Genomic DNA, 55,831 nt, shown 5'->3' on the forward strand with positions numbered 1-55,831 from the left:
TCACGCTCAATGCAATGCTGCGGTCGAAAACACCATACGCGGCATGAAACAATACAGTTGCCGGCTCTCGCCTCGCTGCGCTCGGACTTCGGCCGGGATGACGCCCGCCCCGCTAACGCCTTGTCTGAGAATTGATGACGCCCAGACCGGGCGAGTCATCCCGGCCAAACGGGCGAAGCGGGTGCAGAGCCGGGAGCCATTCCGTGAAGTGAGACGCGTTAGGCACTTCGCTCCAGCACCGCGACGAAGAAGCCGTCCGTGCCGGTGCGGTGCGGGGAAAGGACGATGCCACGCGCAGGATCGATGCGGGCCTTGTCCTTTTTGCCCGGGAAAGTCCGCTCGAAATGAATGGCGTGATCGACCGGCGCGAATTCGGGATTTGCCGCGACGAAGCGGTCGATCTGAGCGCCGTTCTCGGCGTCGAAGACCGAGCAGGTGACGTAGACGAGACGGCCGCCCGGTTTCACGAAGCGGGAGGCCTTCTGCAAAATTTCGGCCTGTTCGCCGGTGCGGATTTCGAGCTGGCGGTCGGTGAGGCGCCATTTGGCATCGGGGCGACGGCGCCAGGTGCCGGAACCGGTGCACGGCGCGTCGATGAGGACGAGGTCCATCTGGCCTTCATGGCCCGCGAGCCCGGCAGCGCCCGCGACGACCTGCGCATTGCGCACCCCTGCCCGCTTCAGGCGGTCGAAGATCGGCGCGAGGCGGGACTTGTCCGCGTCGTGGGCGAATATCTGGCCCTTGTTCGCCATGGCGGCGGCGAGCGCCAGCGTCTTGCCGCCGGCACCGGCGCAATAGTCGAGCACCTGCATGCCTGGTGCAGCACCGGCGAGCGCGGCAGCCATTTGTGAGCCTTCGTCCTGCACCTCGAACCAGCCCTTCTGGAAGGCGGGTTCGACCTGCACGTTCGGGTGGCGCCCTGCGCCCTTGATCGGCGCGATGCGCAGACCGAGCGGCGCGATGGCCGTCGGCTGCGCGCCGGTCGGCTTCAACTCGGCAAGCACGCGGTCGCCGTCGGCCTTCAGCGTGTTGACGCGCATGTCGAGCGGCGGGCGGGCGGCGAGCGCGGAGGTTTCGGCGATCCAGTCGTCGCCGAAGGTCTCGCGCAGGAGCGGCTCGCACCAGTCGGGACAGTCGGCCTGAACGAGCGCGGGCGCGTCAGTGAGTTTGTGCTGCGACAGCGCCGCTGCCTCATCGGTGGTGGGGGGTTCGGGCGCGAAGCGGTCGCCTTCGACGGCGGCAGCGATGTCGGCGGCGGACATGCCGTTCTCGAGCGCCAGCGCGCCGAGCGCCATGCCGCGCGGCGTGTCGGAGCCCGCGAGCCAGCCAGCCGAGCGTTTGCGACGCAGCGCATCGTAAACGATGTTGCCGATGGCCGCTCGGTCGCCGGCGCCGGCGAAACGATGCGACAGGCCCCAATCCTTCAGCGCCTCGGCCGCCGGCCTGTGACGGGCCTCCATGTCGGTCAAAACCTCGATGGCTGCTGCCAGCCTGCCGCCCAAACGCATGTCGTCTTCCTGTAGTCGGTTGCCCGGATGCGGCCTTGACTAATGCGTCGCCGCGCCGATCACAAGTCCGAAGCCTGGGCGGGCCGAACGAGCACCAGTGCAGCCAAGGCGAGAACCAGGCCTACCGCCGACGCCAGCCAAAGCGCCTGCATGGCGTATGCGCGAAATGCGAACGCACCGGCGACGGCCCCGAATGTCAGGCCACCCCACAGGCACAGGTGCCAGAACCAGCCGGAATGCCCGTTGCCGCGAATGGCCGATGCTATGCCCTGCCCCATCTTGACGAGTGCGCCGGTCATGTAGGTCACGCCGATCGACACCTCACCGTTGCGCTGAAAGACCGCGTTCTCGCTGCCCATTGCCAGCGCCATGCAGGCAATGGCGACCGCGGACCAGCCTTGCCCGGCGGCATAGGCGGCCGTGGACAGGAGGGCGGTGACGAGCAGGAGCGTCAGGGGTGCCCGCCACCGCCCCGCCTTGTGGACAGCCAGGGAGCTTGCGACCACGCCGGCCACGAAGAGCGCGACGAGCGACAGCGGCAGGATCGCTGCGGCTGCATAATCGGCAAGGCCGGTGCCGATCTGCACGGAATTGCCCGTCATGAACGAAACGAAATAGCCGCCGAGTTCGATGAACGCGACTGCATCGACGAATCCTGCCAGGCCGGCGAGCGCGACTGCCAGCAAGCGCTCCGCAACGGGATGGTCCTTCATGCCGCCCCCAAAGGAAAAGGCCGGGCACTGCCCGGCCTCCACCATGTATCTGATTCGAAGGCGATCAGGCCGCCTTGCGGCGCGCTTCTTCCTTCAGGTCGAAGCGGTCGAGCTCCATGACCTTGACCCAGGCGGCGACGAAGTCCTTGACGAACTTCTCCTTCGCGTCGGCGCTGCCGTAGACCTCGGCGAAGGCGCGGAGCTGCGAGTGCGAGCCGAAGATGAGGTCCGCACGGGTTGCGGTCCAGCGGCGGGCGCCGGACTTGCGGTCCTGGCCCTCGAACACGCCGTTCGAGCCTTCAATGCCCTTCCACTTCGTGCCCATGTCGAGAAGGTTGACGAAGAAGTCGTTGGTCAGCTTGCCCGGGCGGTCGGTGAGGACGCCATGCTCGGGGGTGCCGACCTCGAGGACGCGCAGGCCGCCGACGAGGACCGTCATCTCCGGCGCGGTGAGCTGGAGCAACTGGGCGCGATCGACCAAATGTTCCTCGACCGACATGATCGGGTTGCGCACATAGTTGCGGAATCCGTCGGCCTTGGGCTCCATGTAGTCGAACGATTCGACCTCGGTCTGCTCCTGCGTGGTGTCCATGCGGCCCGGCGTGAACGGAACCGTCACATCATAGCCGGCATCCTTCGCCGCCTTCTCGACCGCGACCGAACCGGCGAGCACGATCAGGTCCGCCAGCGACACTTTCTTGCCGCCCGCGTTGAACTCACCCTGGATCGCTTCCAGCGCGCCGAGCACCTTGGCGAGTTCGGCCGGACGGTTCACGTCCCAGTCCTTCTGCGGAGCGAGGCGAATGCGCGCGCCGTTGGCGCCGCCGCGCTTGTCGGATTCGCGGAAGGTCGAGGCCGACGCCCATGCGGTCGATGCCAGTTCCGACACCGTGAGGCCGGTGGCGGCAATTTTCTGCTTGAGCTGCGCGATGTCGGAGGCGTCGACGAGCGGGTGGTCGACCTCCGGGATCGGGTCCTGCCAGATCAGCGGCTCCTTCGGAACCAGCTTGCCGCGATAGAGCTTCAGCGGACCCATGTCGCGGTGGGTCAGCTTGAACCAAGCCTTGGCAAAGGCCAGTGCGAATTCCTGCGGATTGGCGTGGAAGCGGCGCGAGATCCGGTCGTATTCGGGATCGGTGCGCAGTGCCATGTCGGCCGTCGTCATCATCGGCGCATGCTTCTTCTGGCCGTCATGGGCGTCCGGCACCTTGCCGTCGCCGGTCGTGCCGACCGGCTTCCACTGGTGCGCACCGGCGGGGCTCTTGGTCAGCTCCCACTCATGGCCGTACAGCGTGTCAAAGAAGGTCATGTCCCAGGTGATCGGCGTCGGCGTCCACGCGCCTTCGATCCCGCTGGTGATGGTGTGACCGGCCATGCCGCTTTCGAAAGTCGATGCCCAGCCGAGGCCCTGGTTCTCGATCTCCGCGCCTTCCGGCTCGAAGCCGACATGGTTCGCCGGACCGGCACCATGCGCCTTGCCGAAGGTGTGCCCGCCGGCGACCAGCGCGACGGTTTCCTCGTCGTTCATCGCCATGCGGCCGAAGGTCTCGCGAATGTCGCGGGCTGACTTCATCGGGTCCGGATTGCCGTCGGGGCCTTCCGGATTGACGTAGATCAGGCCCATCTGGACGGCGCCGAGATTGCCGTGCAACTCACGGTCGCCCGAATAGCGGCTGCTTTCATGCGAGCTGTCGGCCAGCCACTTGTCCTCGGCGCCCCAGTTGACGTGGTTCTCGGGCTCCCAGGTGTCGGCGCGGCCGCCGCCGAAGCCATAGGTCTTGAAGCCCATCGATTCGAGCGCGACGTTGCCGGTCAGGATCATCAGATCGGCCCAGGACAGCTTGCTGCCGTATTTCTGCTTGATCGGCCAGAGCAGGCGGCGGGCCTTGTCGAGATTGCCGTTGTCCGGCCAGCTATTGAGGGGCGCAAAGCGCTGCTGGCCACGTCCACCGCCGCCACGTCCGTCGCCGACGCGGTATGTGCCGGCGCTGTGCCAGGCCATGCGGATGAAGAACGGGCCGTAATGGCCGTAGTCGGCCGGCCACCAATCCTGCGAATCGCGCATCAGCGCGTGCAGATCGGCAATGACCGCATCGAGATCGAGGCTCTCGAAAGCTTCAACATAATCGAAGGCCTCGCCCATCGGATCGGCGTCGGGCGTGTTCTGGTGCAGCACGCTGACATTGAGCTGGTTCGGCCACCAGTCGCGGTTTTGCCGGCCTTTCGAATGCGGAACGGGGCACTTGCCTGCGCCCTTGTCGTCAACCTTGGCATCCATGGTCATATCTCCCTGGCGAAATTGCTCGGTAGCCGGGAACGAGAGTTCCAGGCGGCTTTGACAAGGGAGATATTCGACCAGAACGATAATTTCAAATTGCGATTTCTAAGAATGGCGATAGTTTCCGCTTATGATCAAGCTCACCATCAGGCAGATGGAATATTTCGTCGCGCTCGCGGAGACGCTGCATTTCGGCCGCGCGGCGCAGCTTGCCGGGGTCACGCAGCCGGCGCTTTCGGCGCAGATCGCGGAGATGGAGGACAAGCTCGGCACGCGGCTCTTCGAGCGCGCCCGGCGCGGCGTGGCCTTGTCCGATGATGCAAAGCTCATCCTGCCGCGCATTGAGCGGGTGCTGACCGAAATGCAGGAGATCGAGGCACTTGCGCGGCGCGAGCGAGCGGCGATGTCCGGGCGTCTGCGGCTCGGCGTCATCCCGACCGTGGCACCCTACCTCCTGCCCGCGATCCTGCCGGCGATCGGCGCGCGCTTTCCGGACCTTTCACTGGAGTTGAAGGAATCGGTGACTTCGACGCTCGTCGAAGAGACGCTTGCCGGCCGGCTCGACGCATTCATCGCCGCCCTGCCGCTCGAGGACACGCGGCTGGCGTCCGAGCCGATGCTGGAAGACGGCTTCCTGCTTGCCGTTCCGGCGAACGACCCGAGTTTCATCGAGCCGCCGGTTGCACCGGAGAGCCCGGAACTGGAGCGGCTGATTCTTCTTGAGGAAGGGCACTGCCTGCGCGATCAGGCGCTCGCGATCTGCGGATCGGTGAAGCCGCTCGCCATGTCGAATTTCGGCGCAACGAGCCTGACGACGCTGTTGCAGATGGTGGCGCACGGCCAGGGACTGACTCTGGTGCCGGAAATGGCATTGACTGCGTCGCGGGCGCTGCCGGGCGTCAAGTTCGTTCCGTTCTCGGCGCCCATCCCCTCGCGGACAATCGGCATGGCGTGGCGAAAAAGGGCGGGGCGCGAAGCGGATTTTCGCGCGCTCGCCGATACGATCGGCAAACTCGCTGGGGTGCGTTGATATTCAAGCCTGAGCGGCCTGCAAATGACGGGTTTCTGCGCTTCCGGTGCTCATGTACCCGAACGTACATTCCGCTCCGGTTCTCGAAACCCATCATTTTCGGCACGCACAGCCCTGAATCTCAACGCACCCTAGATGATGGCGAGCGCCAGCCAGATCCACATGATGGCAAGCACCAGAAAGCCCAGGGAGAACGCCGGCTGGCGGTAGCGGATGCGGTTTGAGGTCACGTGGATATAGGCGTGGACGTAGCGCGAGAGGACGAAAATCCAGGCGAGGACGACGGCGAAGAGGCCGGCAGCGGTCACGGAATAGAGCGCCAGGCAGCAGACGTGAAACAGGACCGGCAATTCATACTGGTTCGCCAGATTGTTGCGCACGAAGAGGCTTTCGGGCGGTTCGTTGGTGTTCTCGCGAAACTGCGAAATCTTGGTCGAACCAGCCTGAACGGCCGCCTTGCGGCGAAGAAACATCAGCACATAGATGCCGTAGACGAGCGCGACATGCGCCAGCATCGGCCAGAAGATTGCGGTCTGGTTCATATCAGCGCCTCTAGCTTGAGAGAATCATCTGTCTGCCGCCACAAGGACCGAAAACAGCGATTGCATCAAGCGGCGGGTGGACGTATCATGGTATGATACGCATGAGAATGTCCTTTGATCGGTTCCTGCAAAGACAAGCGCATCCCATTGCTGATCGCGGGCAAGTCGGTGAAGGGCTTTCCGGCCGATCTCGTCAAAGCGGCGCGTCGCAAGCTTTTCATGCTGCATACCGCGACGGCGCTGGACGATTTGCGATCGCCGCCGGGCAACCGGTTGGAGGCCCTCAAAGGCGACCGAAGCGGACAGCATTCGATCCGGATCAACGACCACTTCCGGATTTGCTTTCGCTGGATCGACGGTCATGCAGACGACGTCGAAATCGTCGATTATCACGATTGAGGTGAAGCCATGTTCGAGTTCAATCCCCCGATCCATCCCGGTGAAGTGCTGCGGGAAGAATATCTCGTGCCGCTCGACATGAAGCCATACACGCTCGCCAAGCGACTGCATGTCCCGCGCACGCGGATCGAACGCATCGTCGCCGAAACCTCGCCCATCACGCCGGACACCGCGCTCCGGCTAGCGAAGTTCTTCGGCACGACGCCCGCATTCTGGATGAACATGCAGACGGCCTTCGACCTGGCGATCACCGCTTCCGCAAAGCAGTCGGAAATCGCCAGTATCGACGAATTGAAGGTAGCCTGAAGGTCAGCTCATCCCCGGATAGTTCGGGCTTTCGCGCGTGATCGTCACGTCGTGCGTGTGGCTCTCGCGCCAGCCGGCATTGGAGATGCGCACGAAGGTGGCGCGGTCGCGCAGCTCGGTCAGGCTCGGGGCGCCGACATAGCCCATTGCTGCCTTCAGGCCGCCGACAAGCTGGTGGAGGACGCCTGCGACCGGGCCCTTGTAGGGCACCTGGCCCTCGATGCCTTCCGGCACGAGCTTGAGCGTATCGCGCACTTCGGCCTGGAAGTAGCGATCGGCCGAGCCGCGCGCCATTGCGCCGACCGAGCCCATGCCGCGATAGGATTTGTAGGAGCGGCCCTGGTGGAGGTAGACCTCGCCGGGGCTTTCGTCGGTGCCGGCCAGAAGCGAGCCGACCATTGCGGCCGATGCGCCCGCCGCGAGCGCCTTGGCGAGATCGCCCGAAAACTTGATGCCGCCATCGGCGATGACGCCGACGCCTGCCTTGTCGGCTTCTTCTGCCGCGCCCATGATCGCCGAAAGCTGCGGGACGCCGACGCCGGCGACGATGCGGGTGGTGCAGATCGAGCCCGGTCCGATGCCGATCTTGACCGCGTCGGCGCCCGAATCGATCAGCGCCTTGGTCGCCTCTGCGGTCGCGACGTTGCCGGCGATGATGCGCACGGAGTTCGACATCTTCTTGGCGCGCAGGACAGCGTCGAGAACGCGCTGCGAGTGACCGTGGGCGGTGTCGATGACGATCAGGTCGACGCCGGCGTCGATCAGTCGCTCGGCGCGCTCGAAGCCGTCATCGCCCACGCTGGTGGCGGCGGCGACGCGCAGGCGGCCCTGCGCGTCCTTGGAGGCGTTGGGGTTGAGCTGAGACTTCTCGATATCCTTGACAGTGATGAGGCCGACGCAGCGGCCGTCGCCGTCGACGACCAAGAGCTTTTCGATCCGGTGCTGGTGAAGAAGGCGCTTGGCCTCGTCCTGATTGACCGTCTCCTTGACCGTGATCAGGTCGCGATGGGTCATCAGTTCGCGCACGGTCTGCGCCGGATCGGAGGCGAAGCGCACGTCGCGGTTAGTCAGGATGCCGACGAGACGGCCGGTGCGGTGGCCGCCGGTACCGCCATTCTCGACGACCGGAATGCCGGAAATGCCGTGGGCGCGCATCAAGGCCTGCGCGTCGCCGAGCGTTGCGTCGGGGCCAATGGTGACCGGGTTGACGACCATGCCGCTTTCGAACTTCTTGACCTGCCGCACTTCCTCGGCCTGCTCGGCGGGCGAGAAGTTGCGGTGGACGACGCCGATACCGCCCGCCTGCGCCATGGCGATGGCGAGGCGCGAATCCGTCACCGTGTCCATGGCGGCCGACAGGATCGGGATGTTCAGGTCGATGTCGCGGGCAATGCGGGTGGAGACATCCGTCTGTCCCGGCATCACATTCGAATGGCCGGGCTGCAGGAGCACGTCGTCGAAGGTGAGCGCGATTGCGCCGGTTGCAGATTCGATGATTTTCGCCATTGCCTTGCCTCGCCCGGGAAACTGGGATTGGCGGCGGCTGGTAACACGTCCCCTGACATATGGGAAGCGCTGCAGTGCAAGGCAGCCATGCAATCGGCGAGGCAATCCTCGCCGCGAGAGATCAGGCGGCGAGCACCATCGCCCAATAACGCTGCGCGGGGTCTCGCGGATCGGTGACATAGCCGAGCCCGAAACGGGCGAATTTCGGATCGAGCATGTTGCGGCGATGGCCGGGTGAATTCATCCAGATGTCCATGACGCGAACGAGATCCATGCGGCCCCGCGCCAGATTCTCGGCCGCCGCGCCATTGGTCTTTACGCTGCCCATCCGGCTCTGGAACGAGCGGCCGATGCCCGTGTCGTGCGCCATGCGGCCCGCCTGCGCCATGTAGCCAGCCTGCACGACGGCTGCGGTTTCCAGTTCACGGTCGGCACGGATCGCGCCGAGTGAATTGGTACTGCGAATATCGGCGAAGAGCGGAGCGCCGTCGCGGGTCATGCGGACGCTGTCGCCAGAGGGGCCGCGCGACATGCAGCCTGCAAACGGTGCGAGCGCAAGAGCGCCGCCGCCGAGAATGAGAAGCCGGCGGCGGTCGATGGTCGTTTCGGTCATGATGGCCCGTTCGCATTGTCTGTCATCGCCTCGTCCTTTTCCGGGGGATTGAGGCGAAGCTTGGGCAGTGCGACCAGCCGTATGGCTCAGAGATCGAACTGATAGGTCGCCGGAACGTAGCGATAACCCGGCTCGATCTTTTCGACGAAGCCGACGGCGGGGAACGGCATGTGATAGCCGATGAAGGGAATCCGATCCGTCGCGATCATGTCGAAGAGGCGCATGCGCGTTTCGGTCGCCATCTCCTTGTCCATGTCGAAACGAACGTGCCAGTCGGGCCGCATCAGAGAGGCGACGTAGTGATTGGCCGCATCGGCGACCAGCATCAGGCGGCGACCGCCGCTTTCGACCGAGAACGCCATGTGGCCCGGCGAATGCCCAAAGGCAGCGACTGCGGATACGCCCGACACGACCTCGTCGCCATCGGCAAGAAAGGTCATGTTCTCCGCCAGCGGCACGACGTTCGACACAACGGCTTGAGCAGCGTCGGCGGTCTGGCCCTCGGCACGTTCGGGCGCCGTCCAGAAGTCGTATTCGACCTGCCCGGTGACATAGCGGGCATTGGCGAAGGCCGGCTCGCCGCCCTCCATCAAGCCGCCGATATGGTCGCCATGGAAGTGCGTGAGGACGACGACGTCGATCTCGTCGGGCTGATGGCCGGCTGCCTGCATGCGCTCGCGCAACTGGCCGAGCCCGTTGGCGCGGGCGCCCTCACCCAGCCCGGTATCGAACAGAATTTTTTCCGCTCCGGTGTCGATGATGACCGGCGCGAAGCCGTTGACGAATTGATCGGAAGGCAGAAAATTCGCCTCCATCAGTTCAGCTACGGCCGTGGCTTCCTGGTCCTCGCCGAAGATCGGATGCGGGCCATCGGACGGCCGTCCGCCATCGAGGATCGTGGTGACACGAAAATCGCCGAGCTTGAAATTGTGGAAGCCGGGATTGGCGACCTCGGAAGCGGTCGCGATCTGCGCGCTTGCGGCGCGGACCATGATTTGCGGTGCGGTCAGAGCCATCGCGGCGCCTCCAGCCAGCTTGAACATCGTTCGACGATCGGTCTTGCCCGTCATCGGCCTTCTCCCTGCTTTGTTTAGCGATGCCGCATCAGATGGACCAGAGCACGAGCGCGGCAAACGCTCTCACACAGAAGTGAACCGTTCACATGTGCAATTGTGTGCGCGGGGCGAGGCATGCTAGGTGCCCGGCCATGCATTCGCATCTGCGATCTTCCACCGGACGCCAGCCTTGAACCGCACCATTCCGCTTATCCTTGCGGTCGCGCTGTTCATGGAGCAGATGGATTCGACCGTCATCGCCACGTCGCTGCCGGCGATCGCGGCCGATATCGGCACGAGCCCGATCACCCTGAAACTGGCGCTGACTTCGTATTTCGTGGCGCTGGCGATCTTCATCCCCGTTTCCGGCTGGATGGCGGATCGGTTCGGCGCCAAGCGGGTGTTTCGCATCGCGATCGGCGTCTTCGTCGTCGGGTCGATTTTCTGCGCCTTCGCGAACTCGCTCGAAGCCTTCGTCGGTTCGCGCTTCCTGCAAGGCATGGGCGGCGCGATGATGACACCGGTGGGCCGTCTGGTGCTGGTGCGTGCGACGCGGCGCGACCAGCTCGTCTCGGCCATGGCCTGGCTGACCGTGCCGGCCTTGATTGGGCCGCTCATCGGCCCGCCTGTCGGCGGCTTCATCACCAACTATTTCACCTGGCACTGGATCTTCCTGATCAACGTGCCGATCGGCGTCCTTGGCATCATCGTCGCCGGGCGCGTGCTGCCGGAAATGCCGGGCGGGATCGCCGCGCCGATCGACTGGCGCGGATTCATCCTCGCGGCGATCGCGGCGGCAGGCATCGTCTTTGGGCTGTCCGTCGTTTCGCTGCCGGCCCTGCCCCCGGTTATCGGGATATCCACCATCGTCGTCGGCATTTTGGCGTCCGTGCTCTACGTCCGCCACTCACGCGCGACGCTGTCGCCAATCCTCGATCTGCGACTGTTCAATAATCCGGTGCCGCGGATCGCGATCATCTCGGGCTCGATCTTCCGCATCGGCGTCGGCGCAATGCCGTTCCTGTTGCCGCTGATGTTTCAGCTCGCCTTCGGGCTCGACGCGTTTCAGTCGGGACTATTGACGTTTGCGAGCGCCATCGGCGCAATCTCGCTGAAGTTCGTGGCGACCAAGGCGCTGCGCACCTTCGGCTTTCGCACGGTGTTGCTGACCGCGGTCGTCGGCGGGGCGAGCCTGATCGCGATCAACGGGTTTTTCACGCCGCAGACGCCCTATGCCGTGATCATCGGGACTCTGATCGTCGCGGGGTTCCTGCGCTCGCTGTTCTTCACTTCGAACAATGCGCTCGTCTTCGCCGAAATCGACGACAGCCAGGCGAGCCAGGCTACGGCGATCGCGGCCGTGTCGCAGCAGATCTCGATCGCGCTGGGTGTGGCGGCGGCGGGCATGCTGCTCGAAGCACATCATTTGTGGACCGGTGAGCCGATCGGGCTCGAGGCCTTCTCCTTCGCCTTCTTCGCGGTCGGGGGGCTGGCCGCGCTCGCGATATTGCCGATCCTCAGCCTGTCCAGGACCGCCGGCCGGACGGTGTCCGGCCACGGCTTGGACAAGCACAAGGACGATCAGGCCTCGCTGCCCGGCGAGTGATCTTCCGTTTCCGGCACTTCCTGCCGGCCCTTGAAGTCCTTGGCGAGGATGAAGAGCTCGACCGATGCGTCGCGCGAGGCCGGGGGCTTAACGTGATGGACGGTGCGGAAGTTGCGTTTCAGGAGGTCGAGAAGATCGTTCTCCGTGCCGCCTTGGAACGTTTTGGAGAGGAAGTGGCCGCCCGGTTTCAGCACCGAAATGGCGAAATCAGCCGCGACTTCGCACAGGTGCATCGTGCGGATGTGGTCCGTGCGGCGATGACCAGTGGTCGGAGCGGCCATGTCCGAGATCACCAGATCGGGCGCGCCGCCGAGTGTTTCCATCAGGCGCTTCGGGGCCTCGTCGTCGAGGAAGTCCATCTCCAAAAGCGCAGCGCCGGGCACCGGATCGACATGCAAATAGTCGATGCCGACGACCGTGGGCGCATCGAGGGGCGACTGCACGCGGGCGGCCGCCACCTGGCACCAGCCGCCGGGCGCCGCCCCCAGATCGAGGATTTTCTGACCGGGCTTCAGGAGATTGTATTTGTCGTCGATCTCGATGAGCTTGTAGGCCGCGCGCGATCGGTAGCCGTCTGCCTTTGAACGGTGAACGTAGGGGTCGTTGAGATGGCGTTCGAGCCAGCGGCGGGACGAGTTCTTGAGGCCGCGCTTTTTCTTGACGCGGGTCTTGAGCGCGCGTGCGCCTGTCGGGCCGGAGCCGGGTTTGACGGGTTTCGTCATGCGTTGAGCGGTCTCCGCTTGCGGGCCCGGCGCCAGACGCCGTCATCGGCCATGAGTTCGGATAGCATGCCTTCGCGCAGGCCCCTGTCGGCGACGCGCAGGCGTTTGGACGGCCAGACGCGGCGGATGGCCTCGAGGATGGCGCAGCCGCCGAGGACGAGGTCGGCGCGGTCGGCGCCGATGCAGGGATTGGCGACGCGCTTTTCGAATTCCCAATCGAGCAGGGTCGCGATCATGGCATCGACTTCATCGTTCTGAAGCCAGAGCCCGTCAACCCGGCGGCGGTCGTAGCGTTCGAGGCCGAGATGGATGCCGGCGAGCGTCGTCACCGTGCCGGAGGTGCCGAGGAGGTGGAAGCCGTCATCGGCGAGCACATGCGAAAGCCGGTCGCGGCCCTCGAAACGGTCGAGCATGTCGGCGACGTCGTCGACCATCGCATCGAACACCTCGCGCGTGACGTGCCGGCCGCCGAAGCGTTCGGCGAGCGAGACCACGCCAACAGGGAGTGACGTCCACGAGACGATGTGGTTGGCAAGGCGGGGCGTGCGGTGGCGCGAGACATCGACCAGCGCGATCTCGGACGACCCGCCACCGATGTCGAACAGGACGACGCCCTTGGTGCCGCGTTCGACGAGCGAGCCACAGCCGGAGACGGCGAGCCGCGCTTCGGTCTTGCGATCGATGATCTCGAGGGACAGGCCGGTCTCACGCTTGACGCGGGCAATGAACTCGGCGCCGTTCGCGGCCGAGCGGCAGGCTTCGGTCGCGATGAGGCGCACGCGCTTCAGGCGCCGATTGCGCAGCTTTTCGGCGCAAACCTTGAGCGCTTCGACGGCGCGGTCCATCGCGGCATCGGAAAGGCGTCCTGACGCGGTCAGCCCCTCCCCCAGACGCACGATGCGCGAGAATGCGTCGACGACGCGGAACTGCCCGCCCTTGCCGGGGATGGCGACGAGCAGGCGGCAATTGTTGGTGCCGAGGTCGAGCGCGGCATAGACATGGGCATCGCCGCCGGCGACATCGCGGCCGTTGAAGCGACTAGGGGCGGCAGGCGCGGGAGCCGGCGTCGCCGGCTTGGGCGGCGGCTGCCGGGCTTCGGCGGGGTTCGGCTTGTTCGCGGGCGCGTCATCGCGGGCGAAGACCTTGCGGCCGCGCTTGCGCTTGCGCCTTTTGCGCGATTTGCCAGGCTTGTCGCCCGTATTGTCGTCGGGTCGGCCGTTCGCATGAGGCTGCGCATTTGCATCGCGTTCACCTGGCGGTGGCCGCGAATGCCTTTTGCCGGCGTCGCCGCGCGGCTGGCGCGCCCCGTCCGACGGCACGTCATTGCCGTATTCGGGGTCCGTCACTCTATTCCCTTCGGCGCCGCGCTAGCAAACAAAGCCGGCAGCAGGCACTCCTGTCTTTCACGTTGACCAAACTGTAACAGCCCTTGGGGCGTTCACCAAGCCCGCCAGACGCCGGATGTCAGAATGAAAAGGATCGCGAGGATCGCGAGCGAGGCGATGACGAAGATCGCATCCGCGGGGCGCGATTGCGGCGCGCCGACGATGGTTCGCGTGCTTGCCGCCCCGAGGCCGTGTGCTTCCATGGCGATCGCGGCGCGGTTGGCTCGGCGGATGGCAAAGGCGAGAAGCGGGACGACGAGCGATGCGGTCTCGACGGGGCCGGGAATGCGGCGCGGCGTGCGCCCCTTCTTCATCGCGCGGGCGAGGCGAATCTGCTGCGCTTCGGAGGCGAGGTCCGGAACGAGGTGAAGCGCCGAAAAGAGCGCGTAGCCGATGCGCGGCGACAGGCGCCAGTTCGCCATCAGCGCTTTGATGAAGCGGCCCGGTTCGGTCGTCAACACGAAGACGGCCGAGACCATGCCGCAGGCGATGGCGCGCAGGAATAGGACGATGCCGGCGGAGAAGGCGGGCGAGCCGAACGGCGTCTCGGCGGCCATGCGGGTAGCGAAATCGCTCTCCTCGCGAAAGAGCGTCGCCGTTGTCAGGAAGCCGAAGCCGAACAGCGCGAACGGGATCATCAGCGCCAGGACGAGGAGCGGCGAGCGGCGCTCGACGATGATCAGGGTGAGCGCGGCAAGGACGACGATGCCGGCCTGGAAGCGCGGATCGAAGACGGCGATCGAGGCGGCGAGCCAGACAAGGCAGACGATCAGCTTGGGCAGCGGATGAAGCGTGCTCAGCACGGCGCCGCCTCCATCCATTCGGCGAGCTTCAGGATTTCTGGCGCGACCAGACCGGTACGGGCGAGAAGCTGGGTGTCGCGCAGGATGTCGAGGAGCAGCGCGTCGGCAGCGATCGATCCACCTTCGAGGACGATGCCGCGCGAACAGGTCTTGAGCGCGAAATCCATGTCGTGGGTGATGACGACGACCGCCCTGCCCGCCGCCGCGATCTTTGCAATGCGCGAGGCAATCTCGTCGCATGCAGCGGCGTCGAGGCCTGCGGTGGGTTCGTCGAGGACGAGGAAGGGCCAGCGCGTGTCCGCCGTCAAGGTCGCGAGCGCGAGGCGGCGTTTCTGGCCTTGCGAAAGCTCGAACGGGTGCTGGGCGGCAACGCTTTCGAGCCGCCAGGCGGATAGGAGCGTGTCGACATGCGCCGAGCCCTTGCCGACGATCGATTCGAGTTCATCCCGGACGCTGGCTTCGGTGAACTGGGTTTCGGGACGCTGGAAAGCGAAGCCGCCGGCAGGGCCGGTTCGGGTTCCGGCCTTGAGGCGCAGCAGGCCGGCGAGCGTTGCGCCGAGAGTTGACTTGCCGGCGCCGTTACGGCCCAGAAGAGCGATGGTCTCGCCGGGGCGGATTTGAAGCGAGACGTCTTGAAGAACGGGCTTGGCGAACAGCGGCGCGCAGGCAGCGCGGTCGAGCGTTACCAGCGGCTGGCTGGTTGCCTCCGCCGGTGCGGCGATGCGCTGCGATAGAAAATGGGGCATCACAGTTTCGGCGGCGGACTGGTCACCGAGCGGGCGGCGGTCGAGGTCGGCGATGATCTCGGACATGGCCAGCGGCGGTGTGTCGAGCACGATGCCGATCCCGAGCAAAAGCCGGTCAAGGTCGGATGCGAGCGGGCGCCAGATGCCTTCCAGTGCGAGACGTTCGCCATGGGCGCGGAAGATGTCTCGCGGCGGGCCGTCGGCGATGAGCCTGCCGTCGCGGCCGATGATGGCGATGCGGTCGATCGTGCCGATCAGACCGTCGAGACGGTGGTCGACGACGAGGAAGGTCTGCCCCTGCCCGCCGATGACGGCGTGAAGCCGCGCGGCGGCCTGCGGCGACAGATGCGCGGTCGGCTCGTCGGCGATGAAGAGCTCGGCCTCCTGCGCAAGCGCGGCGGCGAGCGCGACGAGCTGCTTTTCACCGCCGGAGAGCGAGGCGGTGCGGCGCGTGCGCCAGCTTGGCGGCACGCCAGCCCTATCGAGCGCACGGTCGACCCGGACGGCGATCTCGCCTTCTGGCAGTGCGCGGTTTTCGAGTGCGAAGGCGACCTCGTCGCCGACCGTCATTCCGCAAAGCGTCTGGTCGGCGTCCTGGAAAAGCTGGGCGACGGAAGCGGACCACACAGCCGGCGACCGGCTCGCGGCCGGGACGCCGAGCGTTGCGACATCGCCCGAGATTTCGGCGGGGATCGTCGCCGGCACAAGGCCGGTGACGGTATTGAGCAAGGTGGACTTGCCACAGCCGGACGGGCCGAGGATCAACAGCCGCTCGCCCTTGCGCAGATCGAGCGACACCGGGCCGACGGCGAGTTCAGCCGAATAGGGATAGCGAACCGCAATCTCTCGCCATGCGACGGCCGGCACCGCGTCAGGCGCGTCGAAGGCGACGTTCATGGTCGATCTTCAGGCCGGAGAGAACGCCGGTCTTGTAGAGCGCCTCGACCACGAGATGGCCGGCAAGGCCGCCAAGGATCGCGCCGCTGAGGCAGCGCAGCGCGAACATGGTGACGAGCAGGCCGGGCGCCAGCGCGCCGTAGTCGAAGCGGACCCAGGTGTAGGCGAAGGAGGCGATTGCCGCGCCGACTCCGGCCAGCATCAGCACCGGCAGGCGGTAGTTCTTCCAGCGTGTCGCGGCGAAGACGGCTTCGGCGCCGGCGCCCTGGACGAGGCCGGTGACCAACAGAAGAAGGCCGGCGGGGCTGCCGAGAAGCACCTGAACGAGCGCCGCCAGCACCTCTGAAAGAAGGGCGGCGCCCGGCTTGCGGATGATCGCGGCGGCGATGATCGAGACGATGAACCAGAAGCCCATCACCACATCCATGGTGACGGCGCCGAAGATCGCCTGCGCGATCAGCCAGACCTGTACCCAGGCCAGATAGAGAACGCCGAAGACGGCGCCGAGAACGGCGACAATGAGGATTTCGCGCAGGGTCCAGCCGCGAGTGGTCAGCATGACGGTGTTTCCTTGGAGCAAGAGAGGCGCGCCTTTCCGGCCCGCCGGAGAGACGAGATCAGCGGACTTTGGTCGGGCTGTTCGCGGAGACGGTCAGGTCGAGCGCGACATGGCCGTTGGGCGCGCCGAAGCGCAGGAAAGCCTCGCTCAAGGTGGCGAAGACCGGGCCGGCATCGCCGCGCAGCTTGGTGCAGAAATTCTTCGATTTCTCGAACACGCCGGACGACTTCAGGAAGTCGATGCAGCCGTAGATCTCGTCCATGTGATGGCTGCCGCCGAGGGGATAGAGCGAGAACTGGGCCGCGACATCGACGCCCGTCATGCCTGCCTTCGCGACCGCTTCACGGGAGGCGGCGATGCGCTCGTACAGAGGCGCGGCCGTGCCAAAATCGGACGAGGGCGTGCAGATTTCGTCGTCCGGTTCGCCCGGGCAGCCGCGCGAGACGGCGGCGGAGAGGACGCAGTGAACGCCGGTGCCGGCGGCAGACGCGAAGAGATCGCGCATGGCCGGGAAGATTTCGTCCGGGGGCCCGACGATCAGCGTCGAGACGTCGTCGGTCTCGATGCGAAAGCGCGGCCGGTATGGCTCGAGCGCGTCGACGGCCTCGAGGATGACGGCGACGAAATCGTCGCACATCGGATAAAGGGAAAGCTGTGCACCTGAAAACATGAACCGCCTCGCTCCGCTGGCATTACCCAGATCAGCTTGAGGGTCCCAAAGCATGTCGCTTCGCGTCTCAGCCCCGGCAATACGGAGCACCCCTGTGGAATGGCGGCAGGGGTAACATCGCATTTGCCGGCTTGGCAAGGGGTATCTGCCAAGCCAGCGAGGATGACCTTTAGCCCAGGCGAAGGGCCGCGGCGCGACGATGGCCCTCCATGCCCTCCGTCGCGCTCTGGCGGATGGCGGGCGGCGCGACGGCGGCGACACCGCGCGCGTCGAGCCACTGATGGGTGCAGATCTTGACATAGGAGCCGACCCACAGCCCGCCCGTATAGCGGGCCGCCGCCATGGTGGGCAGGGTGTGGTTGGTGCCGCAGCATTTGTCGGAATAGACCACGCTCGCCTCGCGACCGATGAAGAGCGAGCCGTAGTTGCGCAGCTTGCTTGCGGTCGCCTGGGGGTCGGACGTGTGGACCTGGAGGTGTTCGGCGGCGATGAAATCCGAATAGGCGATCATCGTGTCTTCGTCGGCGCAGACGACGATCTCGCCATAGTCACGGAAGGCGGGGCCGGCGACGTCCGCAGTCGGCAGATCGCCAAGCTGCCTTTCCACCTCGGCAAGCGTCGCCTCGGCGAGCTTGCGGTCCGTCGTGATCAGGCCGACGCGGGTGCGCACGTCGTGCTCGGCCTGCGCCAACATGTCGGTCGCGATCATGGCCGGATCGCCGGAGGCGTCGGCGACGACGTAGATTTCGCTCGGGCCGGCGAGCTGGTCGATGCCGACCGCGCCGAAGACCTGGCGCTTGGCCTCGTTCACATAGGCATTGCCCGGGCCGACGATCTTGTCGACGCCCGGCACGCTCTCGGTGCCGTAGGCCATCGCGGCGATCGCCTGCGCACCGCCGATGCGGAAGATGCGGTCGGCGCCGGAGAGGTGACAGCCGGCGATCATCGCCGGATGGGCGCCGGGCGGCAGGCAGGCGACTACTTCGGCGCAGCCGGCGACCTTGGCGGGGACGAGCGTCATCACCGGAGCGGACAGGATCGGGTAGCGGCCGCCGGGCACATAGGCGCCCACCTTCTCGATCGGGATGACGCGGTGGCCGAGATGCAGGCCCGGCAGCGTCTCGTAGTCGAGCGGCTGGATCGTCTGCATCTGCGCATCGGCGAAATCGTGGACGCGCTCGATGGCGAATTCCGTGTCGGCGCGGGTCTGGCGGTCGAGACCGTCGATCGCCGCCTTGCGCTCGGCAGCCGAGACTTCGAGCGTTTCGATGTCGAGCTTGTCGAAGCGAAGGCCGTATTCGCGCACGGCGGTGTCGCCCCTGTCGCGCACGGCGGCGAGGACTTCGCGGACGGTGGTTTCGACGTCACCCGTATCGGCGACGGCGTCGCGCGTCGGTGCTTTCAAATGGTCGATCTTGGCCTTCAGGGCTTCGGGGAGCTTGCGCATCGGGGAACTTTCGCCGGAGAGGATCGCGGCCATTGTGCCCGAGGCCGGGTTCGCCACAAGCGAGCAGACGGGCCTTGTCGATTAAAATCACCACGCATAGTCTGGCATGGAGGGAGACCAGCGATGCCGAGGATCGGGACCAAGCTGCATGAACTGCGTCGCCGGCGCTCGCTGAGTGTGCGCGAGGTGGCCAAGCGTTCCGGCGTGTCGCATTCGGCGATTTCGCTGATCGAGCGCGACCGGATGAGCCCGTCGGTCGATACGCTGACCGCCATTCTCGACGCGCTCGGCACGACGTTGACGGGCTTTTTTCTCGACCTGCAATCGAACCTGCCTGCCTCGCCCTTCTACGGGGCGGCGGATCTGGTCGAGATCGGCCGCGCGGATACGATTTCCTATCGGATGATCGGCGCCAACCATCCGAACCGGCAGCTCCTGATGCTGCACGAATCCTACGCGCCGGGCGGCGATACGGGCGAGGCCTTTTCGCATTCGGCGCAGGAAGCGGGGATGGTTCTGACGGGTGCGATCGAAGTGACGGTGGGTCAGGAGCGCCGCGTGCTGACGCCCGGCGAAGGTTACTATTTCGACAGCCGCCTCCCCCACCGTTTCCGCAACGTCGCGGATGGCGAGAGCACGATCCTCTCTGCGATCACACCGCCGACATACTGACGATTTTGGTGATAATTCTTTCCGGCCAAGGATTGCCGGTTTCAACGGCCCAATTCTATGATTGGATAGCCAAAATCAATAACGCAGGGGAAGAAAATGAAATCGACAATCAAGCATCTTGCGCTCGCCTCCTCCTTCGCCGTTCTCGCCATCGCCTCCTCGTCGGCTCAGGACCGGAACCTGACCGTGGTCTCGTGGGGCGGCAACTATCAGGACGCGCAGCGCGAAATCTACTTCGAACCCTTCACCGCCGAAACCGGCACCGCCGTCACCGAGGAATCCTGGGATGGCGGCTATGGTGTGATCGCGGCCAAGATGGAAACGCGCCCGGCGGACTGGGATGTCGTGCAGGTGGAGACGGAAGAACTCGCGCTCGGTTGCGCCGACGGCATGTACGAGACCGTTAACTGGGATGCGCTGGGCGGCGAGGACAAGTTCCTGCCGGCAGCCGTCAATGAATGCGGCGTCGGCGCGATCGTGTGGACGACGGGTCTCTCCTACGACGCGGAGAAGTTCACCGAAGCCCCGGCCGGCTGGGAGGATTTCTGGAACACCGAGGAATATCCCGGCAAGCGCGGCCTGCGCCGCGGCCCGAAATACTCGCTCGAATTCGCCCTGATGGCGGATGGCGTGCCGGTCGAAGAGGTCTATGAGGTGCTCGGCACCGACGAAGGCGTCGACCGCGCCTTCGCCAAGCTCGATGAAATCAAGGGCGACATCGTGTGGTGGGAAGCCGGCGCGCAGCCGATCCAGCTTCTGGCTTCCGGCGAAGTCGTGATGACGACGGCCTATAATGGCCGCCTCGCCGGCATCAACAAGACCGAAGGCACCAACTTCCAGATCGTCTGGCCAGGCTCTATATACGCGATCGACTCCTGGGTGGTCCTGAAGGATTCGCCAAACAAGGACGCGGCGTTCGAGTTCATCAACTTCGCCAGCCAGCCGGAAAACCAGGCCAAACTGCCCGAATTCATCGCCTACGGCCTGACCAATGTCGAAGCCGGGGCGGCGCTGGCACCGGAAGTCGCGGCGGAACTGCCGACCTCGCCCGAGAACCTCGAAGGCGCGATCGCGCTCGACGGCGATTTCTGGGTCGACAACATCGAAGAGCTCAACGAGCGCTTCAACGCCTGGCTCGCCCAGTAATCGAGCCTCAGAGGCGTATCCGGCAAGGGTGCGCCTTTTTTCTTCCAGTCCAGCAATCGACGGGGCTGCATGACTGCTTTCATCGAGCTTCGCGACGTGTCCAAGACCTTCGGTCAGGTCACGGTCGTCGAAGGGCTGAACCTCGAAGTCCGCAAGGGCGAGTTCCTGAGCCTGCTCGGTCCGTCGGGTTCGGGCAAGACGACGATCCTGATGATGCTCGCGGGCTTCGAGGGCGCGACGTCGGGTGACATCCTGCTCGATGGCGAGAAGATCGACCATCTGCCGCCCTACAGGCGCGGCATGGGCGTCGTTTTCCAGAACTACGCGCTCTTCCCGCATATGAGCGTTGCCGAGAACGTCGCCTTCCCGCTCGAAATGCGCGGCGTGCCAAAATCGGAAACCCGCCACCGCGTGAAGGCCGCGCTCGACCGTGTGCAGCTAGGCCATCTGGCCGATCGCCGTCCGGACCAGCTTTCCGGCGGCCAGCAGCAGCGCGTTGCGCTGACCCGCGCGCTCGTCTACGAGCCGAAGGTCATCCTGATGGACGAGCCGCTCGGCGCGCTCGACAAGAAGCTGCGCGAAGAAATGCAGCTCGAAATCCGCGAACTGCACCGGCGGCTGGGGCTGACCATTATCTTCGTCACCCACGACCAGTCCGAAGCGCTGACCATGTCCGACCGCATCGCGATTTTCGACGCCGGCAAGATCGCGCAGATCGGCACGGCGAGCGAGGTCTACGACCGCCCGCAAAATCGGTTCGTCGCCGAATTCATCGGCGAGACGAACCTGCTCGACGGCGTGGTCAAGGGACCGACCGCCGTCGAACTCGCGAATGCCACGACCATTGTCGCGCCCGACCATGGCTATGCGGCAGGCAACCGCGTCTCCGTCTCGATCCGGCCCGAACGGCTGCGGTTCGACGGCAGCGGCGAGAACCGGCTCCAGGCGACGATCTCCGACGTCGTCTATCAAGGCGATCATTTGCGGTTGCATCTGGATGCCGGCACGCTGTCGCTGGTCGCGCGACTTGAGCGCGGAGCGGCAGAGCGGCGTGCCGGGGAGACGGTGACCCTTTCGTTCGCTGCAGCCGACTGTTCGGTATTTCCGGCATGAACGCGGTCTCGGCACGGCAGCGCGGCCGGGCGGCGGTGCTGATCGCCCCGCTGGTGATCTTCCTCGGCGTCTTCTTCCTGTGGCCGCTCTGGCTGATGGTCGACGTCTCGATCCGCAACGACGCGATTGGCGGCGCCTTTCCACGCACGTCCGAACTGATCGGAAGCTGGGATGGCGAAGGGGCGCCGGATGCGGAGACGCAGGCCGCGCTGGTCGAGGATTTGCGCGAGGCTTCCCAATCGACGCTGGGCGCGGCGGTCCGCACGCTGAACAGCCAGGTTTCCGGCTTCCGAACATTGATGGGCCGGACGGCAACTGCGGCGCGCGACCTGGAGGCGGGCCAGACACTCGACCTCATCGAAGTCGACGATCGCTGGGCCGAACCGAGCTTCTGGCGGGCGATCCAGGTTTCGGTCGCGCCCTATACGGATCGAAATCTGCTCGCTGCGCTCGACCTTGAGCGTGCGGATACGGGCGAGATCGAGCAGATGTCCGCATCGGCGTCGGCCAACCGGCTGATCATCTGGCGCACCTTTGCCATTGCAGGCTCGGTGACGCTGCTTTGCGCGATGATCGGCTTGCCCTACGCGATGCTCGCCGCCTCGGTGACGGGGTGGAAGCGCAATGCGTTGCTGCTTGCCGTCCTGCTGCCGCTCTGGACATCGCTGCTCGTGCGCACCGCCGCCTGGTTCATCCTTCTCCAAAACGAGGGGATCATCAACAAGACGCTGATGGGGCTCGGCTGGATCGACGGGCCGCTGCCGCTGATCTTCAACCGGCTCGGCGTCGTCATCGCCATGACGCATGTGCTGTTGCCGTTCATGGTGCTGCCGATCTTCTCCGTCGTCTCGGCGATCCCGAAGAATTTGATGCCGGCGGCCGCCTCGCTCGGCGCGCGGCCGCTGCGCGCCTTCTGGCGGGTGCTGCTGCCGCTTTCGATGCCCGGACTGCTGGCCGGCTCGTTGCTCGTCTTCATGGTGGCGATCGGCTACTACATCACGCCGGCGCTGGTCGGCGGGCCGAACGACCAGATGATCTCGTCCGTCATCGCCTTCTACGCGCTGCAGACCGCGAACTGGGGCATGGCCGGGGCGCTCGGCATCCTGCTGCTGGCGGTCACGACCGTGCTCTATCTCGTCTATGGCCGGCTGTCGCGCGGCGGCGCGCCGACGGGAGCCTAGAGATGCTGCGTGTCGCCCAGGCCATATTCGGCGTTGCCGCCGCCCTCTTCCTGATCCTGCCGATCGTCGCGATCCTGCCGCTCGCCTTCACGTCGAGCATCTTCCTGAACTACCCCATCCCCGGCTATTCGCTGCGCTGGTTCAACGAACTCGGCCAGATCGCGCACTGGCGCAATTCGATCGTCAATTCGCTGATCATCGGCTCGGGCGCGACCGTTCTGTCCGTCGTGCTCGGCACGCTCGCGGCGCTCGGGCTGAGGGGCCGCGGCATCCCCTTCCCCAACCTCCTGCGCACGATCTTCCTGCTTCCGATGGTGGTTCCGGCCGTGGTGCTGGGCGTCGGGCTGCAGATTTCGCTGGCGCAGATCGGGCTCGCGAGCAGCTATCTCGGCGTCATCTTCTCGCACGCCGTTCTTTGCGTGCCCTTCGTCATCGTTTCGGTGTCGACCGCGCTGCAGGGGATCAACCCGACCGTCGAACGGGCTGCGGCGAGTCTCGGCGCCTCGCCGACGCGCGTGTTTCGCCGCGTGACCATGCCGCTTGCAATGCCTGGCATCGTGACGGGCGCGGTATTCGCCTTCGCGACCTCGCTCGACGAGGTGGTGCTGACGCTCTTCGTCGCCGGACCGAACCAGCGCACGCTGGCACGGCAGATGTTTTCCTCCATCCGCGAGAACATCTCGCCTGCAGTCGCGGCTGCTGCACTTCTGCTCATCGTCGGAACGCTGCTTCTGGCGCTGCTCGCCGCCTACACGCGCCGGCGTACCGCGAAGACGGTCGAGGCCTGACGCTTTCGCCCTTACGCAGGCTCACCCGGCCTGCAAGCGCTCGTCTCACATCCTGAAAAGCGTCGTTCGGAATTTCGGACAGACACTTTTGGCGCGTTCGGAATTCCGAACGTTTTGATTCCGGTCGTCCTCACAAACCATTGTTTTCGCTTGATCTTCTGCTCTGGCACGCCCCTTGCAACTTTACGGGAAGCAACGAAAGGAGCGCGATCCCGTGAGTTTCGAGTGGAGCATTCTGATGGCACTGGCCGGCGCGGCAGTCGCGCGGCCGGCAGCTACCTATCTGGGCAGCAAGACGGGCTGGGTGATGGCGCTCGTGCCGTTCCTGATCTTCCTGTCCCTCTTCCAGCATCTCGGCACGGTCGCCGGCGGCGAGACGGTGATCGCGCATCTTTCGTGGGTGCCGTCCCTGGGAGTCGACCTCGCCTTCAGGCTGGACGGATTTTCCCTCCTCTTCGCATTGCTCATCACCGGCATCGGCACGCTCGTGACGCTTTATGCCGGGGCCTATTTCGCCGACAAGCCGCATTGGGAAATCGGCCGCTTCCTCGGGCTGATCCTGCTCTTCATGACGGCGATGCTCGGCACGGTGCTGTCCGACGATCTGATCGTCATGTTCGTCTTCTGGGAACTGACCAGCCTCACTTCTTTCATGCTGATCGGCTTCGACGCTCACAAGGCCGAAGCGCGCAAGTCCGCGATCCAGTCATTGCTGGTGACCGGTGGCGGCGGGCTGGTGCTGTTCGCCGGCATCCTCATCATCGGCATGGAGCTCGGTACGTTCTCGTTCACCGAAGTGCTCGCGCGCTCGGACGAGCTCGTCGCCAGCCCCTGGATCGGCGTCGTCGTCGTCCTGATCATGATCGGCGCCTTCACCAAGTCGGCGCAGTTCCCGTTCCACTTCTGGCTGCCCAACGCGATGGCCGCGCCGACGCCGGCCTCCGCCTATCTGCACTCGGCCACGATGGTGAAGCTCGGCGTCTTCCTGCTCGCGCGGTTCGACGCCGTCTTCGCGGAGGTGCCTGCATTCGGCGCGACGCTGGTCGTCATCGGCTCGACGACGATGATGATCGCGGCGCTTCAGGCGCTGCGCGCCGAAGGCTTCAAGGCCGTGCTGGCGCAATCGACGGTCGCGTCGCTCGGCATTCTCGTGATGCTGATCGGATTGCAGGGCGAGGTTGCGGCGGTCGCGACGGTGGGCTTCATCCTCAGCCACGCGCTCTACAAGGCCGCGCTGTTCTTCTGCGCCGGCACCGCGATCCACGCCACCGGCGAGGCGAGCCTGCGCAAGCTCGGCGGACTTGCCCGCTTCCTGCCGGTGACGGCGGTCGCCGCCGTGCTCGCCAGCCTCAGCATGGCCGGCCTGCCGCCCTTCGTCGGTTTCATCTCCAAGGAGTATCTGTTCGAAGCGCAGCTCAACAATGACTGGAACATCATTCCTGTCGCGGTCGCGGTCGCCGTCAACGCCGTGATGGTGGGCGTCGCCGGCGTCGTCTCGATCCGGCCGTTCTACTTCAAGGGCCATCGCGTCACCTCCGTCAAGCATGGCGAGACGCCGGGGCTTCTTGCCGGGCCGCTCCTCCTGGCAAGCGGCGGCATCCTGATCGGCCTTTTCCCGAATGCGATCGGCCAGTCGCTGATCGGACCGGCCGCTTCCGCGCTTTACGGCAGCCCGATCGACGTGTCGTTCCAGCTCTGGCACGGACTGACGCCGATGCTCGTGCTGAGCTTCGCGGTCGTCGCCATCGGCACCGCAATCGTCATCTACTGGGATGCGATCCACACCTATCTGCGCCAGCAGGACGGGCTCTACCGGCTGCTGGGCGACCGGGGCTATCACCGGGTTCTCAACGGCGTGCTCGGCGCGGCGCGCGGGTCCACCCGCCTGCTGCAGAACGGTGACCAGCGGCGCTATACGAGCGTCGTCATCGCCACTGTCGTCATCGGGCTCGCGATCGCGCTCGTCGCCGGTCCGGCCGCGATCTCGATCGCCTCGCCCGAAGGGGCGCTGCGCATATCGCTTGTGCTGGTGCTCCTGCTTACGGCAGCCGGAGCGTTGGCGACGGTCAAGGCGCGCTCGCTGATCGCGGGGCTCGTCTGCGTCGGGATCGTGGGCTTCGCGCTTGCGGTCATCTTCATGCTAAACGGGGCCCCCGATCTCGCGCTGACGCAGATTGCGGTTGAAACGCTGCTCGTCATCCTTTTGACCGCGGTTCTCCTGCGCCTGCCTGCCCGGCAGAAGCACTCACGCACCACCTCCGAACGGCGGCGGGACGCGTTGCTGGCGACATGTTTCGGCGGGGTCATATTCATCGCCGTCGCCAGCATGAGCGCGATCCCGATCGACCTGCGCCTCTCCGACTATTTCGGCGAGACGAGCTATCTCGACGCCTATGGACGCAACGTCGTGAACGTCATCCTCGTCGACTACCGGGCCATCGACACGCTCGGCGAGATCGCCGTCGTCGCCTTCGCCACCATCGCGGCCTGGGCGCTTCTGCGCGGTCCTGCCGCCAGACCCGGCCCCAAGGAGTAGACCGCCATGTCCATCATCTTCTCGACCATGTCGCGGCTGTTCTTCGCGCTAATGCTGATCGTCTCGATCTACATGCTGTTTCGAGGCCACAACGAGCCTGGCGGGGGATTTGTCGGCGGGCTGATCGCCGCGCTCGGCTTCGCGCTGCTGGCGCTTGCGGAAAACGTCGCGACGGCGCGGAGGGCCCTTGTCGTCCATCCCGTCGCGCTGATGGGTGCCGGCCTGCTCCTCGCCTTCGTCAGCGGTCTGCCCGGGCTGCTTTCGGATCGCTCTTTCCTGACCCACTGGTGGGCCGAGATCGGTTCGCTTCACCTCGGCACCGCGACCACGTTCGACATCGGCGTCTACTTCGTCGTCATCGGCGGCGTGTTGTGCCTCATCTTCCGTCTTTATGAAGAGGTCGATCAATGAGCCTCGTCTATGCACTCGCGATCGCCGTCCAGATGGGATGCGGCGTCTATTTGCTCCTGTCGCGCCATGTGGTGCGCATCGTTCTCGGGGTCGTGCTGCTTTCGGCGGCGACGAACCTCCTGATCTTCGTGGCCGGGGGCCTCGTCTTCACCGCACCGCCCGTCATCGTCCAGGGCACGCAGACATTGGGCGCAGAAGCCGCCAACCCATTGCCGCAGGCGCTGATCCTGACGGCGATCGTCATCGGGTTCGCGCTCGTGGCATTCGCCGCCGCGCTCGTCCTCAAGACCTATCGCGCCGTTGGATCGGTCCTCACCAGCGGCCATACCGATGCCGAAGCGCTCGGCAGCCCGTTCGACGCGGAGGCGACCCGCAATGCCTGATTTCCTGACGCAAACCGCCCTGTTGTGGCCTCTGGCCATCCCGCTCGCGACGGCCGCTCTGTGCGCCGCGCTCTGGTCGAACGCGAAGGCGCAACGTGCCGCGAACCTTGCCGGGCTCTGCCTGACGCTGGTCGCCTCGCTCGTGCTCTTGAACTCGGTCATGGCCGAAGGCATTCAGGTGAAGCAGTTCGGCGGCTGGGCGCCGCCTTTCGGCATCAGCTTCGTCGCCGACCAGTTCAGCGCCGCGATGGTGGTCATTTCCAGCATCCTGGCGCTGGCAGCCGGCGTGTTCGCCACCGCAGACATCCGCCGGCGGCAGGAGCGTTCGGGCTTCTACCCGCTCTTCCAGGGCCTGATGGTGGGCGTCAACGGCGCCTTCCTGACCGGCGACATCTTCAACCTCTATGTCTGGTTCGAGGTGATGCTGATCACCACGCTCGGCCTGATCACGCTCGACCGGACCCGCGCGCAGCTCGACGGGGCGCTCAAATATGCCGTTCTGAACCTCTTCTCCACCATCCTGTTCCTGATGGCGATCGGGCTGCTCTACGGCGTCACCGGCACGCTCAACATGGCGGACCTCGCGATGATCCTTCCCAATACGGAAGGGTCGGTCGCGCTGACCGTCGCGGCGATGATGTTCCTGCTCGCCTTCGGCATCAAGGCCGGCTTTTTCCCGATGTTCTTCTGGCTGCCGGCGTCCTATCACACGGCGACGATCATCGTTTCGGCCGTGTTCGCGGGGCTCTTGACGAAGGTCGGCGTCTACGCCTGCTTTCGCGTCTTCACCTTGCTCTTCGAGGTCGAGGATGGCGGCATCCGACCGCTCGTTGCGTTCTTCGCGGCGGGAACGATGGTGTTCGGCGTGTTCGGCGCGGCGATCCAATGGGACGTGCGGCGCATCCTGTCGTTCCACATCATCAGCCAGATCGGCTACATCATGCTCGGACTTGCCATCGCGACACCGCTCGCGCTGGCCGGCGCGGTCTTCTACATCATCCACCACATCGTGGTGAAGGCGAACCTGTTCTTCGTCGCCGGCGCCATCCACCGCGCGACGGGCACGTTCGACCTGCGCAAAACGGGCGGGTTGATGAAGTCCTCGCCACTCCTCGCCGTCCTGTTCCTCATTCCGGCCCTCTCGCTTGCGGGCATCCCGCCACTGTCGGGCTTCTGGGCGAAGTTCATGGTCATCGACGCCTCCTTCCGCGGCAACGCGGCGTGGCTCGGCGCCGTTGCATTGTTCGTCGGCCTGCTCACCGTCTTCTCGATGAGCAAGATCTGGATCGAGGCCTTCTGGAAGGACAGCCCGCGCAAGATCGTGCGCGTGCGAGCCGTTCCCGCGGCCATGCTGCTGCCGATCGCCGCGCTCGGGGCGATCACGCTGGCGATCGGCTTCAATCCCGAGCCGCTGGTCGCGTTCTCGCAACTCGCCGCCGAGACGATGGCGGATCAGGCGCAGTTCATCGCCGCCGTCTTCAACGAACGCCAGATCGCAGGAGTCCAGCCGTGAAGAACATCATTCATCGCATCCTGACGGCCATCCTTCTGGCAGGCATCTTCCTTCGGGAACTCGTCGTCTCGTCGATTGCCGTCGCAAGATCGGTGCTCGGCGAACGCGATGCCGCCGCCTCCGCGATCATCGCGGTGCCCGTCACGCTGAAGACGCGGGCCGGCGTTACCGCGCTGGCCAATTGCGTGACGCTGACACCCGGCACGACCTCGCTCCACGTCAGCGAGGACATGGAGACGCTTTACATCCACGTCCTCGACGCCCCGTCGAGCGAGACGGTGATCGCCGACATCAAGAACACATTCGAGGCACGCATCAAGGAGATCGAGGGATGATCGAGTTTCTGGACAGTTCGCTTTCCACCATCGCAACGATCCTGATCACCGTGCTCATGGTGCCGCTCGGCCTTTCCGCGCTGCGAATGGCCACCGGACCGGGCTATGCCGACCGGTTCATCGCGCTGGACATGCTGACAGGCATCGCCGTCGCCATTGCCGGCCTCACCATGATCGCGACCGGGCGACGTGAGTTTCTCGACATCGCCTTCGGCATCGCGCTGATCGGCTTTCTTGCGACCTGCTCGCTTTCGGCGCTGCTCGAAAAGAAGAAGGGAGACGACTGATGCTCGTCCTGATCTCGATAGCCCTGAAACTCGCCGGCGTCGCCTTCCTCGTCATCGCGGGCGTCGGCGTCATGCGCCTTTCGGACCCCTTCCAGCGCATGCATGCCGCAACGAAGGCCGGAACGCTTGGCGCGGGCCTCGTCATCCTCGGTTCGGTCGTCGCGCAAGGGGCGACGGACGCGACGGTGACGGGAATCCTGACGATCGTCTTTCTGCTCCTGACGGTTCCGGTCGCAGGGCACCTCCTCGGCCGCGCTTCCTACGTATCGGGAGCGCAGTTGTCGCTGCGGGGCGACAATGCCCTCGATGGAATTCTGGAGCGCTCGAGCCGGCCGCTCGACGAGCGCATGGGCTGGCTGCCCGCCGAAGGGGCGAACAGCGTAGTCGCCACCGAACCCGGGATCGTCGCGCGCCAGCGCCGTACTCAGGTCGTCGCCCTGCCTGCGCTGGAAGCGGTTCGATTCGCCGTGATCGACGGCCATGTCGAGCGCGTCGCCGAACGAGCGAGCGCGATCGCCAAACTGTGCGGCGCCGATCTTTCCGCGCATGTCGTCATCGACACGCACGCGATCGAGACTGCGGACGAACCGGCACAGATGCGCCGCCTGATCCGCGAGCGGGCGAGCAAGGCGATCCACGCTTTCAGAAGCTCAACCGGTGCCGCCGACGCGGCGCTGAACTATGACGAGGGCGACCCGGAACATCTGCTTGCCTGCGCGCAGGCCGGCGAAGTCCTGCTCGTCGTGCCCTGCGAAGGCTGGTTCCATCACCAGGTGGAAGGCGGCCGGTCGCTGACGACGTGGGAGCCGGACGGGCTGCTGCGCCTTCCCGGCGTTCATTGCGGGCCCGTGCTTTTCACCGCCTCGCGCCAGCCGTCGCGCCTGCCGATCACGCTCGTCGTGCGCGATTGCGGCGAAGACCACCTGCCGGCGCTCGTCGAATGGGCGCTCCTGACCGGCATCTGGACCGTCGCGCGGCTCGTTCACGTCACGCAGCCAGATAGCGACGCTTCCGTCATGCAGGACATCGCGGGCCGGTTCGGCTGCCAGTACGAGCGTCGTGAAGCGGCCAGCGCGGATTGCGCGATACCGGACGAATTCGGCGACGCGCGCGCCGTCATCCTGGGCAGCACGCCGCGTCCGCTGCGCACCAACTGGTTCGGCACGCACTGGCGCGCGCGGATCGCGCCTAGCATGACGGGCGACGTCCTGATCATGGAAGCGCCGGCAAGACGTCTGGACTCATAGGTCTGGCACAATAGCGCAAAAGTACGGTAATGCCTCAGGCAATGCCCTCGCGCCTTCGCCAGAACCTGCCGCTGACCGCAGCGCTGCCGCTCTTCGTGGCGATCGCGATGTTCGTGGTCGCCGTCGGCACGACGCAGCTCGGCGTTCGGTTGCTGCAGTCCAGCGGGGAGTCGGCCCTGCGCGACCAGGCGGTGGTTTTTCTGGATGCAGTTGCCGGCAACGTTGCGGCGGAAATTCAAGAGGCGCCGCAAGCGGTGCGCGCGCAACTCGCCGCATCGCTGACCTACCGTACCGCGCTGCTCGAAGAGGCCATGGCAGCGCGCTGGATCGATGCGTCGGGCACGACGCAGACCGTCGTCCTCGGCGAGAACCATCGCACGATCCTGACCGCGGCGCTGGACGAGGCCGCCGCGCTCGGCGTCGACGCGACGGCGTTCCGAACCGAGGAGGATCGAGCGCTTCTGGTGGTGCTTCGGACCTATGCGATGGGCGAGATCGTGCTCTATCTCAGCGCCACCTTCGACACGACGCCCGTCATCGAGGCGGCCGATGCCGCGGCCGACATCGCACTCGGCATCGACTTTCTCGTGGCAATCTTAGCTGCCGTCGCCGTCTACGCCATCACCCGCAGGGTCCTGTCGCCTCTCGACCGGTTCATCAACCGCCTCGCCGAACACGATGCGCTGACGACCGGTCCCGCTCAATGGCGCCAAGGCGACGAGTTGCGGCAGCTCGAGACCGCCCTTGCGCTGCGCGAAAAATCGGAAGCAGAGCGCGTGCGTCTCCTCGAACAGATGGCCCAGCAGGAACGCGACGCACTTCTCGCACGAATGGCGGCGGGGATTGCCCATGAAGTCCGGAATCCGCTGGCCGGCCTCAAGAACGGCGTTTCCACGCTAAAGCGGTTCGGCGACCGGCCGGAAGTTCGCGACCAGACGCTCGATCTCATCGAAAAAGGCCTCGACAGCATCGGCCGGGTGGTCGACGTCACCTTGTCGACCTACCGGCGCCGCTCGGGGCCTTCGCGGCTTGGCGCGCAGGACATCCGCGACCTCGATCTCCTGATCCAGCCGGAAGCGCGCCGGGCAGGCGTCGAACTCGTCTGGAAACTCGACGAAACGGCAAAAGTCGATGCGGATGCGGACGCGCTGCGCCAGATCCTGATCAACCTGATGCTGAATGCCGTGCGCGCGTCGCCTGAGAACGGCATTGTCACCATGACGCTGGAACGCGATGCCGATGAGCGGACGATATCGCTCGGCATCGCGGACCAGGGAAAGGGAATGCCGCCGGAGATGGTCGCGGCGATCGTCTCGGGGCGCATGGAGGAGATCCCCGTCGAGCGCAGCATCGGCATTTGGGTGGTCGCCAACCTGGTCGAGCGCATCGGCGCGAACCTTTCGATCCGAAGCGAGGATGGCGTCGGGACCACGGTAAGGATTACGCTGCCCGAAAGCGCCTTGGTGGCGGAGGTATAGACCGATGACCCAGCCTCTGATCCTTCTGGTGGAAGACGACGCGACACTTGGGGCTTCGCTGAGCCAGCGGCTCGAACTCGAGGGCTTTCGCGTGTCCTGGGCGAGGACGGCCGGCGAGGCACTCGCCAGCCTGTCGAGGATCGAGCCGGCGATCATCCTGTCCGACATCCGGCTGCCGGATGGCGATGGCGAGACCGTCATGCGCCGTCATTTCGACCGTCTCGGGCTCGTTCCGACGATTTTCATGACGGCATTCGGCGATATCGACCAGGCGGTCCGGCTGGTGCGCGAGGGCGCGCTCGACTATGTGACCAAGCCGTTCGATCTCGACCGGCTCGTCGATACGCTTCGCGATCTGGCAAGCCGCAGCGCGATTACCGGTGAACCACACTCGGACCCGTTCGCGACGAGCGCCGCGATGCGCCGTATCGGCGAGACGCTTTCGCGCGCGGCGGGGATCGACCTGCCCGTCTTGCTTCTGGGCGAAACGGGAACCGGCAAGGAGGTCGCCGCCCGCCATCTCCACCGGACAGGTCCTCGCGCGGCCCTGCCCTTCGTGCCCGTCAATTGCGGCGCGCTGCCCGGCGAACTCGCCGATTCGATGATCTTCGGCCATGAGCGCGGCTCGTTCACCGGGGCGGTCGGACAGCATCGGGGTTTTCTGGAGGAAACCGACGCCGGGACCCTCTTTCTCGACGAAATCGGCGATCTGCCGCTCAGCCTTCAGGTGAAATTGCTGCGCGTTCTCGAAACGCGCGAATTTCGCCGTCTCGGCGGCAGCGAGATGCGGACATTTTCGGGCCGGATCGTTTGCGCGACCAACCGAAACCTCGAGGCCTTGGTTGCGGACGGATCGTTCCGCGAAGATCTCTGGTTCCGAATCAACGTCATAAGCTGCACGCTTCCACCTTTGCGCGAGCGTGCCGACGGCATCCCGGACATGCTGCGAAGCTTCACGGCGGCGGCTGCAATGCGCATGGGCCGCCCGGCACCGACGATCGATGCGTCGGCCGTCGAGGCCGCGCTCGCCCATGGCTGGCCGGGAAACATCCGCGAAATGATCAATCGCGTCGACCGTGCGGTCGCGCTCGGAAACGGGTCGACGCTTTCAGAGCGCGACCTGTTTCCCGATGGCATAAGCAAGCCGGCCGGTTCATCGGAGACGGGGCCGGCCAACGGCACGCTGTCGGACATTCGCGAGGCTGCCGAGCGCAGGCACATCGTCGCGGCTCTTGCCAGGACCGGCAACTCGCCGAAGGAAGCGGCCTATCTCCTTGGCGTCTCGCGCACGACGCTGTGGGAGAAGATGCGCCGATATGGCATCGAGGCGGATGACTGACGCGGCGCGTCCCGGATGCCGGGAACCGCGCTATGTCCGCTCGTCTGCGATGACCTTGCCGTCGTTCGGAAGGTCGCCGGCGGGAACGATCTCGACGAGGCCCTTGAGCTTGGTGATCTCGGCGAGTTTCTGCGCCGCAGCGGCGCCCAGGGACTGGTCCGCGTGTTCGATCTTCAGGACCATGGCGTCCTGCTCGTCCGCCCGCGTCACCACCAGGCGCATGCGACCGGAAATGCCCAGCGCCCTGGCGAGAGCGGCGACCTGCTCGGGACGCACGAACATGCCCTTGACCTTGGTCGCCTGATCGGCGCGGCCCATCCAGCCGGCGATGCGGCGCCGGCCATCGACCGCATCCAGGGCGCGCGACATGTCGCCGGTGGCGAACCGGATCAACGGATAGTCGCGGTTGAGGCGGGTGACGACGATCTCGCCGACCTCGCCGTCGGGCAGCGGATCGTCGGTGCCGGGGCGGACGATTTCCAGCACGACGCCGTCATTGACCGCCATGCCCTCCCCGCCATCCTCATAGGCGACGATGCCGAGGTCGGCCGTGCCGTAGCACTGGACGACCGCGATGCCGCGTTCGACGAGGTCGGCGCGCAGGCTGGGCGGAAGCGCCGCGCCGGACACGACGGCCCGCCGGATCGGAGACGCGATATCGGCCTCGCGAGCCTTGTCGAGCAGGATTTTCAGGAAATCAGGGGTGCCGATGTAAACGGTCGGCTGAAACTGCACCATCGCGACGAGCTGGTCGGCGGTGTTGCCGGGGCCGGCCGGGATGACGGCGCAGCCAAGCGCATGGGCTCCGCTTTCGAACATCGCACCGGCCGGCGTCAGGTGATAGGAAAACGTGTTGAGGACGATGTCCTGCGGCGTGACGCCGGCTGCCGCCAGAGCCTTTGCCGCGCCCCACCAATCCCTGCCGTGACCTTCCGGATCGAAGATCGGGCCGGGCGAGACAAAAAGGCGTGCGAGCCTGCCGGCCGGCGTTGCCGTCAACCCGCCGAAGGGCGGCGCCTTGGCCTGCAGTTCGGCGAGTTCCGACTTGCGCAGGACCGGGACCGCCCCAAGCGCGTCTCGCGAGGTGAGTGCCGCGACATCGACGCCTGCGAGGCGCGCGGCCCAGAAGGGCTGGTGCTCTGCCGCGCGCGAAATCTGCGCCCGCATCGCCGCCAGAAGATCGGCGTCGCCGCCCGGCGCGATGTCTCGATGCTCGACCATGCGGTCTCCCTGCAGGTTCATAAACTCAGGCCAGCCAGCGCTTGCGGCGCTTGTAGTGCTTCACGTCGCGGAACGATTTGCGGCCCTCGCCGCCGACGCCGAGGTAGAATTCCTTGACGTCGTCGTTCTCACGCAATGCCTTCGCCTCGCCGTCGAGTACGACGCGGCCGGATTCCAGGATGTAGCCATATTTGGCATAGCGCAGCGCGACGTTGGTGTTCTGTTCGGCCAGCAGAAACGAGACGCCCTGTTCGTCGTTGAGCTTCTTCACGATCTCGAAGATTTCCTCGACGAGCTGCGGCGCGAGGCCCATGGACGGTTCGTCGAGCAGGATCATCTTCGGCCGCGACATCAGCGCGCGGCCGATCGCCGTCATCTGCTGCTCGCCGCCCGAGGTGTAGCCGGCCTGGCTCGTGCGCCGTTCCCGCAGACGCGGGAAATACTGATAGACGAGTTCGAGATCGTCGCGGATCGCCGCCGCGCCGTCCTTACGGGTGAAGGCGCCGGTCATCAGATTGTCCTCGACCGACAGATGGCCGAAGCAATGCCGGCCTTCCATGACCTGAATGCAGCCGCGGCGCACCAGCGTGTTGGGCGACAGCGCCTGGACTTCCTGCCCTTCGAACAGGATCGAGCCCTTGGTGACCTCGCCGCGCTCGGCATGCAGAAGATTGGAAATCGCCTTCAGCGTCGTCGTCTTGCCGGCGCCGTTGGCGCCGAGAATGGCAGTGATGCCGCCGCGCGGAACCGACAGCGAGACGCCTTTCAGCACCAGAATGACGTGATCATAGATCACTTCGATATTGTTGACCGCGAGGATCGGCTCGGCGGTATCGGGCGTGGGTGCGGTCATTGGTGTCATCGCTGTTTCCATCACCTGGAAAAAAGCGCGGCGAGGAGGTTTCCCCGCCGCGCGTGACTTGTCCTATTCGGCGCAGTCGTCGTTCATCTGCCAGGGCTGATTGGCGGCGGCATAGTCTGCCGAAGCCTTCTCGACCAGCGGATCGATGACCGCACGATCGGCCGTCATCAGGTCGGAGACCTTGACGAACTTGGTGCCGTCCCACTCGATCATCCAGGCGCTGGCGTGGCCGGTGTGGTTCGAGCAGCTCATGGCGAAGGGCGCCATCATCTCCTCGGCGCCGAGCTCGGCGAGGCGGGCCTCGTCGAGGTTAACGCTTTCCAGGCCCTTGCGGAGCTGCTCCTGATTGATCATCGGCGTGCCGGCTTCCGCCTGGGCGGCTTCCACCGCCTCCGCCAAGATGACCGACATCAGGATGCCGCGCTGATAGGCGGTGGTGTCGAACTCGCCGGCGCCCTGGTTGAGCTGCGACTTGCCGGCATCGACGACGTGCGTCTTCACGTCCTGCATGAGCTTGGATTCGGAATCGACGAAATTCCACGACAAGGCACGGTAGCCCTTGGCCTGTTCGCCGACGAGCTTGAGATCGGGCTCATGCGCGCCCCACCACACGCTGACGAACTGCTCCATCGGGTAGCGCGTCTTGACCGCCTCGGTGATGGCGCCGGCATTCATCGCGCCCCAGCCCCACATGATGACGAAGTCAGGCCGCTCGCGGCGGATTTGCAGCCACTGAGCCGACTGGTTCTGCATCTCGGTCAGGCCGACCGGGATCGGCAGAAGTTCGAAGCCGTGGGTTCCGGCCATCGCTTCCAGAAGCGGCAGTGGCTCCTTGCCGTAGGGATGGTCGAGATGGAGAAAGGCGATCTTCTTGCCCTCGAGGCTGTCGAGATTGCCGTCCGCGACGGCCTGCATGATCATCGACGCGCCGTCCCAATAGGAGGTCGGCGGGTTGAATGCCCATTTGAAGGTCTTCCCATCCTGCATGGCGGAGAAGCCGTAGCCGGGCGCGAACATAGGGATTTCGTCGACATTGGTGCGCGGGAGAACCTGAAGCGTGATGCCGGTCGACCAGGGCTGCGTGACGAGTGCGCCTTCCGACTTCAGCTTCTCGTAGCACTCGACGCCCTTTTCGGTGTTGTAGCCGGTCTCGCATTCCTCAAACGCGATCCTGACCCCGCCGATGCCGCCGTCACGCTCGTTGAGCATGGTCATGTAGTCGAGCTGGCCGTTCATGTGCGGCGTGCCGGTCGCCGCAAAGGGGCCGGTCCGGTAGGACATGTTGGGCAGCTTCAACACTTCCTGCGCGAAGGCCGGCGCGGCGATGCCGGCCGCAAGGATGCCGGCCGCAAGAGCCGTTACGTGCTTCATTTTCATCAGTCGCTCCTCCACATTCGCCCGTATCGGGCTTTGCCTCAATCAACCCGCACCGCTCTCTCCTCAGTGCGGGAATGGCCAGATGATCAGCTTTTCACGGATGACGGCCCAGAACCGCGCAAGCCCGTGCGGCTCGACGATCAGGAAGCCGATGATCAGCGCGCCGATGATCATGGTGTTCAGATGCTCGACCATGGCCGAGGAAATCGGCAGGCCGAACATGGCCGGTACCGTGCCGATGATGACCGGCAGCGCCACGATCAGCAGCGCGCCGAGATAGTTGCCCAGGATCGAACCCAGCCCCCCGATGATGGCGATGAAGAGCACGCGGAACGACAACTGGATGTCGAACAGGTCGGCCTCGGCCGCGCCACGCCACAGGAAGACGAAGAGCGCGCCGGCGATGCCGACGATGTAGGACGAGACGAAGAAGGCCGACAGCTTCGCCTTCATCAGATTGATACCGACGAGTTCGGCCGCGATGTCCATGTCGCGCACGGCCTTCCAGGTGCGCCCGATACGGCCGCGCGTGACGTTGATCGCGAGGAAGGTGACGATGCAGACGACCGACAGGACGACGAAATACTGGCTCATCGCCGAGGCGCGCGCCCCGGTCACCGTCACGCCGAACATCTGCGTGTTCGGCACCTGGATCGCGCCCGAGGCATTGTAGTTGTAGAGCCACGCCCATTTCTGGAACAGCCAGACGAGGAAGAACTGCGCGGCGAGCGTCGCGATGGCAAGGTAGAAGCCCTTGATACGAAGCGACGGCAGGCCGAAAGCAACGCCGACCGCTGCCGAGAAGAAACCGGAAAGGGCGATCGCTACGATGATGTTCAGCTCGGGGAAGATCGTCACGATCTTATAACAGGCATAGGCGCCCACGCCCATGAACGCGCCCGTTCCGAGCGAAAGCTGGCCTGCATAGCCGGTCAGGATATTCAGTCCGAGCGCAGCCAGCGCGTAGATCAACACCGGGATCAAAAGCGCGCGGAACATGAAGTCGCTCGCCGTCAGCGGGAAGACGACGAAGGCGACGATCAGGACGAGGGCGAGCAGCCACGCATCCTGCTTGACCGTAAAGAGGGCGTAATCCGCCTGATAGCTGGTCTTGTACTGGCCGGCGACGCGATAGAACATGGATTACACCCGCTCGATGATTTTTTCGCCGAAGAGCCCCTGCGGGCGCACCAGAAGCACGAGCAGCGCCAGAACGTAGGCGAACCAGGCTTCCGTGTTGCCGCCGAGAAGCGGCTGGCCCCAGTAGATTTCGAAGACCTTTTCGAGGACGCCGATGGCAAGGCCGCCGACGATCGCGCCGGTGACGCTTTCGAGGCCGCCCAGCATCAGCACCGGCAGCGCCTTCAGGGCGATGACTTCCAGCGCGAAGGAGACGCCGGCGCGCGCGCCCCAGACGATACCCGTCGCGAGCGCGATTATGCCGGATATGAACCAGACGATGACCCAGATGGTGGACAGCGAGATGCCGACCGAAAGCGCCGCCTGGTGATCGTCGCCGAGCGCGCGGATGGCGCGGCCCATCTTGGACTTGTTGAGAAAGACGAGGAGCGCGATGACGAGGAGAACCGCGCCGACGACGGCCGTCACGTCCTTCTGTTCGATCGAGACGAAGCCGCCGAAGGGCTCCATGATCCAGCTTCCGGTGGGAATTCCGAGTTCGGAGGTGATCATCACCTTGTTTTCGCCGCCGAAAATCGTTTCGCCGAGCCCGATCAGGAACAAGGTGACGCCGATCGTTGCCATGAAGAGGATGATGTCCGGCTGGTTGACGAGCGGGCGCAGGACGACACGCTCGATGGCGACGGCGAGGAAGAACATGACGACGAGCGTCAGCGGGACGGCGAGTAGCGCCGGCACGCCGCGCTCATGCAGGCCGACCAGCGTCAGCGCCGCGAAGACGACCATGATTCCTTGCGCGAAATTGAAGATGCGCGAGGACTTGAAGATCAGGACGAAGCCGAGCGCGATGAGCGCATAGAGGACGCCCGAGACGAGCCCCTCCCAGACGACCTGGAGGAAGAAGTCGGGCGCGGCGACCATGTCGGCGAAAGGCGCCACGAAGATCGAATGCAAGCTTTCCATTCAAAAGTCCTTACGGTCGCTCAATGCGGCACGCCGAGATAGGCGTCGATGACGGCCTGGTTGTTCTTGACCTCGTCGGGCGGCCCGTCGGCGATCTTCTTGCCGTAATCGAGCACCACGACGCGGTCGGACAGATCCATCACCACGCCCATGTCGTGCTCGATCAGCGCGATCGTCGTCCCGCGCTGCTGGTTCACGTCGAGGATGAAGCGGCTCATGTCCTCCTTCTCCTCCAGATTCATGCCGGCCATCGGCTCGTCGAGAAGAAGAAGGGACGGTTCCATCGCAAGTGCCCGGCCGAGCTCGACGCGCTTTTGCAGGCCGTAAGGCAGCTTCCCGACCGGCGTGCGCCGGATGTGCTCGATCTCGAGGAAGTCGATGATTTCCTCGACCTTTTCGCGATGCTCAATCTCCTCGGCGAGTGCCGGGCCATGCCACAGCATCTGCCAGCCGATCGAGCGCTTCATCTTGACCGAGCGCCCCGCCATGATGTTGTCGAGCGTCGACATGCCCTTGAAGAGCGCGACGTTCTGAAAGGTGCGCGCGATGCCCTGGCGCACGGCGTGGTGCGGCTTCATCGCGCGCCGCTCCTGGCCGCGGAAGGTGATCGTGCCGACCTGGGGCGTGTAGAAGCCGTTGATGACGTTCAGCATCGACGTCTTGCCGGCACCGTTCGGGCCGATGATGGCGCGGATTTCGCCCTTGCGGACGTCGAAGGAGATGTCGGTGATCGCCTTCACGCCGCCAAAGGAAAGCGAAACGTTCTTCACCTCCATCAGCGTGGCGCCCTTGGCGATACCGTCATCGTCCGGTGCGACGATGATGTGGTGATCGGGATGGGCGTTCATTCGGCAGCCTCCCGCACGGGCTGGGCGGCACCGAAGACCGGCGCGTCGACGATCTTCACATTGGCGCTGATCCGGCCCTTGCGGCCGTCCTCGTAAGTCACTTCGGTCTCCACGAATTTCTGCGTCGACCCGTCATAGAGCGCCTCGATCAGCGGTGCGTAGCGTTCGGCGACGAAAGAACGGCGCACCTTCTGGGTGCGTGTGAGTTCGCCATCGTCGGCGTCCAGTTCCTTGTGCAGGATCAGGAAGCGACGGATTTGCGCCGCGGCCATCATCGGTTCGGCCGAAAGCCGCCGGTTCGTCTCCTCGACATTCTGCGCGATCATCTCGTAGACGAGCGGGTGGCCGGCCAGTTCCTGATAGGACGCATAGGCGATGTTGTTGCGCTCGGCCCAGTTGCCGACCGCCTGCAGATCGATATTGACGAAGGCCGTCGCGAACTCCCGCCCGTCGCCATAGGCGACCGCTTCCTTGATGTTGGGGAAGAATTTCAACATGTTCTCGAGATATTTCGGCGCGAAGAGCGCGCCGTTTGACAGTTTGCCGACGTCCTTCGCGCGGTCGATGATCTTGAGCTGGCCGTCCGTGTCGAAGAAGCCGGCATCGCCGGTCTTTACATAGCCGTCCGGCGTCATCGTCTCTGCGGTCTTCTCGTCTTCCAGATAATAGCCGGAGAACATGCCGGGCGAGCGGAACTGCACCTCGCCATCCTCGGAAATGCGGATGTCGACATTGGGCGCGGGCGGGCCAACCGTATCCGAACGAACTTCGCCATCCTTCTGGCACGTCACGTAGAGAAACGCTTCGGTCTGGCCGTAGAGTTGCTTCAGGTTGACGCCCAGCGCGCGGAAGAAGGAAAAGAGATCGGAGCCAATCGCCTCGCCGGCGGTGTAGGCGACGCGAATGTTGGACAGGCCAAGCACATTCTTGAGCGGGCCATAGACGAGGATTTCGCCGATCGCGTAGGCGGCACGCGCGGATGCCGGAACGCTGCGGCCCTCCAGGATCGCCTCGCCATATTTGCGCGCGACCTCGATATAGTGGCGGTAGATGCGCTGCTTGAGCTTGCCGGCGTCTTCCATACGGATGGTGATCGACGTCAAAAGCCCCTCGAAGACGCGCGGCGGGGCGAAGTAGAAGGTCGGCGCCAGCTCGCGGAGATCCTGCGCGACCGTCTGGCTGCTTTCCGGGCACGCCATGCAGAAGCCGGCGACATAGCCTTGCGCATAGTTCAGATAGTGATCGCCGACCCAAGCGAGCGGCAGATAGGCGAGGACGCTGTCCTTTTCGGTCAGCCGGTCGAAGGCGACCGTGTCCTGCGCGGCGTTGACCGCGTTCTTCGCCTTCAGCATCACGCCCTTGGAGCGCCCGGTCGTGCCGGAAGTATAGAGCATGATCGATACATCGTCGCCGGAAGCGCTGCGGATCGCCTCTTCCCAGCGCGCCGCGACCTGCCCATCGCCCGATTGGGCCCGCCTGCCCATCTCTTGCACATCCTCGAAATCATGAAGGGCGCGCTTGTCGTAGTCGGTCAGGCCGCGCGGTTCGTCATAGATGACCGCCTGAAGCGAGGTCAGCCGGTCCGCGAAGCTGTTGAGCTTGTCGACCTGTTCCTGGTCCTGCACGACCGCGAAGCGTACATCGGCGTGCGACAAGACATAGGACAATTCGTCGGCGACGGCATCGGCATAGACCGGCACCGGAACGCCGCCCAGCGACTGCACGGCACAGACCGCCCAATAGAGCTTCGGCCGGTTGGCGCCGATGATGGCGATGCGGTCGCCGTGCCGGACGCCGAGCGTGGCGAGGCCGGTCGCGAAATCGCGAATCGCGTCGCGTTGCTGGCTCCATGTCCAGCTTTGCCAAATGCCGCGATCCTTGTGGCGCATGGCCGGACGCGTCCCGAACATCTCCGCATTGCGCAGAAGATATTTCGGAAACGTATCGGGCAAGGTTTGAGCCTCAGCCAATCTCGTTCCTCCTCGGACGACGTTGCGCCCGTTCCTCCCAGGGTATGCCCCCTGTTCTTGACGAGGAAAGTTCCACGAATCGAAGACGCGTTCAACTTGCGCCTTGACAGACAGATCGACTGATAGTCTCTTTGATCGGCAGCGCGTGTGCCCACCGACGATATTCGGGGTGGAAGTCTAGGATGCCCCTGCCAATATCCCTCCTCAAGCGCCGTAGCTGGCGAGCCGTTCCACCGCCAGCGGGCGAATGAGCCCGGGCTCGAGCGCGATCAGTCCCTCGTCGGCCAGTTCCTTCAGGCAGCGATTGGCGACCTGGCGGGATATTCCGGCGAGGTGACCGACTTCCTCCTGGGTGATCTCGATGACGCCGCGCACCTGTGGGCAAAGAACGGGATTGCAGATCCACGACAGATTGCGCGCCACGCGCGCCTTTGCGTCGAATGAGCGGTCGTGCTCGGTGACGGCGATGAACTGGCCGAGTCGCTCGTTGAGTTGGCGCACGAGGAAGCGGTTGAAGCCGACGCTGTTCTCGCAAAGCCAAGAAAAGGTGGCGCGATTCATCAGGAGGAGGTGCGTATCGCGCAGCGCGACGAGGTCGTATTTGCGCTCCTCGTTCTTGAGCATCGAACCTTCCCCGAGCCAACCCCCTGCCCCGATGCCCGCAAATGTCAGCGCCTTTCCGCTGAGCGCGACCGCGCTCATCTTGACGAGACCAGTGACGACGCCCGTCCAGGCATCGAGCCGGTCGCCGCGATGGCAGATGTAGCTGTCCTTGACGTAATGGCGCTCGCTGATGCCCCGGGCCGCGCGCTCGATCACATCGTCGGTCAGTTCTTCCGCCCAGATCGCGGATCGCACGAGATCTATCTTGCTGGTCATCCGATCCTCGGTTTGTGCCCGGTCGCGACCTTCGTCCATGACCGGGCAAAGTCAAGCGATAGCCATCGCAAAGCGACGTCAGGAGTTGCGCATACGTGATCGCCGGTGCGCCTAGAGGTGGTCGGCGATGACGGCCAGGAAAGCGGGCCCATACCGATCGAGCTTCGTTTCGCCGACGCCGGGCACGTCCGCCATCTCGACGCGCGAGCCGGGCCGGGCTGCAGCGAGTTCGATCAGCGTCTTGTCGTGGAAGATCACATAGGGCGGCACGTTCTGAAGGCGCGCGATCTCCGTGCGCTTCTGGCGCAGCGCCTGGAACAGGGAACGATCCGCTTCGCTGATCGCGGACTGCGCCGTGCTCCGCTCGACCTTCTGGCGGCGCGCGCGGGGCGCTGCCGGCACGCGCAGCATCAATTGCGGCTTGTCGCGCAGAAAATCACGCCCTGCCGTTGCGATCGACAGGCCGCCATGGCCGGCAAGATCGACATCGATCAGGCGAAGCGCGATCAATTGGCGCAGGATCGCGCGCCAGACGCGATTGTCATGCTCGGTTCCGATGCCGAACGTCGAAATTCGATCATGGCCGAACTGGGCGATCCGCTCGTTTTCGACCCCCAGCAGCACATCTACAATGTAGGCTTGCCCGAAGCGCTCGCCGGTCCGGTAGATGCAGGACAGGGCCTTTTGTGCCGCGATCGTGCCATCGAAGCGTTCCGGCGGCCGGTCGCAGGTGTCGCAATTGCCGCACGGATCGCAATCGTCGCCGAAATAGGACAGCAATGCCTGCCGGCGGCAATTCGCCGTTTCCGCCAGGCCCAACAGCGAATCGAGTTTCTGGCGCTCCATGCGCCGGCGCTGGTCCGGCGCATCCGATTCCTCGATGAATCGGCTGCGCAGCGCGATATCCTCGGAGCCATAAAGCATCAGTGTGTCGGACGGCAGTCCGTCGCGCCCGGCCCGGCCCGTCTCCTGGTAGTAGGCCTCGATGCTTCCCGGCAGGTCGATATGGGCAACGAAGCGCACGTCGGGCTTGTCGATGCCCATGCCGAAGGCGACGGTGGCAACCATGATGACTGCCTCGCCATGCTGAAAGCGCGTCTGGTTGGCCTCCCGCGAGGCCTTGTCCATGCCGGCATGATAAGCGAGTGCGTCATAGCCCTGATCGCGCAGCCAGGCGGCAGTCTCCTCCGTCTTCCGCTTCGACAGGCAGTAGACGATGCCGCTGTCGCCCTCATGGCGCTTGAGGAAATCCTTCAATTGCCCGCGCGGATTGTCCTTTTCCTCGATCGCATATCGAATGTTGGGACGGTCAAATCCCGCGATGAAGGCATCATCGCGCCCGATGTCGAGATGCGACAGGATTTCCGCCCGCGTCGGCTCGTCGGCCGTCGCCGTCAGCGCCATGCGCGGCGTATCGGGAAATTGGCGCACCAGTGCGTCGAGTTGGCGATAGTACGGCCGGAAGTCGTGCCCCCACTGCGACAGGCAATGCGCCTCGTCGATGGCGATCAGCGACAGTTTCACACGGCCGAGCCGCTCCAGCACCTCCGGGCGCAGAAGCGTCTCTGGCGCGACGTAGAGAAGGTCCAGTTCGCCTTCGTGGACGGCGTGCCACAGCGCGCGTCGATCGTCGGCCGGCAGATCCGAATTCAGCGCCGCGGCGCGCACCCCCGCCTGGCGCAAGGCCGACACCTGATCCGCCATCAATGCCAGCAGCGGCGAGACAATGAGCCCCATGCCGGGCCGGACGATGGCGGGAATCTGATAGCAAAGCGATTTTCCACCGCCCGTCGGCATCAGAACGAAGGCGTTGTTGCCGCCGACGACATGCTCGACGATCCGCGCCTGCGGCCCACGGAACGCATCATAGCCATAGACGGTCTTGAGAATTTCGAGAGCGGTGGCGGTCATCGGCCTCAGCTACAGAATCAGGAAAGCGTCCCTCATAGCACTTTGCCGCGTCGACGTTCATCGCTGCGATACAAGCCGATGGCTCCAGGAGAAGGCAGAGCTTACGACAGCAAGAAACAGATACAATCTGTCGGACAAGCGCAATGGAACATAAACCATTTGCGTTGACCGCGTTTTATACAGTCCTGCCGTATGTTCTTCTGGCAACAGGGACAACGATAATGAATAAACTGATCACGACTGCATTCTTTATTGTATTCGCTTCGGCTTCCGCCAGCGCTCAGCAGGCAGCTTCTCCCGCATACATTCAGCAGATCGCGCCGTCGGCCAGCGCATTCCGGGCGGCGAGCAGCGAACTCATGCAGCCGATCATGAACGCGGCGCTCCAGATGCCCAGTCTGCAGCCCACAGGCCCGGGCAATCTCGGCCTCGTCTGGCAGCAGGGCAGCGGCAACCAGGGCACGATCAGCCAGTTCGGCAGCCGCAATGTCGGCCTGATCCAGCAGATCGGCCTCGACAATGTCGCCTCCATCACGCAGCGCGGGATCGGTCACCAGGCGATGGTTTCGCAGCAGGGTCGCGGCAACGTCGCGATCATTCGGCAGCGCTGAGATGCGTTGGCGGTAACGCTGGTGCGCGGGCGTTAGTCGCCCGTGCCGGCAGGATCGACTGGCGGCTGTTCGACCAGATCCGGATCAGGCTGCGGGACTCCGCCGAAATCCGGGAAGTCGATCGAGAAACCGGGCGAGCCGCCACCCTCGGTCTGCGCTGTCGCCTGCGACAGAAGCCAGTTGCCATTCAGCGGATCACCGCCGAGCGACGGATTGATCGGGCGATAAACGAGTTCGGACGCCTGCGCGGCGCCGCCGGCAACCATTGCGCCGACAAGAAGAGCGGCAGCCAAAACCTTCATTTGCGAATCCTCCGGAACAAGAACAACGGCGCAATACAGCCGGTGGACAGATTATCTTTTGGGTAGCACATACATCTTGCCGGGCACAATCACGACGGCAGCGTTTTTCAACCCGCTGATGCCCGTCGGCATCAGGTAATTGCTCGACCGATTGGTCTGAAGCGCGACGACAGTGGTATTGTGCGAGTTGCGCAGGTCGAGAACGCCGGCAAGATTGTCGCCGACCTGCACGTAGCCGATGTCATTGTTGCTGCCGGAAACGCCGACGAGCTGGAAATTGTTGTCGCCGCGGCTCGCCTGCAGGACATTGTTGTTGGTGCCTGACTGGACGAGGAGCAGCGCCGAGTTGCTGCCCTGGATCGCCTGAACCGCGCGATTGCGCGTGCCTTCCTGCGCGATCAGCGAGGCACTGGAATGGCCCTCGATGGCCGAATTGACCGAATGACCGGTGCCTATCTGCGCGATCGAGGTCGTGTTGCCGGCCTGCCCCGCGACGAGCGGGCTGATCGGCTGCATCAGCGTGGACACGATCGCCTTCTCGCGATCGCCGCCATAGTCCGCCTCGTCGACAATGCGGATTTCCGTTGCCGCGGCGATGCCCGCCGAAAGGGCCAGCGCGGTCATCGCGCCTGCAATTCGCTTCGTCCAGCTCGTCATGTGCCAGTCCCCTTGTTGCCCCGATCTTTGCTTCACAGCCGGATCGCGCCCTCGTCGAGATCGATGTCAGTCTTCACGCGGCAGAGCGCCGCGCCGTTTGCTTCGGTCACCTCAAGTTCGATGGAGGCCTGCGAGGCCCGTCCGATGCCCACGACGCTCGAGCCGAGCTTTCCGTCGGAAAACCGGTTCGTCTGGCTGGTCGTGTTTGAGTTGGAGCCCGACCGGCTTGAGATGGCGAAGCGGTAGGTGCCTGCCAGTTCGTGAGAAGTTTCGATGAAGGGCCGCAGGAACACGCCGCCATCGCCGTCGATCGTGACGCCGCATGCGGCGATACGCGGATCGAGAATGTCGCCGTTGATCGTCCGGCCGTTCATCGAAGCTTCGCTTGCGCTGGAGAAAAGGAGGAGGCCCGTTGCGAGCAGCGACTTGCCGATCATGCGAGCCTCCCGGATTTCGAATAGAAATGGCGGGGCGCCTCGCGACGCCCCGCCAGCTCATCAGTTGCCGGACTGCGAGACAACGGCGACGTTGCCGCGTCCGTACTGGCCGACGAAAGAGCTGTTGTTGTTGCTGCTCTGGCTGACGATGGCGTGGTTTGCGCCACCATTCGCGCCATAGCCGGCTTGGACGACGAGCGAGTTGTTGCCGTTGCCCGTCTGCGAGATCCATGCATTCGAGTACGTGCCGGCCTGGACGACGGCCGAGTTGTTGCCCGTGCCGCCCTGAAGGACGAGCGCACCCGAATTGCTGGCGGCCTGGACGATCAGCGAGGTGCTGGACATGCCCGACTGCGCGGTCACGGCCCAGTTGTCGCTACCGGCCTGGATGGTCGCGGCCTTGCCGTTCGACGCAGTCTGCGACGTGACGGCGAAGTTGCCTTCACCCACCTGGACGGCGCCGGCGAGATTGCCCGATGCCACGGTGAAGCCCGAGATATCGCCGATCGAGGTAACGTTCGCGAGGTTAAGATCGCCCGACTGGGTGGTAAGCGCCCAGTTGCCGGTGCCGACCTGTACGGTCGCTGCGGCCGACAGGATCGAGTCCGACTGGCGGGTGATCGCGCCGTTGTTCTCGCCTTCCTGATAGGTCGCGGCGATGACGCCGAGGGTCAGGTCCTGCGACTGCAGCGCGAAGTTCTCGTCGCCGTTCTGCACGATGGCGGCCAGCGAGCCGATCGCGGCTTCCTGGGCGTTCATCGCGAAGTTGTCGTCGCCGAGTTGCACGATGCCGGCGGCCGACGCCATGGTGGGGATGGCGATTTCGCCGAGCGGGTTGTCGAAGGTTTCGTCGAGGGTGACATCTTCCGACTGCTGCTCATACTGCCACGGGCGGTTGGCGCCATTGCCGCTGACAGGCAAGCCGCTACCAAGGTAGAGAATGCCATTCTGCCGTAGCGTCAATTCCGCTGGTGAGAGCAGTTTTCCGACCTGAATGTTGGCAGCAGCGTTATTGTTACCAATTTGCGCCGAAACGGCAACGGACGCGGTCGCAGGAGCAGCCCCTTCACCAGAGACAGTTCCGTCTTCAGCCACGACCCCGACCAAGAAGGGACCCTCCGTCCAATTGCGTGGGTTCCCTAAGAGCTGACCCCAGTTTTTCGGTGCCATCTGTGTGGTGGTCACATCGTAACCAGGTACAACGTAGCTGACCGTCTGCTCCTCACCCTGCATGTTGAACGCGCGGTTGCCGTTGCCGGCCTGCAGGATGCCCGCCGTCACGCCCGAGCTGCCGTACTGCTGCAGGTTGGTCGCCACGTTGCCGAAGCCGATCTGTGCGATGAGCGAAGTCGCGTCCGTCACGTCGTTCTGGACGTTCGCAGCGAAGTTGAAACCGCCGACCTGGATTGTGCCGGCCGAGCTGCCGTCGACATCGGTCTGGCTGTTGCCAGCGATGTTGAAGGCGCCGACCTGAACGATGCCGCCCGAGACGTCTTCGCTGTTCGACTGGGCGTTGCCGGCGATGTTGCCGAGGCCCGCCTGCAGGATCGACGCATCGGAGTTCTGGATGTTGGTCTGCGCGTTCGCGCCGACATTGCCGATGCCGAACTGGGCGATTGCCGCCGAGGTCGGATTGACATTGTTCTGCGCATTGACGGCGACGTTGCCTGCGCCGACCTGAAGGATGTCGGCCGACGAGCCATCAACCGTCTTGACCTGGCTGTTCAACGCGAAATTGCCGAAACCGAGCTGGATCGCGTTGGCAACGGCATCCTGCGTTGCACTATCCTGACCGTTGATCGCAGTGTTCTCGCCGCCGACCTGCAGGATATTTGCCTCGTTGCCCGAACCACCCGTCTGGCCGTTCGCCGCCTCGTTGCTCCAGCCGAACTGGGCAATGTTGGCGGTGTTGGTCGAGCCGTTGGTCTGGACGTTGGCCGCCTCGTTGGCGAAACCGACCTGCGCGATGCCGGCCTCGTTGGCATTGCCACTCGACTGGCCGTTCTCGGCGATGTTCAGCACGCCGAACTGAGCGATATTTGCCGTATTGGCAGAGCCGCCCGACTGCACGTTGGTGCCGGTGTTTTCCGCACCGACCTGCAGGATGTTGGCTTCGATGCCTGCGCCGCCGGCCTGAGTGTTGCTTGCCGCGTTATCCAAGCCGAACTGTGCGATATTGGCCTCGCGGGTACCTACGGAACCCGGACCCCACCCTTGCGTGTTGGTCGCCGTGTTTCCAACGCCGACCTGGGCGATATTTGCATGAACATCGGACCCCGTGTTCTGGGCGTTGATCGCCGTGTTCTCGACGCCGGCCTGAACAATGTTCGCATGCTGACCGAGGCCGTAGCCGCCGGTCTGCGTATTGGTTGCCGCGTTATCCACGCCGAACTGGGCGACGTTGGCGTCCGCATTGGAACTGCGCCACTGGTTGTTTTCAGCCGTGTTCCCGTGGCCGAACTGAGCAATCGTGGCCGACGAGCCACTCATGCTTCCCCGCCACGTCGGTTCGTTGGCAGCAGACTGCCGGTTCCTGCCGGTATTGTCGGTGCCGAACTGGAGAACCGTTGCGGCATTGTCGCTTGCCACGTACTCCCCCGCCGACGTTTGCGTATTCGTCGCGGTGTTGCCGCTGCCGAACTGACCGATTTGGGCCGTGTTATCAGCGCCGCCATTCTGAGTGTTCGCCGCAAAGTTGCGTTCGCCAAACTGCGTGATCATCGAGCGCGATCCGACGGCAGCGGTCTGGCGGGAACCCGCGATGTTCTTCTCGCCCGCCTGGAAGATGCCGGCGAAGGAACCGTCGGTGCCGCCCTTCTGCGAATTGCTGGCAAAATTGCCGACGCGGGCGTCCATCGGGCTGAGTTGGATGATGCCGGCGTCGTTGCTGCCGCCGTCTTGGTTGCTCATCGCCCAGTTGCGCGAACCGCCCTGGAAGATCGTGCCGCGCTGCTTGCCGTCGCCCGCCTGACGGAACTGCGAAACGATGTTGGCTGTACCAAACTGCGCCACGCCGCCGACATGACCATCGCCGTGCTGCAGGAAGTCGTTGCCGATGAAATTGTAGTCGCCACGCTGCATCGTACCGAGCGTGTTCGAACCGCGCTGCGCGTCACCGCTGGCACCGTTAAACAGCGGGGCGAAGACGTTGCGGCGGCCGTGCTGGTAGACGAACGCGTCGTTGCTGCCTGCCTGAGACAGATAGGCGAAGTTGCTGCGGTCGCGCTGACCGACATAGGCGCTGTTGCCATCTTCTTCCGCCTGCGCGGTGCCGGCGAGCGCAATGAGCGCGACGCCTGCCAAAAGTTTAGTGCGTGACATGATTGTCTCCCTGACGCCTTAGACCCGCGGGAGACCCCTCCCCCGCCGAAATTGCCCCCCGCGCCGTTCAGGCGAGGGTTAACGTCGGGTTAATACCATTCAAGTTTCGAGAGTCGCAAGTCTTAATACTTTAAGAAGCGTTAAATGGTGAATCATGATTCTCTAATTTTGATCTATACGGCTCTTAATGGGACATAGGCGACGTATAAGCACCATATTGACACATCTGCGCCGGTTGAACGTGCAGGAACGGTGCAAAAACGAAATGCGCCTCGCAGGTTTCCCGGCGAGGCGCATTGGACAAATCGAATTGTTCGTGGACTAGGAAATCAGTATTCAGCTACATGACTGTCAAATGACAAGCACAGGCCGATCGTTCTTCTATGAACCTCGGGGCAGTTTGCGCGCGTATGAGGTCGAGAACTCGCGGATGAGCTTTTCCTGGGCCGCGGAGTCGGCCAGCGACCACAGCCCGCTCTGGAGGCCGTCGACGATGAGCGAGTAGACGGCGAGTTCGATGCCTTCGCGAACGGCAAGATGTCCCGGGTCGTTGTAGGAGTTGCCGATCTCGATCTCGAGCAACTCCTCCGGGGCGGCGAACTTATAGGCGCCGCCACGCATCATGTAGGAGTAGATCTGCTTGGACGTGGTCGTCGAAGCAAGAACTTCGCCGGTCTGCACGCTGACTGCACGCAGCGAAATCGTCACGAGATCCGAGCGATACTGGACGTCGCCCCCGATGCCGAGATAGCGCGCGCCGGCACCGCCAGTCCGCTCGTTGGAATCGTAGCCGACAATACCGCCTTCGAGGATCAGGCCGGCAAAGCGCACCGGCGGCAGGCTAGCCGCGCCGGGGCTATAGGCGCGCTGCGTGTTCTCGATCAGCGTACGTTCCTGGACGAGGTTCTTCAGACCGCCGCGCTCGACGACGCGGAACCACTGGCCATTGCCGGTCGACTTGAGGACATCGATGAGCAGGTTGGCGCCGCCCTGCGTGACCGCGCGGCTGTATTCGGCGAAATTGTCGTTGGGCTTGGCCTGGCCGGTGAGATCCGGGAACTCGTAGATCGCGACGTCGACAGGCTGGGCGGGTGCGGGAACCGACTCCACCTTGAGCGTGGTCTTCGTCAGCGATTCCAGTTGCGCGGGCGGCGTGGGGAGCTGTTGCCCGGTGGCACAGCCAGCCAGAGCCAGACTCGTCGACATCAATACGCCCAGAACGCCCACTTGACCCATAACAAACCCCTCATGTCGCTGTCCGCGGCGCTCAAGACCTCCGACTTGTCGGAGGCGAGCGCCAGATCGGCATTGCCAGCCGACGAGCCCCTGTCGCTGGACAACGACTGCCAATAGCCGTTCAAACGACTCCAAACAAGCTGTCAGTCCGATTCAATTCTATCCAAGCCCAATGAACAAAGCAGTGTGGCGCAAAGGACACTGTCAAAACGGCGACGCGCATTGATTTCAATTGATTAACGCATAAGGTTAATCTTGTGGTACGCGCAAACACCGCCGATCAAATGATTGTAGTCAGAGGATTGATTGCAGAAGCCGCCTCAGGGTGCGCCGACGCCGGCTCCGACATCGGGAAATTTGCGCACGCCGGGAGCCTGTGAGAGCGCCAGCGCGACGCCGCTTCCGACGGAAGGGAATATCGCCGCAGGTTCGGCCGGCTCGACGATGGAAGCTGCGGGGCGGGGCTGGGCGGAAGCGGCGGTCCGGACCGGGGCGCGTCGCTGAACGGGCCGCGGGGGAATCGGCCGCGCGGATTCGGGAACCTGAATGACATATGCCGACCCTTGCATCCCGCCGGGTGCCGACGGCGCGGTGACCGCGCCGCGCACGGAGCGGTCGACCTGGTTCACATAGGCTTCCGACGGCTGCGCCATGGACGGAGCCGCGCCAGCTACGGCGCCCAGCACCAAGATCGACGCTTTCAGCGCGATGCGTACGATCATGACAACTCCCTTCCCCTTGCGATTATTTGCTATTAACAATGCAGCCGTTGCCAAGCAATGGTTAGAGCCGGCTTAGGCACAATAAACAAAACACCGCGACTGCAGCGTTCAGTCTTAACCTTCAGTCGGCCCTGGGAGCGGGAGAGCACATGTCGCCTATTCGTACCGGAATGCCTGCCGTCATAGGCGCATTCCTTTTGCTGGCAACGTCGGCATCGGCGCAGATCAACCCGAATGACGGGCCGCAGGTTTCGCCGTTGCAGCCCGAGCCGACGATCGGCCTGCCCGAACAGGCGCCCACCTCCCAACCACCCTCCAACGCTCCTCAAGCCGTTCCGGCAGCGCCACCTGCCCGTCCCGCTGCCACGCCCCAGCCGGCCCAGGCAACGCCCCCACAGGTGGAAAATACAGCCGCCTGGCAGCTCGAATGCATCGAGCAGGATGCCCAGCAGCGGATGTGCCAGGCGATCTTGCGGGCCCGCGTCAACGATCAGGTCGCGATGGTCGTTGCGATTGCGAAGGGCGAGGATTCAAACGAGTCCCGCCTGCAGATGGCGCTGCCGCTCGGGATTGACATGCAGCGTGGCGCTGAAGTCACGATCGGTGATTTCAGCGAGACGATGGCGCCCTCGAGATGCACCGCGCAGGGATGCCTGGTCGAGACCGTTGCCTCGGACGATCTTTTGGCGGCAATGCGCGCAGCCAATGCGGGCATTGTGCGTGTCTACGCCCCCGGGGGAAATGCGATCGATTTGCCGATGCCGCTGGCAGCGGCGGACGACGTGTTGAATCAGGCATTCGCACGCTGAACCGACCGGGCCGGGCCGCAACATCACCTGGCTCGGCTCTTGCGGATTTGGCTGCCTCCCGTCGCCTTCCGCACAGGACCGGTATCGGATCAACAGATCCTCGTCATGACGATTGCGATTTTTTGCAATCGTTTTTATATTTGCGATCTCGAGCAGGGCCGCCCGGCCAAACACGCTGGAGTGACGCATGAAACAGGTTTCCGACAAGCTCTACATCGCCCCTCAGATCACCGCCGCCGACATTCATGCCGCCAAGGCGCAGGGGATCGTCGCCATCGTCAACAATCGGCCGGATGGCGAGGAGGCGGGCCAGCCGACTTCATCGGAGAACGGCAGCGTCGCAGCGACGGTGGGGCTCGGCTACACGCACATTCCCGTCGTTCCCGGTCAGATCACCAGGGGTCAGGTGGCGGATTTCCAGGCGGCGCTTGGCAACGCCGACGGTCCCGTTCTCGCTCACTGCAAGACCGGCACACGCTCGGCCACGCTTCACGCGATCGGCGAGGTGCTCGACGGCCGCATGGCGAAGAGCGAGGTCGTGCCGCTCGGCGCGCGTCTCGGGGTCGACCTTTCGGGCGCGGTCAAATGGCTCGACGCCAACGAAGCCAATCTCACCGGTGCCAAGCCTGACGTGAAGGCGTTTTTCGACAAGCGTACCTTTTCGGTCCAGTACGTCGTCTCCGATCCCGCCACGAAGAAATGCGCGATCATCGACCCGGTGCTCGACTTCGACGAGAAATCCGGTGCGACGGCGACGATCAATGCCGACCGCATTCTCGACTACATCAGATCGAATGGGCTCCAGGTCGAGTGGATTCTCGACACGCATCCCCATGCCGACCATTTTTCCGCTGCCCATTACCTGAAGGAAAAGACCGGCACCTCGACTGCCATTGGCGAGAAGGTGGTCGAGGTCCAGAAGCTCTGGAAGGGCTTCTACAACTGGCCCGATTTTCCGGCCGACGGCTCGCAGTGGGACAAGCTCTTTGCCGAAGGCGAAACGTTCAAGCTCGGCAAGATTGACGCCAAGGTGCTGTACTCGCCCGGCCACACGCTGGCCTCGATCACCTATGTGATCGGCGACGCGGCCTTCGTCCACGACACGCTTTTCATGCCGGATTCGGGCACGGCGCGGTGCGATTTTCCCGGCGGCAGCGCGTCGCGCCTTTGGGATTCCATCCAGCAGATTCTTGCCCTGCCCGACGAGACCCGCATCTTCGTCGGTCATGACTATCAGCCGGACGGGCGCGAGCCGCGGTGGGAATCGACCGTCGCCGAACAGAAGGCGGCGAACACGCACATTTCCACGTGTCGCACGAAGGACGAGTTCGTCGCGGTCCGCGAAGCGCGCGATGCCACATTGCCGATGCCCAAGCTGATCCTGCACGCGCTGCAGGTGAACATGAATGGCGGCCGCCTGCCGGCGCCGGAAGCCAACGGCAAGCGCTTTCTCAAATTCCCTCTCGACGCGCTGAAGGGTGCGGCATGGGACTGACCGTCATGGCTCGCGAAATGTCGCAAGAGACAGCGGAAATGGTCGACAATGCCGGCGAGGCGGCGGAGTTCTTGAAGAAGCTCGCCCACCCCTCGCGGCTGATGATCGTCTGCGCGCTCGTCGATGGCGAACGCGCGGTGCGCGACCTCGAAGATACGCTCGGAATCCGTCAGCCTGGCCTGTCGCAGCAGATTGCCGAGTTGCGCGAAGCCGGCTTCATCGTCGGCCGCAAGGAATCCAAGCACATGTACTACCGGCTCGAAGATGGCCGCGTGTCCGAGTTCATTTCGATGATGCACGCCATGTTCTGCGCAACGCCGGCCAAAGGATCGACCCCATGACGGAATTTACCCCCCTCGCCTCGCTTATCGGCGGCATGATGATCGGCCTTTCGGCCGTACTTCTGATGCTGTGGGAAGGTCGCATCGCCGGCATTTCGGGGATCGCCGGACGGTTGCTGCCGCCTTACCGCGACGGCGCCTTCCTGTCGCGCTTCGGTTTCGTCATCGGGCTCGTCGCCGCACCGCTCGTCATGGTCACGCTTGGGGGCGTCGAGATCAGCCAGTCGGTGTCGTCCAACATTCCGCTGATGATCGCCGCCGGGCTGCTCGTCGGCTTCGGCTCGGTGTGGGGCAATGGCTGCACGTCGGGCCATGGCGTGTGCGGCCTGTCGCGGCTGTCGACCCGCTCCTTCGTCGCCACCTGCATCTTCATGGCGACGGCCTTCATCACTGTCTTTCTCGTGCGCCACGTCACCGGAACCTGATCGAATGTCCTTCCTCGTCAACCTCGCGCTCGGCCTTCTGTTCGGCACCGGCCTCGTCGTCTCAGGCATGTCGGACCCGGCGAAGGTCCTGAACTTCCTGGACTTGTTCGGAACCTGGGACCCATCTCTTGCTTTCGTCATGGCTGGCGCGGTGCTGGTGACCTTCGCCGGTTATCGTCTGGTGCTGGCGCGCGCCGAGCCCATCGTCGGCGATCGATTCCTCCTGCCGACGCGCAGCGACATCGACGCCAGGATCGTCGCCGGTCCCGCCATCTTCGGTATCGGCTGGGGGCTTGGCGGGTTTTGTCCCGGCCCGGCACTGACCGCGCTCGGCCTCGGAGCCACCGGCACCTTCGCCTTCATCCCCGCCATGCTTCTCGGCATGTGGGCCGCAAGGCTGCTCGCGGAGGGAACGGCCGCACCACGCGCCGCCTGACGAGGTCGACAATCGCCGGATCGCGAATTCGATTCTAAGTCGGCCGGTTTTGCGAAAGTTGCAGGGGACAAGGCCAACCGAAGTCTTGTTCGAATCGAACCATCGTGGATGATTTGACCTATCGTCAGCATAGGAAGCGGGAGTGGTCAGATGGAAGACGCAAGCGTGGGCTGGATCGCGGCAATCATCATTGGCGGCCTTGCCGGCTGGATCGCCTCGAACTTCATGAAGAGCGATACCGGCATCTTCGCAAACATCATTCTCGGCATCATCGGCGCTGCAATCGCCAGCTTTCTTTTTGGCTTCCTCGGCGTCTCTTTCGGCGGCTGGCTCGGCTATCTCATCGCTGGGCTCATCGGCGCGTGCATCCTGATCTGGCTCGGCCGAGCGGTGAGGCGCTAGAGCGGAATCCTATCAGTCTGCATCGTATCCAGCGGCTGCGAAGTAGTTGGCGCACTCTTTGGGCGTGAAGGTTTGGACCAGTTTGCCAATTCTGTTCCAGAGCGCATCAACGGTTCGCTCTGCTGCTTTGCGGAGCATCGCTTTGAGTTTGGAGAAGGCGTTTTCGATCGGATTGAAGTTGGGGCTATAGGGCGGCAGGAACCTCAGTGATGCGCCCGCTGCCTCAATCAGTTCTCGGGTTCTGGTTCCTTT

55 protein-coding genes (1 of these 55 cut by a window edge) are annotated in these 55,831 nt (G+C 64.5%); 25 read left to right on the forward strand and 30 right to left on the reverse strand.

The window, feature by feature from the left end; genetic code table 11:
• Positions 1 to 218: 218 nt before the first annotated feature.
• The 3 genes from ACT6QU_RS16800 to katG form a co-directional block, all read right to left on the reverse strand.
• Positions 219 to 1,508 (reverse strand): RsmB/NOP family class I SAM-dependent RNA methyltransferase, encoded by a 1,290-nt coding sequence (locus tag ACT6QU_RS16800; protein ID WP_444565417.1) that lies wholly within the window; start codon positions 1,506 to 1,508, stop codon positions 219 to 221.
• Between the two features lie 59 nt (positions 1,509 to 1,567).
• On the reverse strand, positions 1,568 to 2,221 hold the full coding sequence (locus tag ACT6QU_RS16805) for a YoaK family protein (RefSeq protein WP_444565418.1): 654 nt from the start codon (positions 2,219 to 2,221) through the stop codon (positions 1,568 to 1,570).
• 64 nt (positions 2,222 to 2,285) lie between these two features.
• Positions 2,286 to 4,499 carry a catalase/peroxidase HPI gene (gene katG, locus ACT6QU_RS16810; RefSeq protein WP_444565419.1) on the reverse strand — a complete coding sequence of 738 codons (2,214 nt, stop codon included), beginning with the start codon at positions 4,497 to 4,499 and terminating at the stop codon, positions 2,286 to 2,288.
• A gap of 130 nt (positions 4,500 to 4,629) precedes the next feature.
• On the opposite strand from katG, the gene ACT6QU_RS16815 reads away from it, so the two are divergent.
• Positions 4,630 to 5,529, forward strand: coding sequence for a LysR substrate-binding domain-containing protein (locus ACT6QU_RS16815; RefSeq protein WP_444565420.1), 900 nt, complete (start codon positions 4,630 to 4,632; stop codon positions 5,527 to 5,529).
• 131 nt (positions 5,530 to 5,660) lie between these two features.
• Here ACT6QU_RS16815 and ACT6QU_RS16820 read toward each other — a convergent pair whose 3' ends face one another.
• The gene (locus ACT6QU_RS16820; RefSeq protein ID WP_024586339.1) at positions 5,661 to 6,071 is read right to left on the reverse strand and encodes an MAPEG family protein; all 411 of its coding nucleotides are present in this window, start codon (positions 6,069 to 6,071) and stop codon (positions 5,661 to 5,663) included.
• A 114-nt stretch (positions 6,072 to 6,185) separates the two neighbouring features.
• On the opposite strand from ACT6QU_RS16820, the gene ACT6QU_RS16825 reads away from it, so the two are divergent.
• Positions 6,186 to 6,470, forward strand: coding sequence for a type II toxin-antitoxin system RelE/ParE family toxin (locus tag ACT6QU_RS16825; protein WP_444565421.1), 285 nt, complete (start codon positions 6,186 to 6,188; stop codon positions 6,468 to 6,470).
• A 9-nt stretch (positions 6,471 to 6,479) separates the two neighbouring features.
• On the forward strand, positions 6,480 to 6,776 hold the full coding sequence (locus ACT6QU_RS16830; protein WP_444565422.1) for a HigA family addiction module antitoxin: 297 nt from the start codon (positions 6,480 to 6,482) through the stop codon (positions 6,774 to 6,776).
• Positions 6,777 to 6,779: 3 nt separating this feature from the next.
• Here ACT6QU_RS16830 and guaB read toward each other — a convergent pair whose 3' ends face one another.
• The 3 genes from guaB to ACT6QU_RS16845 form a co-directional block, all read right to left on the reverse strand.
• Positions 6,780 to 8,282, reverse strand: a complete 1,503-nt coding sequence (guaB, locus tag ACT6QU_RS16835; protein ID WP_444565423.1) for an IMP dehydrogenase — start codon at positions 8,280 to 8,282, stop codon at positions 6,780 to 6,782.
• 121 nt (positions 8,283 to 8,403) lie between these two features.
• Complete coding sequence (locus ACT6QU_RS16840) at positions 8,404 to 8,895, reverse strand: CAP domain-containing protein (protein ID WP_444565424.1); 492 nt, start codon at positions 8,893 to 8,895, stop codon at positions 8,404 to 8,406.
• Between the two features lie 86 nt (positions 8,896 to 8,981).
• Positions 8,982 to 9,965, reverse strand: coding sequence for an MBL fold metallo-hydrolase (locus ACT6QU_RS16845; RefSeq protein ID WP_444565425.1), 984 nt, complete (start codon positions 9,963 to 9,965; stop codon positions 8,982 to 8,984).
• A gap of 175 nt (positions 9,966 to 10,140) precedes the next feature.
• On the opposite strand from ACT6QU_RS16845, the gene ACT6QU_RS16850 reads away from it, so the two are divergent.
• Positions 10,141 to 11,556, forward strand: a complete 1,416-nt coding sequence (locus tag ACT6QU_RS16850; protein WP_444565426.1) for an MFS transporter — start codon at positions 10,141 to 10,143, stop codon at positions 11,554 to 11,556.
• On the opposite strand, the gene ACT6QU_RS16855 is transcribed toward ACT6QU_RS16850, so the two are convergent.
• The 7 genes from ACT6QU_RS16855 to hisD form a co-directional block, all read right to left on the reverse strand.
• A complete protein-coding gene (locus tag ACT6QU_RS16855; RefSeq protein ID WP_444565427.1) occupies positions 11,532 to 12,278 on the reverse strand; it encodes an RlmE family RNA methyltransferase in 747 nt (248 codons plus the stop codon). The two genes, ACT6QU_RS16850 and ACT6QU_RS16855, sit on opposite strands and share 25 nt — an antisense overlap.
• On the reverse strand, positions 12,275 to 13,624 hold the full coding sequence (locus ACT6QU_RS16860) for a Ppx/GppA phosphatase family protein (protein WP_444565428.1): 1,350 nt from the start codon (positions 13,622 to 13,624) through the stop codon (positions 12,275 to 12,277). The genes ACT6QU_RS16855 and ACT6QU_RS16860 overlap by 4 nt, the downstream gene beginning before the upstream one ends.
• 92 nt (positions 13,625 to 13,716) lie before the next feature.
• A complete protein-coding gene (locus ACT6QU_RS16865) occupies positions 13,717 to 14,466 on the reverse strand; it encodes an energy-coupling factor transporter transmembrane component T family protein (protein WP_444565429.1) in 750 nt (249 codons plus the stop codon).
• Complete coding sequence (locus tag ACT6QU_RS16870; RefSeq protein ID WP_444565430.1) at positions 14,460 to 16,109, reverse strand: ABC transporter ATP-binding protein; 1,650 nt, start codon at positions 16,107 to 16,109, stop codon at positions 14,460 to 14,462. Before ACT6QU_RS16870 ends, ACT6QU_RS16865 begins: the two co-directional genes overlap by 7 nt.
• Positions 16,084 to 16,668, reverse strand: coding sequence for an ECF transporter S component (locus tag ACT6QU_RS16875; protein WP_444565431.1), 585 nt, complete (start codon positions 16,666 to 16,668; stop codon positions 16,084 to 16,086). Before ACT6QU_RS16875 ends, ACT6QU_RS16870 begins: the two co-directional genes overlap by 26 nt.
• Before the next feature lie 58 nt (positions 16,669 to 16,726).
• The gene (locus ACT6QU_RS16880; RefSeq protein WP_444565432.1) at positions 16,727 to 17,338 is read right to left on the reverse strand and encodes a YkoF family thiamine/hydroxymethylpyrimidine-binding protein; all 612 of its coding nucleotides are present in this window, start codon (positions 17,336 to 17,338) and stop codon (positions 16,727 to 16,729) included.
• 169 nt (positions 17,339 to 17,507) lie between these two features.
• On the reverse strand, positions 17,508 to 18,785 hold the full coding sequence (gene hisD / locus ACT6QU_RS16885; RefSeq protein ID WP_444565433.1) for a histidinol dehydrogenase: 1,278 nt from the start codon (positions 18,783 to 18,785) through the stop codon (positions 17,508 to 17,510).
• 123 nt (positions 18,786 to 18,908) lie between these two features.
• Between hisD and ACT6QU_RS16890 the strand changes: the two genes are divergently transcribed.
• From ACT6QU_RS16890 to ACT6QU_RS16955, 14 genes are all read left to right on the forward strand, one after another.
• Positions 18,909 to 19,457: a cupin domain-containing protein gene (locus ACT6QU_RS16890; RefSeq protein WP_444565434.1), complete on the forward strand. Its 549-nt coding sequence runs from the start codon at positions 18,909 to 18,911 to the stop codon at positions 19,455 to 19,457.
• A 96-nt stretch (positions 19,458 to 19,553) separates the two neighbouring features.
• Entirely contained in the window at positions 19,554 to 20,603 is a 1,050-nt protein-coding gene (locus tag ACT6QU_RS16895) for an ABC transporter substrate-binding protein (RefSeq protein WP_444565435.1), read from the forward strand.
• A 69-nt stretch (positions 20,604 to 20,672) separates the two neighbouring features.
• Entirely contained in the window at positions 20,673 to 21,716 is a 1,044-nt protein-coding gene (locus ACT6QU_RS16900; RefSeq protein ID WP_444565436.1) for an ABC transporter ATP-binding protein, read from the forward strand.
• Complete coding sequence (locus ACT6QU_RS16905; protein WP_444565437.1) at positions 21,713 to 22,897, forward strand: ABC transporter permease; 1,185 nt, start codon at positions 21,713 to 21,715, stop codon at positions 22,895 to 22,897. The genes ACT6QU_RS16900 and ACT6QU_RS16905 overlap by 4 nt, the downstream gene beginning before the upstream one ends.
• Positions 22,898 to 22,899: 2 nt before the next feature.
• Positions 22,900 to 23,685, forward strand: coding sequence for an ABC transporter permease (locus ACT6QU_RS16910; protein WP_024586357.1), 786 nt, complete (start codon positions 22,900 to 22,902; stop codon positions 23,683 to 23,685).
• 238 nt (positions 23,686 to 23,923) lie between these two features.
• Positions 23,924 to 26,221 carry a hydrogen gas-evolving membrane-bound hydrogenase subunit E gene (gene mbhE, locus ACT6QU_RS16915; protein WP_444565438.1) on the forward strand — a complete coding sequence of 766 codons (2,298 nt, stop codon included), beginning with the start codon at positions 23,924 to 23,926 and terminating at the stop codon, positions 26,219 to 26,221.
• Positions 26,222 to 26,227: 6 nt separating this feature from the next.
• A complete protein-coding gene (locus tag ACT6QU_RS16920; protein ID WP_444565439.1) occupies positions 26,228 to 26,632 on the forward strand; it encodes an MnhB domain-containing protein in 405 nt (134 codons plus the stop codon).
• Positions 26,629 to 27,015, forward strand: coding sequence for an NADH-quinone oxidoreductase subunit K (locus ACT6QU_RS16925; RefSeq protein ID WP_024586360.1), 387 nt, complete (start codon positions 26,629 to 26,631; stop codon positions 27,013 to 27,015). Before ACT6QU_RS16920 ends, ACT6QU_RS16925 begins: the two co-directional genes overlap by 4 nt.
• Entirely contained in the window at positions 27,008 to 28,528 is a 1,521-nt protein-coding gene (locus ACT6QU_RS16930; RefSeq protein ID WP_444565440.1) for a Na+/H+ antiporter subunit D, read from the forward strand. The genes ACT6QU_RS16925 and ACT6QU_RS16930 overlap by 8 nt, the downstream gene beginning before the upstream one ends.
• Positions 28,525 to 28,863 (forward strand): Na+/H+ antiporter subunit E, encoded by a 339-nt coding sequence (locus ACT6QU_RS16935; RefSeq protein ID WP_444565441.1) that lies wholly within the window; start codon positions 28,525 to 28,527, stop codon positions 28,861 to 28,863. The genes ACT6QU_RS16930 and ACT6QU_RS16935 overlap by 4 nt, the downstream gene beginning before the upstream one ends.
• Entirely contained in the window at positions 28,860 to 29,150 is a 291-nt protein-coding gene (locus ACT6QU_RS16940; protein ID WP_029660243.1) for a monovalent cation/H+ antiporter complex subunit F, read from the forward strand. The genes ACT6QU_RS16935 and ACT6QU_RS16940 overlap by 4 nt, the downstream gene beginning before the upstream one ends.
• Complete coding sequence (gene mnhG, locus ACT6QU_RS16945; RefSeq protein ID WP_444565442.1) at positions 29,150 to 30,397, forward strand: monovalent cation/H(+) antiporter subunit G; 1,248 nt, start codon at positions 29,150 to 29,152, stop codon at positions 30,395 to 30,397. Before ACT6QU_RS16940 ends, mnhG begins: the two co-directional genes overlap by 1 nt.
• Before the next feature lie 29 nt (positions 30,398 to 30,426).
• Positions 30,427 to 31,875: a sensor histidine kinase gene (locus tag ACT6QU_RS16950; protein WP_444565443.1), complete on the forward strand. Its 1,449-nt coding sequence runs from the start codon at positions 30,427 to 30,429 to the stop codon at positions 31,873 to 31,875.
• Between the two features lie 4 nt (positions 31,876 to 31,879).
• The gene (locus ACT6QU_RS16955; protein WP_444565444.1) at positions 31,880 to 33,214 is read left to right on the forward strand and encodes a sigma-54-dependent transcriptional regulator; all 1,335 of its coding nucleotides are present in this window, start codon (positions 31,880 to 31,882) and stop codon (positions 33,212 to 33,214) included.
• Between the two features lie 30 nt (positions 33,215 to 33,244).
• Here ACT6QU_RS16955 and ACT6QU_RS16960 read toward each other — a convergent pair whose 3' ends face one another.
• The 9 genes from ACT6QU_RS16960 to recQ form a co-directional block, all read right to left on the reverse strand.
• Entirely contained in the window at positions 33,245 to 34,435 is a 1,191-nt protein-coding gene (locus ACT6QU_RS16960) for a phenylacetate--CoA ligase family protein (protein ID WP_444565445.1), read from the reverse strand.
• Between the two features lie 25 nt (positions 34,436 to 34,460).
• Entirely contained in the window at positions 34,461 to 35,288 is an 828-nt protein-coding gene (locus ACT6QU_RS16965) for an ABC transporter ATP-binding protein (protein WP_173401395.1), read from the reverse strand.
• Between the two features lie 72 nt (positions 35,289 to 35,360).
• Positions 35,361 to 36,674 carry an ABC transporter substrate-binding protein gene (locus ACT6QU_RS16970; protein ID WP_444565446.1) on the reverse strand — a complete coding sequence of 438 codons (1,314 nt, stop codon included), beginning with the start codon at positions 36,672 to 36,674 and terminating at the stop codon, positions 35,361 to 35,363.
• Positions 36,675 to 36,737: 63 nt separating this feature from the next.
• Positions 36,738 to 37,814 (reverse strand): branched-chain amino acid ABC transporter permease, encoded by a 1,077-nt coding sequence (locus ACT6QU_RS16975; protein WP_444565447.1) that lies wholly within the window; start codon positions 37,812 to 37,814, stop codon positions 36,738 to 36,740.
• 3 nt (positions 37,815 to 37,817) lie between these two features.
• Complete coding sequence (locus tag ACT6QU_RS16980) at positions 37,818 to 38,777, reverse strand: branched-chain amino acid ABC transporter permease (protein WP_444565448.1); 960 nt, start codon at positions 38,775 to 38,777, stop codon at positions 37,818 to 37,820.
• 20 nt (positions 38,778 to 38,797) lie between these two features.
• Positions 38,798 to 39,625: an ABC transporter ATP-binding protein gene (locus tag ACT6QU_RS16985; RefSeq protein ID WP_444565449.1), complete on the reverse strand. Its 828-nt coding sequence runs from the start codon at positions 39,623 to 39,625 to the stop codon at positions 38,798 to 38,800.
• Positions 39,622 to 41,535, reverse strand: a complete 1,914-nt coding sequence (locus ACT6QU_RS16990; protein WP_444565467.1) for an AMP-dependent synthetase/ligase — start codon at positions 41,533 to 41,535, stop codon at positions 39,622 to 39,624. The genes ACT6QU_RS16985 and ACT6QU_RS16990 overlap by 4 nt, the downstream gene beginning before the upstream one ends.
• A 264-nt stretch (positions 41,536 to 41,799) precedes the next feature.
• Positions 41,800 to 42,474, reverse strand: a complete 675-nt coding sequence (locus tag ACT6QU_RS16995; protein ID WP_444565450.1) for a Crp/Fnr family transcriptional regulator — start codon at positions 42,472 to 42,474, stop codon at positions 41,800 to 41,802.
• Positions 42,475 to 42,585: 111 nt separating this feature from the next.
• Positions 42,586 to 44,385 carry a DNA helicase RecQ gene (recQ, locus tag ACT6QU_RS17000; RefSeq protein ID WP_444565451.1) on the reverse strand — a complete coding sequence of 600 codons (1,800 nt, stop codon included), beginning with the start codon at positions 44,383 to 44,385 and terminating at the stop codon, positions 42,586 to 42,588.
• A 143-nt stretch (positions 44,386 to 44,528) separates the two neighbouring features.
• On the opposite strand from recQ, the gene ACT6QU_RS17005 reads away from it, so the two are divergent.
• Positions 44,529 to 44,996 carry a hypothetical protein gene (locus ACT6QU_RS17005; protein ID WP_444565452.1) on the forward strand — a complete coding sequence of 156 codons (468 nt, stop codon included), beginning with the start codon at positions 44,529 to 44,531 and terminating at the stop codon, positions 44,994 to 44,996.
• Between the two features lie 32 nt (positions 44,997 to 45,028).
• Here ACT6QU_RS17005 and ACT6QU_RS17010 read toward each other — a convergent pair whose 3' ends face one another.
• The 6 genes from ACT6QU_RS17010 to ACT6QU_RS17035 form a co-directional block, all read right to left on the reverse strand.
• Positions 45,029 to 45,298, reverse strand: coding sequence for a curli assembly protein CsgF (locus ACT6QU_RS17010; protein WP_444565453.1), 270 nt, complete (start codon positions 45,296 to 45,298; stop codon positions 45,029 to 45,031).
• A 51-nt stretch (positions 45,299 to 45,349) separates the two neighbouring features.
• On the reverse strand, positions 45,350 to 45,955 hold the full coding sequence (locus ACT6QU_RS17015; protein ID WP_444565454.1) for a hypothetical protein: 606 nt from the start codon (positions 45,953 to 45,955) through the stop codon (positions 45,350 to 45,352).
• A 32-nt stretch (positions 45,956 to 45,987) separates the two neighbouring features.
• Positions 45,988 to 46,392: a curli-like amyloid fiber formation chaperone CsgH gene (gene csgH, locus ACT6QU_RS17020; protein ID WP_444565455.1), complete on the reverse strand. Its 405-nt coding sequence runs from the start codon at positions 46,390 to 46,392 to the stop codon at positions 45,988 to 45,990.
• A gap of 60 nt (positions 46,393 to 46,452) precedes the next feature.
• The gene (locus ACT6QU_RS17025; protein ID WP_444565456.1) at positions 46,453 to 49,713 is read right to left on the reverse strand and encodes a beta strand repeat-containing protein; all 3,261 of its coding nucleotides are present in this window, start codon (positions 49,711 to 49,713) and stop codon (positions 46,453 to 46,455) included.
• A gap of 381 nt (positions 49,714 to 50,094) precedes the next feature.
• Positions 50,095 to 50,919 carry a CsgG/HfaB family protein gene (locus tag ACT6QU_RS17030; protein WP_444565457.1) on the reverse strand — a complete coding sequence of 275 codons (825 nt, stop codon included), beginning with the start codon at positions 50,917 to 50,919 and terminating at the stop codon, positions 50,095 to 50,097.
• A gap of 350 nt (positions 50,920 to 51,269) precedes the next feature.
• Positions 51,270 to 51,671 (reverse strand): hypothetical protein, encoded by a 402-nt coding sequence (locus ACT6QU_RS17035; protein WP_444565458.1) that lies wholly within the window; start codon positions 51,669 to 51,671, stop codon positions 51,270 to 51,272.
• Between the two features lie 197 nt (positions 51,672 to 51,868).
• On the opposite strand from ACT6QU_RS17035, the gene ACT6QU_RS17040 reads away from it, so the two are divergent.
• The 6 genes from ACT6QU_RS17040 to ACT6QU_RS17065 all read left to right on the forward strand — a co-directional run bounded on the left by ACT6QU_RS17040 (position 51,869) and on the right by ACT6QU_RS17065 (position 55,579).
• Entirely contained in the window at positions 51,869 to 52,480 is a 612-nt protein-coding gene (locus tag ACT6QU_RS17040) for an invasion associated locus B family protein (RefSeq protein WP_444836710.1), read from the forward strand.
• 187 nt (positions 52,481 to 52,667) lie between these two features.
• On the forward strand, positions 52,668 to 53,975 hold the full coding sequence (blh, locus tag ACT6QU_RS17045) for a bifunctional sulfur transferase/dioxygenase Blh (RefSeq protein ID WP_444565460.1): 1,308 nt from the start codon (positions 52,668 to 52,670) through the stop codon (positions 53,973 to 53,975).
• Positions 53,966 to 54,316: a metalloregulator ArsR/SmtB family transcription factor gene (locus ACT6QU_RS17050; protein WP_444565461.1), complete on the forward strand. Its 351-nt coding sequence runs from the start codon at positions 53,966 to 53,968 to the stop codon at positions 54,314 to 54,316. Before blh ends, ACT6QU_RS17050 begins: the two co-directional genes overlap by 10 nt.
• A complete protein-coding gene (locus ACT6QU_RS17055; protein WP_444565462.1) occupies positions 54,313 to 54,741 on the forward strand; it encodes a YeeE/YedE family protein in 429 nt (142 codons plus the stop codon). Before ACT6QU_RS17050 ends, ACT6QU_RS17055 begins: the two co-directional genes overlap by 4 nt.
• A 4-nt stretch (positions 54,742 to 54,745) precedes the next feature.
• Entirely contained in the window at positions 54,746 to 55,177 is a 432-nt protein-coding gene (locus ACT6QU_RS17060) for a DUF6691 family protein (protein ID WP_444565463.1), read from the forward strand.
• Positions 55,178 to 55,327: 150 nt separating this feature from the next.
• Positions 55,328 to 55,579, forward strand: coding sequence for a GlsB/YeaQ/YmgE family stress response membrane protein (locus ACT6QU_RS17065; protein ID WP_444565464.1), 252 nt, complete (start codon positions 55,328 to 55,330; stop codon positions 55,577 to 55,579).
• 12 nt (positions 55,580 to 55,591) lie between these two features.
• On the opposite strand, the gene ACT6QU_RS17070 is transcribed toward ACT6QU_RS17065, so the two are convergent.
• Positions 55,592 to 55,831 (reverse strand): IS630 family transposase gene (locus ACT6QU_RS17070; protein WP_444565465.1); it runs 707 nt beyond the window's last position. Within the gene, positions 55,592 to 55,831 belong to an annotated coding region that runs on past the window's edge; the region does not span the whole gene.

The sequence above is a fragment of the Aliihoeflea sp. genome, assembly GCF_052435475.1.
Classification (GTDB): Bacteria; Pseudomonadota; Alphaproteobacteria; order Rhizobiales; family Rhizobiaceae; genus Aliihoeflea.

Excerpts from the sequence above, each read along its gene's own strand:
- ACT6QU_RS17025 (WP_444565456.1), bottom strand. The coding sequence starts at position 49,713 with ATGTCACGCACTAAACTTTTGGCAGGCGTCGCGCTCATTGCGCTCGCC.
- ACT6QU_RS16970 (WP_444565446.1), bottom strand. The coding sequence starts at position 36,674 with ATGAAAATGAAGCACGTAACGGCTCTTGCGGCCGGCATCCTTGCGGCC.
- ACT6QU_RS16855 (WP_444565427.1), bottom strand. The coding sequence starts at position 12,278 with ATGACGAAACCCGTCAAACCCGGCTCCGGCCCGACAGGCGCACGCGCG.
- ACT6QU_RS17005 (WP_444565452.1), top strand. The coding sequence starts at position 44,529 with ATGGAACATAAACCATTTGCGTTGACCGCGTTTTATACAGTCCTGCCG.
- ACT6QU_RS17050 (WP_444565461.1), top strand. The coding sequence starts at position 53,966 with ATGGGACTGACCGTCATGGCTCGCGAAATGTCGCAAGAGACAGCGGAA.
- ACT6QU_RS16905 (WP_444565437.1), top strand. The coding sequence starts at position 21,713 with ATGAACGCGGTCTCGGCACGGCAGCGCGGCCGGGCGGCGGTGCTGATC.
- ACT6QU_RS16995 (WP_444565450.1), bottom strand. The coding sequence starts at position 42,474 with ATGACCAGCAAGATAGATCTCGTGCGATCCGCGATCTGGGCGGAAGAA.
- ACT6QU_RS16955 (WP_444565444.1), top strand. The coding sequence starts at position 31,880 with ATGACCCAGCCTCTGATCCTTCTGGTGGAAGACGACGCGACACTTGGG.
- ACT6QU_RS16895 (WP_444565435.1), top strand. The coding sequence starts at position 19,554 with ATGAAATCGACAATCAAGCATCTTGCGCTCGCCTCCTCCTTCGCCGTT.
- ACT6QU_RS16875 (WP_444565431.1), bottom strand. The coding sequence starts at position 16,668 with ATGCTGACCACTCGCGGCTGGACCCTGCGCGAAATCCTCATTGTCGCC.
- ACT6QU_RS16980 (WP_444565448.1), bottom strand. The coding sequence starts at position 38,777 with ATGGAAAGCTTGCATTCGATCTTCGTGGCGCCTTTCGCCGACATGGTC.
- ACT6QU_RS16880 (WP_444565432.1), bottom strand. The coding sequence starts at position 17,338 with ATGTTTTCAGGTGCACAGCTTTCCCTTTATCCGATGTGCGACGATTTC.
- ACT6QU_RS17015 (WP_444565454.1), bottom strand. The coding sequence starts at position 45,955 with ATGACGAGCTGGACGAAGCGAATTGCAGGCGCGATGACCGCGCTGGCC.
- guaB (WP_444565423.1), bottom strand. The coding sequence starts at position 8,282 with ATGGCGAAAATCATCGAATCTGCAACCGGCGCAATCGCGCTCACCTTC.
- ACT6QU_RS16910 (WP_024586357.1), top strand. The coding sequence starts at position 22,900 with ATGCTGCGTGTCGCCCAGGCCATATTCGGCGTTGCCGCCGCCCTCTTC.
- recQ (WP_444565451.1), bottom strand. The coding sequence starts at position 44,385 with ATGACCGCCACCGCTCTCGAAATTCTCAAGACCGTCTATGGCTATGAT.
- ACT6QU_RS16940 (WP_029660243.1), top strand. The coding sequence starts at position 28,860 with ATGATCGAGTTTCTGGACAGTTCGCTTTCCACCATCGCAACGATCCTG.
- ACT6QU_RS16985 (WP_444565449.1), bottom strand. The coding sequence starts at position 39,625 with ATGAACGCCCATCCCGATCACCACATCATCGTCGCACCGGACGATGAC.
- blh (WP_444565460.1), top strand. The coding sequence starts at position 52,668 with ATGAAACAGGTTTCCGACAAGCTCTACATCGCCCCTCAGATCACCGCC.
- ACT6QU_RS17065 (WP_444565464.1), top strand. The coding sequence starts at position 55,328 with ATGGAAGACGCAAGCGTGGGCTGGATCGCGGCAATCATCATTGGCGGC.
- ACT6QU_RS16900 (WP_444565436.1), top strand. The coding sequence starts at position 20,673 with ATGACTGCTTTCATCGAGCTTCGCGACGTGTCCAAGACCTTCGGTCAG.
- ACT6QU_RS16925 (WP_024586360.1), top strand. The coding sequence starts at position 26,629 with ATGAGCCTCGTCTATGCACTCGCGATCGCCGTCCAGATGGGATGCGGC.
- ACT6QU_RS16805 (WP_444565418.1), bottom strand. The coding sequence starts at position 2,221 with ATGAAGGACCATCCCGTTGCGGAGCGCTTGCTGGCAGTCGCGCTCGCC.
- ACT6QU_RS16960 (WP_444565445.1), bottom strand. The coding sequence starts at position 34,435 with ATGGTCGAGCATCGAGACATCGCGCCGGGCGGCGACGCCGATCTTCTG.
- mnhG (WP_444565442.1), top strand. The coding sequence starts at position 29,150 with ATGCTCGTCCTGATCTCGATAGCCCTGAAACTCGCCGGCGTCGCCTTC.
- ACT6QU_RS16840 (WP_444565424.1), bottom strand. The coding sequence starts at position 8,895 with ATGACCGAAACGACCATCGACCGCCGCCGGCTTCTCATTCTCGGCGGC.
- ACT6QU_RS16800 (WP_444565417.1), bottom strand. The coding sequence starts at position 1,508 with ATGCGTTTGGGCGGCAGGCTGGCAGCAGCCATCGAGGTTTTGACCGAC.
- ACT6QU_RS17030 (WP_444565457.1), bottom strand. The coding sequence starts at position 50,919 with ATGTCGACGAGTCTGGCTCTGGCTGGCTGTGCCACCGGGCAACAGCTC.
- katG (WP_444565419.1), bottom strand. The coding sequence starts at position 4,499 with ATGGATGCCAAGGTTGACGACAAGGGCGCAGGCAAGTGCCCCGTTCCG.
- ACT6QU_RS16890 (WP_444565434.1), top strand. The coding sequence starts at position 18,909 with ATGCCGAGGATCGGGACCAAGCTGCATGAACTGCGTCGCCGGCGCTCG.
- hisD (WP_444565433.1), bottom strand. The coding sequence starts at position 18,785 with ATGCGCAAGCTCCCCGAAGCCCTGAAGGCCAAGATCGACCATTTGAAA.
- ACT6QU_RS16820 (WP_024586339.1), bottom strand. The coding sequence starts at position 6,071 with ATGAACCAGACCGCAATCTTCTGGCCGATGCTGGCGCATGTCGCGCTC.
- csgH (WP_444565455.1), bottom strand. The coding sequence starts at position 46,392 with ATGATCGGCAAGTCGCTGCTCGCAACGGGCCTCCTCCTTTTCTCCAGC.
- ACT6QU_RS16930 (WP_444565440.1), top strand. The coding sequence starts at position 27,008 with ATGCCTGATTTCCTGACGCAAACCGCCCTGTTGTGGCCTCTGGCCATC.
- ACT6QU_RS17035 (WP_444565458.1), bottom strand. The coding sequence starts at position 51,671 with ATGATCGTACGCATCGCGCTGAAAGCGTCGATCTTGGTGCTGGGCGCC.
- ACT6QU_RS16870 (WP_444565430.1), bottom strand. The coding sequence starts at position 16,109 with ATGAACGTCGCCTTCGACGCGCCTGACGCGGTGCCGGCCGTCGCATGG.
- ACT6QU_RS16950 (WP_444565443.1), top strand. The coding sequence starts at position 30,427 with ATGCCTCAGGCAATGCCCTCGCGCCTTCGCCAGAACCTGCCGCTGACC.
- ACT6QU_RS16830 (WP_444565422.1), top strand. The coding sequence starts at position 6,480 with ATGTTCGAGTTCAATCCCCCGATCCATCCCGGTGAAGTGCTGCGGGAA.
- ACT6QU_RS16990 (WP_444565467.1), bottom strand. The coding sequence starts at position 41,535 with ATGTTCGGGACGCGTCCGGCCATGCGCCACAAGGATCGCGGCATTTGG.
- ACT6QU_RS16965 (WP_173401395.1), bottom strand. The coding sequence starts at position 35,288 with ATGACCGCACCCACGCCCGATACCGCCGAGCCGATCCTCGCGGTCAAC.
- ACT6QU_RS16975 (WP_444565447.1), bottom strand. The coding sequence starts at position 37,814 with ATGTTCTATCGCGTCGCCGGCCAGTACAAGACCAGCTATCAGGCGGAT.
- ACT6QU_RS16920 (WP_444565439.1), top strand. The coding sequence starts at position 26,228 with ATGTCCATCATCTTCTCGACCATGTCGCGGCTGTTCTTCGCGCTAATG.
- ACT6QU_RS16815 (WP_444565420.1), top strand. The coding sequence starts at position 4,630 with ATGATCAAGCTCACCATCAGGCAGATGGAATATTTCGTCGCGCTCGCG.
- ACT6QU_RS17055 (WP_444565462.1), top strand. The coding sequence starts at position 54,313 with ATGACGGAATTTACCCCCCTCGCCTCGCTTATCGGCGGCATGATGATC.
- ACT6QU_RS17060 (WP_444565463.1), top strand. The coding sequence starts at position 54,746 with ATGTCCTTCCTCGTCAACCTCGCGCTCGGCCTTCTGTTCGGCACCGGC.
- ACT6QU_RS16845 (WP_444565425.1), bottom strand. The coding sequence starts at position 9,965 with ATGACGGGCAAGACCGATCGTCGAACGATGTTCAAGCTGGCTGGAGGC.
- ACT6QU_RS17010 (WP_444565453.1), bottom strand. The coding sequence starts at position 45,298 with ATGAAGGTTTTGGCTGCCGCTCTTCTTGTCGGCGCAATGGTTGCCGGC.
- mbhE (WP_444565438.1), top strand. The coding sequence starts at position 23,924 with ATGGCACTGGCCGGCGCGGCAGTCGCGCGGCCGGCAGCTACCTATCTG.